Consider the following 55,526-nt stretch of genomic DNA (forward strand, 5'->3'; position numbering starts at 1 on the left):
CCGCCGGTCAGCCGCGCCCGCCGGTCAGCCGCGCCAGCGCCGCGGCGACGCGTTCGATCCGTCGCAGCAGCAGGGCGCGGCGGGTGCGCCGCGCCAGCTTGGCGGCGGCAATGGCGGCGCGATCGGCGAGATCATCGAAGAGGATTTCGCCGGGGTTCCCGGGCAGGGCCCTCTGGACCTCCAGGGCGTCGGCCGCGCCGTGCCGCAAGGCGCGCTGCCGCCGGCCCAGCCGCGCGGTCCAAGCGTCGCCGCAACCGGCGGCGCGACATCGGCGAAGGAAGCCTATGACCTCGCCTACGCCTCGGTGCTGCGCAAGGAATACGAGCAGGCCGAAATGGGCTTCCGCCAGTTCCTGCAAAGCTATCCGCGCGACCGCCTCGCCACCGACGCGACCTATTGGCTGGGCGAGAGCTATCTCCAGCGCCAGCGTTATCGCGAGGCCGCCGAGCAGTTCCTGAAGATCTCGCGTGAGAGCCCGAAATCCGCCAAGGCGCCCGACAGCCTGCTCAAGCTCGGCATGTCGCTGAACGGGCTCGGGGCCAAGGAGCAGGCATGCGCAACCTACGCCAAGGTGAGCATCGATTATCCGGCGGCTTCCAACGCGGTGCGCCAGGGCGTCGAGCGCCAGCGACGCGTCTCCGGCTGCGCTTGAACGCGTCGCCAGCCCCGGTCGACGAAAGCGCTCCGGTCTCCGCCGATGAGGCGGCGGCGCTGTTCGCCGGCCTCGGAACTGAAAAATCCCTCCTCGTCGCGGTCTCCGGCGGGCCTGACTCCGTCGCACTGCTGGTCCTGCTCGCCGGCTGGGCGCGCGCGCCGGGGCAGCCATCGCTTCGCGCCGCGACGGTCGATCATGGACTGCGCGAGGGTTCGGCCGCCGAGGCCGGCATGGTCGCCGCGCTCTGCGGCGAGCTCGACATCCCTCACGAGACCCTGCTCTGGACGGGGCGCAAGCCCGCGACGGGGTTGCAGGCGCGGGCGCGCAAGGCCCGCTACGCGCTGCTGGCCCAGGCTGCCGCGCGGCAAGGTGGCGCAGTCGTCGTAACCGCGCATACGCTCGAGGATCAGGCCGAGACGATGCTGATGCGAATGGCGCATGGCTCCGGCCCGACGGGGCTTGCCGGTATGCGCGCCCGCAGCGAGCGCGATGGCTTTCGGCTGGCGCGGCCGCTGCTCGGCGTCCCCAAGGCGCGGCTCGTCGCGACGCTGTCGCAACGCGATCTGCCGTTCGCCAGCGATCCGAGCAATCGCGATGCGCGTTTCGAGCGGGTGCGCTGGCGCGCCTTGATGCCGGCGCTGGCCGAAGCGGGCCTCAATGCGGCGCGGCTCGGGCTGCTGTCGCGGCGGCTGGCGCGCATGGAGGCTGCGTTGGCGGTCCAGACAGCGCGGCTCTGGCCGGAGCTTTTACTGGCCGATGCCGGAGCCGATGGAGTCGATCTGCGATTCTCCTCGCTCGTCGACGAGCCCGACGAGATCGCGCTGCGGATCGTCATGCGCGCGCTCGCCGTCGTCGCCGGAGACGGGCTGGCGCGGCTGGAACGGCTCGAATCCTGCTTGTCCGCCCTGCTGGAGGCGGCGCGCGGCGGCGTCGCCATGGCACGGACATTATCGGGTTGCGTGCTGGTTTTGCGTCGCGACGGCGTGCTTTGCGTCCGGCGCGAAGCGTCGCGGCGGCGGGGTGTTCACCCTGCGGCGTCATAAGATTGGCCGATCGGCCCGTTTCCCTTGGCAAGGGGGCGTGTCGCACCTAGATTAGCTGGCGCAAACCCCCGGCCTTCCCGGTTCGACCCGGCGGCCCGATCGGACACATGATGAATCCGAACTTCCGCAATTTCGCCCTCTGGGTGGTGATTTTCCTGCTGGTTCTGGCGCTCGTCACGCTGTTCCAAAGCCCGAGCCAGCGCGCCAGCACGAACGAGATTCCCTACAGCCAGCTCATAAACGAGTCGGAAGCGGGCCGCATCGCCAACGTCGTGGTCGCCGGCCAGGAAATCTCGGGCACCTTCTCGGATGGCCGCAGCTTCGTGACCTACGCGCCCTATGGCGATCCCGCTCTGTTGAAGACGCTGGCCCAGAAGGGCGTGCAGGTCTCGGCCCGCGCCCCGTCGGAGGGCACGCCGTGGTTCATGGCGCTGCTGGTCAATTCGCTGCCCTTCGTCATCTTCATCGGCCTGTGGATCTTCATGTCCCGCCAGATGCAGAACGGCGCCGGCCGCGCCATGGGCTTCGGCAAATCGAAGGCCAAGCTCCTGACCGAGGCGCATGGCCGCGTCACCTTCGAGGACGTCGCGGGCATCGACGAGGCCAAGGAAGACCTGCAGGAGATCGTCGAGTTCCTGCGCGATCCGCAGAAGTTCCAGCGGCTGGGCGGGCGCATTCCGCGCGGCGTGCTGCTCGTCGGCCCTCCCGGCACCGGCAAGACGCTGACGGCGCGCGCCGTCGCCGGCGAAGCCAATGTGCCGTTCTTCACCATCTCTGGCTCGGACTTCGTCGAGATGTTCGTCGGCGTCGGCGCGAGCCGCGTGCGCGACATGTTCGAGCAGGCCAAGAAGAATTCGCCCTGCATCATCTTCATCGACGAAATCGACGCCGTCGGCCGCCATCGCGGCGCCGGTCTCGGCGGCGGCAATGACGAGCGCGAGCAGACGCTGAACCAGCTGCTGGTCGAGATGGACGGCTTCGAGCCCAACGAGGGCGTGATCATCATCGCCGCGACCAACCGTCCCGACGTGCTCGATCCCGCGCTGCTGCGTCCGGGCCGCTTCGACCGCCAGATCGTGGTGCCCAATCCCGACGTCGCCGGCCGCGAGAAGATCCTCAAGGTCCATGTCCGCAAGGTGCCGATGGCTCCGGACGTCGACCTCAAGATCCTGGCGCGCGGCACGCCCGGCTTCTCCGGCGCCGATCTGATGAACCTCGTCAACGAGGCGGCGCTGCTGGCGGCCCGTCGCGGCAAGCGCATGGTCACCCATGCCGAGTTCGAGGACGCCAAGGACAAGGTCATGATGGGCGCCGAGCGCAAATCCATGGCGATGTCCGAGGAAGAGAAGAAGCTGACCGCCTATCACGAGGCCGGCCACGCCATCGTGGGCCTTTATGTGCCCGCCGGCATTCCGGTCCACAAGGCGACGATCATTCCGCGCGGCCGCGCGCTCGGCATGGTCAAGTTCCTGCCCGAGGGCGACCGCTACTCGATGAAGTTCAAGGAGTTCACCTCGCAACTCGCGGTCGCCATGGGCGGGCGCGTGGCGGAGGAAATGACCTTCGGCATGGAGAACGTCACCTCTGGCGCGACCGGCGACATCCAGCAGGCGACCAAGATGGCCAAGGCCATGGTCACCCAGATGGGTTACTCCAAGGAACTCGGCATGGTCGCCTATGGCGACAATCAGGAGGAGGTTTTCCTGGGCATGTCGATGGGCCGGACCCAGAGCCTGTCGGAAGCGACCGCGCAGAAGATCGACTCCGAGGTGCGCAAGCTGGTGCATCAGGGCTATCTCGACGCGACCGCGATCCTGACCGAGCATCACGAGCAGTTCGTGGCGGTCGCCGAGGCGCTGCTCGAGTTCGAGACGCTGACCGGCGACGAAATCCGCGACCTGATCGCAGGAAAACGCCCGGTGCGCGACGACGCCGACACGCCCCATGCCCCGCGTGGTTCGGCGGTGCCCAGCGCCGGCCGCGGCCGCAAGCGCGGAGAGCCCGATGCAGGGCTGGAGCCGCAGCCGCAGGCCTGATGCTCAAAGCATCGACACGACAGTAAAAAGGCGGCCTGTCGGGCCGCATTTTTCGTATCGGTTGCTGCCGTCGCCATGACCATCCGCAGGTGGGGGCGCGGCATGAAGCCCTAACCATATCGGGTCGCTGACGCTCGGACAGGACAGGTTCGGTCACAAAACGTGACGAGCCGGCAAGGATTTCCCGGTATAAGGCGTTGCTCGATCGCGCTCCCGGCGCCTGGACGGACTGACGATGACCCGCAAATATTTCGGCACCGACGGCATTCGTGGACGCGCCAATGGCGCGATCACGCCCGATCTCGCGCTCAAGGTCGGCCAGGCCGCCGGTGTCGCGTTCCGGCGCGGAAGCCACCGCCACCGCGTCGTGATCGGCAAGGATACGCGGCTGTCGGGCTACATGATCGAATACGCCATGGTCGCCGGCTTCACCTCGGTCGGCATGGATGTGATGCTGCTCGGCCCGATGCCGACGCCGGCGGTCGCGATGCTGACGCGTTCGATGCGGGCCGATCTCGGCGTGATGATCTCCGCCTCTCACAACGCCTATGAGGACAACGGCATCAAGCTGTTCGGGCCCGATGGCTACAAGCTCAACGACGAGGTCGAGGCCGAGATTTCGGCGCTGATCGATTCCGACATCTCGAAGCATCTTTCGTCCTCGCCGACGCTCGGCCGGGCCAAGCGCATCGACAGCGTGCATGCCCGCTATATCGAGTTCGCCAAGCGCACCATGCCGCGCAATATGAGCCTGGAAGGCCTGCGCATCGTCGTCGACTGCGCCAATGGCGCGGCCTACAAGGTCGCGCCCGAGGCGCTCTGGGAGCTTGGCGCGGAGGTGTTCTCGATTGGCGTCGAGCCCGACGGTTTCAACATCAACAAGGATGTCGGCTCGACCGCGCCCGCCGCGCTCGCCGCCAAGGTTCGGGAGCTGCGCGCCGATATCGGCATCGCGCTCGACGGCGACGCCGACCGCGTGCTGATCGTCGACGAGAACGGCCAGTCGGTCGATGGCGACCAGCTGATGGCGGTGATCGCGCGCAGCTGGCAGGAGGATGGCCGGCTCTCAGGCCCCGGCATCGTCGCCACCGTGATGTCCAATCTTGGCCTTGAGCGCTACCTCGCGGGCCTTGGCCTCTCGCTGGCGCGCACCGCGGTCGGTGATCGCTATGTGCTGGAGCACATGCGCGCGCATGGCTTCAACCTCGGTGGCGAGCAGTCGGGTCACATCATCCTGTCCGACTACGCCACGACGGGCGACGGGCTGGTCGCGGCGCTGCAATTGCTGGCCGTGGTCAAGCGCCAGGGCAAGCCGGTCTCCGAGGTCTGCCACTGCTTCGAGCCGCTGCCGCAGATCCTCAAGAACGTGCGCTACAAGCAGGGCCAGCCGCTCAAGGAAAAGCCGGTGGTCACGGCCATCGAGGCGGCGCGCCAGATGCTGGGCGAGAGCGGCCGGCTCGTCATCCGTCCGTCGGGCACCGAACCGGTGATCCGCGTCATGGCCGAGGGCGACGACCGTGATCTCGTCGAGCGCGCGGTCGACGAGGTCGTCGATGCGGTGACGAAGGCCGCGGCCTGAGGTGCTTCGCCGAACCTGACTGCTGCTTCGGCAAAACACACCGTCATTCCGGACAAGCGGCGTAGCCGCGCCGATCCGGAATCCATCATAAGGCGCTGTCGTCGCCCTATGATGGATTCCGGGTCTCCGCTTCGCTGCGCCCGGAATGACGGCGCCACTCGTTCAGCTTTGATCAAGTTAACATCCTGGTAAGTATAATGGCGGTCTTCAGACTTTCTTGAGGTTAAGTCTTAGGGTTAAGCCTCGTTTAAGAAATCGCTGTCATCGTCCTTCCTGTCGGTAACTCGCGCGGGCTGCGTTCCTGCTTCGCGCAAACACGAAGGACACTGCCATGGGCAGCCTGAAAACCCTCGCACTGGCAGGCGCCATGGCTGTCAGCGCATCCGCGTTCGCCAATGCCGCTGACTTTGCCTACGCGCCTCCCCCTCCGCCTCCGCCGCCCCATGAGTCGCTCGGCCTGAAGGGCACGATCTCGAGCGGCATCTATCTGCGTGGCGATGTCGGCGTCGGCCAGCTCAAGGTCCGCAAATACGATCAGCCCGATGTCATCTCGGCTGGCGGCCGCTTCTACGGCGAGACCGACAACCAGACCTTCTTCGCCGGCGCCGGTATCGGTTACCGCTTCAACAACTGGTTCCGCGTCGACGGCACGTTCGAATATCGCGGCGGCGGCCAGATCGGCGTCAGCGACTACCTGACCTATAATAACGGCTTCGGCCAGGTTCAGCAGACCAACACCTACAAGGGCAACCTGTCCTCGATGGTCGCGCTGTTCAACGGCTATGTCGACCTCGGCACCTGGAACTGTCTGACGCCCTATATCGGCGCCGGTATCGGCTACGCCACCAACACGATCAGCGGCTTGACCGACCAGGGCATCGTCTTCGCCGGCGGTCCGTCCTCGGCGACGCTCGGCACCGCCCGCAGCGGCGACAAGTCCGGCGTGGCCTGGGCGCTGATGGCCGGTGTCGGCTACGAGGTGAACAAGAACCTCACCCTCGAAGTCGGCTACCGCTACCTGAACCTCGGCGAGGCCCAGTCCGGCCGCATCCAGAACGCCTTCCTGCCGGAGAGCTACGCTCCGCTGAAGTCGAAGGAAATCGACAGCCACGACATCAAGATCGGCATGCGCTGGAACTTCGGCGAGCCCGATTGCTGCGGCCCGGTCGAGCGGCCGCTGACCTATCCGGCCCAGCCGGTCGTGCGCAAGTACTGATCCCGAAGCTTCGTCTTCGTGAACGCGGCGCGGACCTCTCGGTCCGCGCCATTTTTCTTTGGCCCAAGCCCGGCGCTCAGCGCAGCAGCGAGCGGCCGGTCATTTCGCTTGGTTGAGGCAGCTCCATCAGCGCCAGCAGCGTCGGGGCGATGTCGCCGAGGCGGCCATCGGCAAGCGCCATGCTGTCGCTGCCGACCAGCATGATTGGTACCGGGTTGGTGGTGTGGGCGGTGTGCGGCTCGCCGGTGACGGGGTCGACCATCAGTTCGCAATTGCCGTGGTCGGCCGTGACCAGAAGCGCGCCTCCCGCCCTGCCGATGGCGTCCGCGATCAGGCCGAGCCCGATATCGACGGTTTCGACCGCCCTGATCGCGGCCGACAGCACGCCGGTATGGCCGACCATGTCGGGATTGGCGAAGTTCAGCACGACGAGATCGTAAACGCCCGAGCCGATCGCCTCGACGGCGCGGCGCGTCAGTTCGGGGGCGGACATTTCGGGCTGGAGATCATAGGTCGCGACCTTGGGGGAGGGCACCATCACGCGGTCCTCGCCGGTGAGGGGTGTCTCCTCGCCGCCGTTGAAGAAATAGGTGACGTGCGGGTATTTCTCGGTTTCGGCCATGCGGACCTGCTTCAGGCCGGCTTTGGCGACGGTTTCGCCGAGGCCGTTGGCCAGCGTCTGCGGCTGGAACAAGGCGGGCATCAGCGGGCTGAGTTCGGCGCTGTAGGCGGTCATGCTGACAGCCTTGGCCAGCAGCGGCCGGCGCGGCCTGGCAAAGCCGGCGAAATCCGGCTGCAGCACGGCGGCAAGGATTTCGCGGATACGGTCGGAGCGAAAGTTGAAGCTGAGCAGGCCGTCGCCGTCGCGCATGCCGCCAAAGCCCGCGATCACCGCCGGCACGATGAATTCGTCGTTGACGCCTTCAGCATAGGCGCCGGCGATCACGGCTGGCGCATCCGCGAAGCTTTCGCCCTCGCCCAGCACCATGGCGCGCCAGGCCTGCTCGACGCGCTCCCAGCGATTGTCGCGGTCCATCGCGTAATAGCGGCCCGACAGCGTGGCGATCGTCGCTTGCGCCGGCAAAGCGGCGACGAAGCTCGCGATATAGTCGGACGCCGATTGCGGCGGCGTATCGCGCCCGTCGGTGAAGATGTGGACGCGGACGGGAATCGCGTGCCGCACCAGGATATGCGCTAGCGCGACGGCATGGTCCTGATGGGCGTGGACGCCGCCCGGCGAGACCAGGCCGAGGAGATGGCAGGCGCCGCCGCTGGCCTTCAGCGCATCGACGAGGCCCGATTCCAGCAGGGTCGTCTCGAGCGAGCCGTCCGCGACCGCCTGGTTGATGCGCGGCAGATCCTGCATGACGACACGGCCGGCGCCGAGATTGAGGTGGCCGACCTCGGAATTGCCCATCTGGCCGCCGGGCAATCCGACATCGAGTCCCGAGGTCGTCAGGAAAGCGTGCGGCGACGAGGCCCAGAGCCGGTCGAAATTCGGCGTGCGCGCGAGGCGCACGGCGTTGTTCTCAGCCTCCTCGCGCCAGCCCCAGCCGTCGAGGATCATCAGCATCACCGGGCGTTTGGGCATGTCTCGTCCTTATCAGCGGAGCGACTGGATCACGGCGCGATAGCACAGGCTTTTGCCATGGGCGAGGCGCGGCATGACCTGCCTGGCGCTCATGCCTGTCAACGCATTTTTGATGAGCGCGCGCCTGCCCGGCTGCCTATGCTGCGCCCGGTCCGACGGCAAAGCCGCGGATGGCTGTCGTTGCTCGCCAAGGAGACGTTTCCGTGATCAAGCTGTACTATCACCCCTCGCCGAACCCGGCGAAGATCGCCCTCTTCCTGGAAGAGGCCGGCGTCCCCTACGAACTCGTGCCGGTCGATACCCGCAAGGGCGACCAGTTCAAGCCGGAGTTCGTGGCGCTCAATCCCAACGCCAAGACCCCGGTGCTGACCGATGGCGACGTCACAATCTTCGACAGCAGCGCGATCCTGCTCTATCTCGCCGAGAAGACCGGCAAGTTCCTGCCGGAGAACACGCCGAAGGCGCGCGGCGAGATGCTGTCCTGGCTGATGTTCGTCGCCACCGGCATCGGTCCCTATTGCGGCCAGGCCGTGCATTTCTCGCGCTTTGCGCCGGAGAAGGTGCCCTACGCGATCAACCGCTATGCCCGCGAGGCCGAGCGCCACTGGGGCATCATCGATGTGCAGCTCGGCAAGCATCGCTACATGCTCGGCGACGCCTATACGCTGATCGACATGGCGGTCTGGGGCTGGTCGACGCGGGCGCAGTTTGCGCTCGGCGACGAGGCCTTCGGCAAGCTTGTCAACGTCAAGCGCCATCTCGACGAGATTTCGGCGCGGCCCGCGGCCCAGCGCGCCGTGGCGCTGAAGGACAAGTTCACCTTCAAGACCGAGATGGACGAGGCGGCGCGCAAGATCCTGTTCCCGCAGAACGCGCATCTGGTGGCCTGACGAAACCCGGCAAGGCCCGCGCGGCGGGCCTTGCCGGCCAAGACACGCAAGGTTGAGAAGCTGCTTCGACAGCGAAATCAGCGTTACCGAAAGATGAATCGATTCGGCGTTAATCGCCTGTAAAGGCTGTCACGAGGATTTGATCGTTTCGGTGGGTCTATCCGGCGCTTGGAATCGGGTGTTGCATTCCGGTCATAGCGTTGCGAACGGGTTTGATCCATTAGATCACTCACGCGATGTCGAGCCGCCTCGCGGCGAATTTTTTCTGGAGTATGCCTGATGAACAAATCCATTCTTTCTGCCCTGGCGCTGGTCGCGCTGAGCGGCTCCGCCTTCGCCGCCGACCTGCCGTCGCGCAAGGGCCCGGTCTACGCTCCGGTCGCCCCGATCTTCACCTGGACCGGCTTCTACGTCGGCGCGAACGCCGGCGCCGCTTTCGGCACCAACGACCTGTCGCTGACCGGCACGGCCGCCAACACCATCGCCAACGTCGGCGCGCTGCGCCGTCCGCAGTCGATCGATACCGACAAGACCGGCTTCATCGGTGGTGGCCAGGTCGGCTACAACTACCAGATCGGCCAGATCGTCCTCGGCGCCGAGGCTGACTTCCAGTACACCGACCTGAAGAAGACCACATCGTTCCTGGGCACCAGCGGCGCGACCTCGACCTTCCGCAACGAGACGGAATATCTCGGCACCGTGCGTGGCCGTGTCGGCTATGCCATCGACCGGTTCCTGCCCTACGTCACCGGCGGTCTCGCCTATGGCAGCGTCAAGAACCGCGCCACCTTCTTCAGCGCGACGGTTCCCGGCCAGATCGACTATATCGGCGCCCGCAGCGACACGCAGGTCGGCTACACCATCGGTGGTGGCCTCGAATACGCCTTCACCAGCAACCTCTCGGCCAAGGCCGAATACCTCTATTACGACCTCGGCAAGAAGAACAACCCGGTCGTCCTGACCGCGGCCGGCCCCGCCGGCGGCTCCTACGTCGCCAAGAACGAGACCACTGGCCACATCGTCCGCGTCGGCCTGAACTACCGCTTCAGCACGTTCTGATCGTCCGCATCCGCGGGTATGACGAAGGCCCCCGCTCCGCGGGGGCCTTTTTCTTTGAGCTACGTCAGGTCGCGGCGTCGCCATCGCCCTCCTTGAGGGCATCGAGGGGGGCGTCGAGCGTGAAGACCACGCCCGCCGGCGGATAGGCGGTTTCGCTGCGGCCGCGCACCGACGGAAAGGTCCGCTCGATCAGGCGCGAACCGAATCCGCGTCGGGTCGGCGTCGCCACCGGGGGGCCGTCCCGCTCCTGCCAGCGCAGGCGGAACTGGCGCTCGCCATCGATGTCGTCGATCCGCCAGGTCAGGGAGATCCGGCCGGTCTGGTTCGAGAGCGCGCCGTATTTGACGGCGTTGGTGGCGAGTTCGTGGAGCATCAGCGTCAACGCCAGCGCGGCCTTGCGGCCGAGCGTGACGTCGGGGCCGGCGACGGTGAAGCGCTCGGGCTCTCCCTGGATGCCGATGACGCTGTCGACGATCCGCGCCAGCGCCGCATCGGCCCAGTTTGCATCGACGAGCACGTCATGCGCCCGCGAAAGGGCGGAAAGCCGCGCGCCGAACACGGCGCCCGCGTCTTCCAGCGAGGTGGCGTTGCGCATGGTCTGCGAGGCGATGGCCTGGACCATGGCGAGCGAGTTCTTCACCCGGTGCGCCAGTTCCTGCGTCAGCAGGCGCTGCTGCGCCTCCGCCTCCTTGCGTTCGGTGATGTCGAGATGCGCGCCGACGAGGCGGATGGCCTTTCCGGTCTCGTCACGCTCGATCTGGGCCAGCGCCTGAATCCAGCGCACGGCTCCGTCCGAGGGCCTGACGATTCGATATTCCGCCTGATAGTCGCGCGCCGAACCCGCGACCGCCTCGCGGAAGTGGCCCTCGACAGCGGCGCGCTCCTGCGGATGGATTCGACCGACCCAGTCCTCGTGGCTCTCACGCGCGGCCTCGGGCGGCAGGCCGTGAACCAGAAGATATTCAGGTGAGCGACGATTGCGGAAGCCGTCGCGCAGATCGACCTCGAGCCCGCCGACGCGGCCGATCTTCTGGACCTGCGCCAGTTCCTGCTCGCGGCGGCGAAGCTCGCTTTCGGCCGCGTCGCGGGCGCGCAGCGCATTCACGGCGGCCGTCGTCTCGGTGACGATGGCAAGGATGCCGGCGACCAAGCCGGCGCCGTCCAGAACGGGGCTGTAATCGACCGTAAGCCAGACATCCTCAGCGACCCCGTTGCGGTGCAGGACCAGCGGGAGATCGCGATAGGAGAGCGCTTCGCCGCGATGCAGCGTCGCCAGCACTTCGCGATGAAAATCGAGCAGTTCGGGCCAGGCGTCGAAGATGCTGCGGCCGAGAATGAGCGGATGCCGGGCGCCGGCGATCACGGCATAGGCGTCGTTGTAGACCTGAATTCCGGCCTCGCCCCAGATCAGGGTCATCGGCGTCGACGAGAGCAGCACCATCTGCATGGCCGCGCGCAGTTCGGCCGGCCAGCGCGACGGCGCGCCGAGCACGCTTTCCGACCCCGTCCAGCGCCGCAGCAGGTCGCCGACCCCGCCGCCGCCGAACGGCCAATCCCCCTTCGTCATGGCTCCATTCCCCCGAATAGATCAGCCCGTCACGTCGGGAGCCGCCATCGAACGCTATCATGCCGATCGTTAGCTTGCGACCGAGCCCGCAAGCGCGACCCGCGGCTCGCCAACCGCTCTCTCCCGATCGGAATGACTACCAGCAGTCTCCGCTCCGGTATGCGTCAAATGACATGTGGGCTTCCTGTGTCTGAAGGCCGTTCGAGCCGGGAAAGCAGTGGCGGCTAGGCGGGTTTCGCGGCAATCTCCCGGAAACTGGTCCGTGGCCGCCTTGCGGGCTTCAGGACGCCACCGAGGGGACGGGATGCCGACCGATATCGAGATTGCGCGCGCCGCCAGCTTGCGGCCGATCGCGACCATTGCCGATGCTGCGGGCATCCCCGCCGATGCCCTCAATCCCTATGGCAAGTTCATCGCCAAGGTCGATACGACCGCGATCCCGGGTTTCGCGGGCAAGCCCGACGGTAAACTGATCCTTGTCACCGCGATCAGCCCGACGCCGGCGGGCGAGGGCAAGACGACCACGACGGTGGGGCTCGGCGACGGGCTGGCGCGCATCGGCAAGCGCACCATGATCGCGCTGCGCGAGCCCTCGCTGGGGCCGTGTTTCGGCGTCAAGGGCGGGGCCGCCGGCGGCGGCTATGCGCAGGTCGTGCCGATGGAGCAGATCAACCTGCATTTCACCGGCGATTTCCACGCCATCACCTCGGCGCATAATCTGCTGGCGGCGCTGGTCGACAACCATGTCTACTGGGGCAACGGCCTCGGGCTCGACACGCGCCACATCGCCTGGCGGCGGGTGATGGACATGAACGACCGCGCCCTGCGCTCGACCGTCTCCTCGCTCGGCGGCGCCAGCAACGGCTTTCCGCGCGAGGATGGCTTCGACATCACGGTGGCCTCCGAGGTGATGGCGATCTTCTGCCTCGCCAAGGACCTTGCCGATCTGGAGGCGCGGCTAGGCAAGATCGTCATCGGCCGCACCCGCGACAAGCGCCAGGTCACGGCAGCCGAACTCAAGGCGACCGGCGCGATGAGCGTGCTGCTCAAGGACGCGGTGATGCCCAATCTGGTGCAGACGCTGGAAGGCACGCCGGCTTTCGTGCATGGCGGCCCCTTCGCCAACATCGCCCATGGCTGCAATTCGGTGATCGCGACGCGGGCCGCGCTCAAGCTCGCCGATTATGTCGTGACCGAAGCCGGCTTCGGGGCCGATCTCGGGGCCGAGAAGTTCTTCGACATCAAGTGCCGCAAGGCCGGGTTGAAGCCGGCGGCGGCCGTGATCGTCGCGACCGTGCGGGCGCTCAAGATGCATGGCGGCGTCGCCAAGGACGCGCTGGGAAACGAGAACCTGCCGGCGCTCGAGGCGGGCCTCGCCAATCTCGCCCGCCATGTCCAGAACATCCGCAAATTCGGCGTGCCTCCGATCGTTGCGATCAACAACTTCACCGCCGATACCGCAGCCGAACATGCGCTGATCGCGAATTACTGCCGCAACCATCTCGGCGTCGAGGCCGTGATCTGCCGGCACTGGGCCGATGGCGGCGCGGGCACCGAAGAACTGGCGCACAAGGTCGTGGCGCTGGCGGAAGGCGGCGAGGCCGATTTCGCGCCGCTCTATCCCGACGCCATGCCGCTATGGGACAAGCTGGAGACGGTGGCTCGCGAAATCTATGGCGCGGGCGGTCTTTCGGCCGACGCCAAGGTGCGCGCCCGCTTCGCCGAACTGGAGGCAGCAGGACATGGCGGCCTGCCCGTCTGCGTGGCCAAGACGCAATATTCGTTCTCGGCCGACCCGACGCTGCGCGGGGCTCCGTCGGGACATACCGTCAATGTCCGCGAGCTCAGGCTCTCTGCCGGGGCAGGTTTCGTCGTGGCGATCTGCGGCGACATCATGACGATGCCGGGCCTGCCACGCGAGCCTGCGGCCGAGCGCATCCATATCGACGCGAACGGGCGAATCGAAGGGTTGTTCTGACATCGGGCGTCATGGTCGGCCCTGAGCCGATCATCTCGTGGGGAGTTTGATTCTGCACGAGACGCTCGGGGCAAGCCCGAGCATGACGCCGCTAGGCGAACGCCAACTGCACCTTCATCGCCTTGCTCTTGTCCGCCGCCAGATCGAAGGCCTCGACCGCGCGCTCGACCGGGATCGAGGCGGTGAGCAGCGGCGTGAGGTCGATATCGCCCGAACCGATCATCGCGACCGCCCAGTCGAACTCCTCATGGAAGCGGAAGGAGCCGCGCAGGTCGAATTCCTTGGAGACGAGGACGTTCATCGGCAGGGTGAAATTCCCGCCGACGCCGATCTGCACGATGACGCCGCCCGGGCGCACGACATCGAAGGCGCCGGTCAGCGCATGCTGGTTGCCCGACGCCTCGAACATCACGTCGAAGGCGCCCTTCTGAGCGCCGTATTCGGCCTTCAGCCGGTCGGGCTCAGCCATCACATTGATCGCGGCGGTCGCGCCCATCTTGAGCGCCGTCGGCAGCGGCCCGTCGACGACGTCGGTCGCGACGATCTCGGCCGCGCCGGCGGCTTTTGCGGCGACTATGGCGAGCACGCCGATCGGGCCTGAGCCCGTCACCAGCACGCGCTTGCCGAGCAGTGGCCCGGCGCGCCTGGCGGCGTGCAGGCAAACCGAGAGCGGCTCGGCGAAGGCCGCCATCGCCGCGCTGACGCCAGCTGCCACCTTCACCGCCTGACGCTCCTCGATCACGAGGACATCGCGAAAGCCGCCCTGGACATGGGGGAAGCGCATCGCCGAGCCGTAGAACAGCATGTCCACGCAGTGCTGCTGCTGGCCCATCTGGCAATAGCGGCAATGGCCGCAGGCGCGGCTGGGATTGACCGCGACGCGGTCACCGGGTTTTACGCGCGACACCTCGCCGCCGACGGCCTCGACCATGCCGGCGATCTCATGGCCGAGGATCAGCGGCTCGCGCACGCGGATCGTGCCGAAGCCGCCATGCAGGTAATAATGCAGGTCGGAGCCGCAAATGCCGCCGGCTTCGATCCGGACGCGGACATCGAGCGGGCCTAGCTCCGGCGCGGTCGTCGCCTCGACGCGCAGGTCTTTCTCGGAATGGATGACGACGGCGCGCATGGTGGTGTTTCCTTCAACTCGACGCCGACTTGTACCACTCAGCCCTCATCCTGAGGAGCGGGCGCAGCCCGCGTCTCGATGGATGCCCCAGCTTGCGCCGGAGCCTTCTGGAGCATCCTTCGAGACGCCGCTGCGCGGCTCCTCAGGATGAGGGCTGAGTCGAGTTGCGGCGGCTTCCGCCCGGTTGTCTAATCGATTGAATGATGCTTAGCGAAATCGACCCTGCCGCTGCAAACCAAAACTGCCCGGCGAGACAAAAAGAGGAAGCCGCCATGTCGCTGTCGCTGTTCAGCCTGGAAGGCAGGATCGCGCTGATCACCGGCTCGGGCCAGGGCATCGGTCTCGCCATGGCGGAGGGCCTGTCGGAAGCCGGCGCGCATGTCGTGTTGAACGGGCGCGACAAGGCAAAGCTGGAGAGCGCGCATGCGGCCCTCGTCTCGGCCGGGCGCAAGGCGTCGATCGCGGCCTTCGACGTCACCGATCATGTCGCGGTCGAGGCCGGCGTCGCGGCGATCGAGGCCGAAATCGGGCCGATCGGCATCCTGATCAACAATGCCGGTATCCAGCGACGCGGGCCGATCACCGAGTTTCCGATCGCGGACTGGCATGAGGTGGTCAATACCAACCTGAATTCGGTCTTCTACGTCACGCAGGCCGTCGCCAAGCGCATGGTGCCGCGCCGAAGCGGCAAGATCGTCAATATCGGCTCGGTCCAGAGCGAACTCGGCCGCCCGACGATCATCCCCTATACCGCGACCAAAGGCGCTGTGAAGATGATGACGCGCGGTCTTGCGGCCGAACTCGGCAGGCACAACATCCAGGCGAACGCGATCGGGCCGGGCTATTTCACCACCGAGATCAACAAGGCGCTGATCGCCGACGAGGCCTTCTCGACCTGGATCAAAAGCCGCACGCCGGCCGGGCGCTGGGGCGAGACGAAAGAGCTGATCGGCGCCGCGATCTTCCTGTCCTCGGCGGCGTCCGACTACGTCAACGGCCATCTGCTGATGGTCGATGGCGGGCTGACGGCGGTGGTGTGACCGCTCTTTGACGGAACCTCCGCCGTCATTCCGGACAAGCGGCGAAGCCGCGCCGATCCGGAATCCATCATCGAGCACTGTCGCGCTCTACGATGGATTCCGGGTCTGCGTTGCGCTGCGCCCGGAATGACCGTGGAAAGGTTTCGGGCAATTCAGCCAGATCAGCTCCGCTTGCCCTGCGGGTCCGGGTGGCCGTCGATGCGCATCTGGAACAGGAAATAGGTCGGCGAGCAGAAGCCGTAATCCTTGACCACCCCGGTCGCGCCGGGCACGTCGTCGGGGATCGCCTGACACATATAGTCCTCGCGGCAGAAATTCGTCGCGCTGCAGGTGCCGCGGTTGCCGCGCGTCACCGCCTTCGACAGACAGGCGTCGAAGTTGTTGGTCGCGACGCAGTCGTCGAAGGCTTTTCCACCCGCGAGCCCGCAGATCTCGTCGGGGACCTTTCCGCCGGCAAAGCCCGCGAAGCTCTTGTCGGCCGGCGTGCACTGGCGATAGGCCATGCCGCCGGGTACGCCGATCTTGGCCGGCCGACAGTTGAAGCCCGTCGGCGAGAAGCCGGTCGCCATAGCGCCGAACTGGCCGGTCTGGACGTAGCGGTCGAGATAGGGCTTGCCGCTCGCGGTCGTGATCGCGCCGGTGAGACAGGGCTGGCCCGAGAAGTTGCGGGCCTCCTCGAGCTTGAGACACTGCCCCAGTTCGAGCCCGACCGAGGGGTTGGCGATGATCGCCTTGCAGGTCGAGCCCGCGCCGCAGCTCCAGCTTTCGCCGAGGGCTTTCCGCGCGCTTTCGGTCAGGCAGGGCATGGTCAGCCCGGCCATGCGATAGCTCGCCGCTTTGCCGGCCTCCCAGCGCGCCGGCGGCGCGAAGGAGAGCGGCCGGTAGCGATCGGGCTCGCGGCCAGCCGCCACCGCCTCGACATAGGCCGCGCGGCGCGCCGTCTCGGCATGGAAATGCGGGGAGACGCCGACCTTGATCCGGTTGAGCGCCGAGGTCGAGGCGTCGTCGGCGCCGAACATATGGAAGCCGGCCGTGGCATTGGCCTGATGGCAGCCCATGCAGGAGCCGTTGTCGAGCCGCTCGATCACGGCGCGGGGCGTCCGCACGAGTCGCGTCGCGGAGAGGTCGAGCCCGGCCAGTGCGTCTGCCGGCAATGCCTCGGTAAAGGGGTGGTTGGCGAGCCGCGCACTGCCGAAGGTCGAGTAGGAGATCGCCTTGGTTGCGAGGAAGCGCTCGGGAAGCAGATAGACGCCGCTGTCGATCGCCGGGACGTGGCTGCGGACGTAGTCGACGAGGTCCTGGCGCAGCGCGGCATCGCTTTTCAAGCGCGGCAGGTCTGGCGTGTTCTCCAGCGGCTTCGGCGTCAGCGCCCAGGCGGCGCCGGCCTTCGCGGCCGAGAAAACCCGCATCAGATAGGCCGCCTGCCCGCCGAACTGCGTTTCCATCCCCGAAGGAAAACGCACGATCTGGGCGTTGATCTCGACCTGTTTCAGGGTCATGCGGCGGGGCGAGAGCGGCCCGTCCGCAAGCGCTTTGGCGAGGCTTGCAGCGTCTGCTCCCGGCTGGCGCTGCCAGAGCCGGGCGGCATCAGTGCAGCTTTCACCGGGCAGGGCGGACGCCGCGAAGACGGCGTTCAACGTGAAGGGCAGGCGCGAGGCGAGGCGGCGCTTGAGCTTCGCGTCCTGGAAGGAATAGGCGAGGCGGTAGATCAGCCTGATCTCGCCGCAGCCCTGCTCGCCGCCAAGGCTTCCGAAATCGCGCCGGTCGAGCCGGTTGACGATGGCTGCGAGCCTGAACTGCGCGATCGGCGAGTTGAGCCAGCCGAGATCGATGATGCGGCCGACATTGCCGTCGGTGACCTCGTAGAGCTTGCGGCCATTGGCCAGCATCTCCGCCCGCAAGCCGGCGACATCGTCGCGGACATGCTGGGCCAGCGTGCGGTAGGCGGGGTTCGTGCCGGCGAGGTCCGCGGTCGTATTTGCCTGCGCCTGTCCAAGGATCGCGCCGAACGAAAAGCCGGCGGCCTCGACCTGCCGCAGGGTGGCGACATCCTGCACGTCGGTCAGAACGGTCTGCTGCGCGAGGGCCGCAAGGCTGGACAGCGCCAGGCCGAAAGCTGTCAGCGTGGTCCTGAGGCCGGCCAACCAGCGCATTCGTGTTTCCCCCGGACAAAGCGCTCGCCCAAGCGCAGGCAAGAATAGCGAGTTTGTGGCGTTGGGGTAAAGAAGACGTCGCCGTCAGGCCGTGTTGCCCCCGCCCAGACCGCCCTTGCCCGTCCGGCCTTTGCGCGCCTTGGCGGCGCGATCCTCGAATTCCTGGCGGATCGCCTCGAGCTTTTCCTCGTCGAGTTCCTCGAGGTCGAGAAGTTCCTCGCGCGCGCCCTTCAGCTTCACGATCAGCTCGTCGAGCTTGATCTGCATCGCGGCGGTGTCGCGGTTCTGGCTGTTCTGGATGATGAAGACCATCAGGAAGGTAACGATGGTGGTCGAGGTGTTGATCACCAGTTGCCAGGTGTCGTTGAAGCCGAAGAGCGGCCCCGACAGACCCCAGATCACGATGATCGCGACCGCGACGAAGAAGGTCTGGGGCTTGCCGGCCCAGCGCGAGGTCGTCTGGGAGAGCTTGGTGAAGGGCGAGCGATCGGTGAGAAGTTCTGTGCGTCCGGCCATGGTCGTCCCCCGATCGGCACGCCCCGGTCGGACCCGCCCGACAGCACAACGCATCAGGGGGCGTCGTTGTTGCCGGGCCTGTCGCGGGCGCGCGTCAGGAAGGCGCGCACGGCCAGGTCGCCGCTGAGGCCGATGGCGCGGTCATAGGCGGCGCGGGCCTCGTTGTGGCGGCCGGCGCGGGCGAGCAGGTGGGCGCGCAGGGCCCAATGCGGTTGGTAGCCGGCGATCTCCGGCCCGGGAATGTCGTCCAGCAAGGCCAGTCCGCGCTCTGGCCCGAAGGCTTCGGCGCAGGCTGCCGCCCTGCTGACGCGGACGCCGGTCGTCGGCGCGAGTTGCGCGAGGGCGTCGTAGAGTTGCGCCAGCGCGAGCCATTCCGTGCGCCCTGTCGCGGCGCGGCCGGCGTGGACCGACTGGATCGCGGCTTCGAGCTGGAACGGCCCGATGCGTTTGAGGCTCGCGGCATGGCCGAGCTCGCGTTCAGCCTCGGCGATCAGCTCCCGCGACCAGAGCGCCACATCCTGCTCGCCCAGCGGGATGAAGCTGCCGCCGGCATCGCGCCGCGCCCCGCGCCGGGCCTCGCAATGCAGCATCAAGGCGAGCAGGCCGCGAGCCTCGGGCTCATCGGGCATCAGGCCGACGATGAGCCGCGCCAGCCAGATCGCCTCGCCGGCAAGGCCCTGCCGTTTTGGATCGGCGCCCGCGACATCCTCCCAGCCGCTGCCGAAGGCTGCGTAGATCGCCTGCAGCACGGCATCGAGGCGTGGCGGCAGCTCCGCGCGCTCGGGCACCTCGAAGGCGATGCCGGCGTCGCGGATCTTGGTTTTGGCGCGGACCAGCCGCTGGCCGAGCGCCGCCGCCGAGGTCAGGAAGGCGGCGGCGATTCTGGTGGCGTCGAGGCCGAGCACGGTCTGCAGCATCAGGGCCGGGCGCGCGGCTTCGTCGATCGCGGGATGGGCGCAGACGAAGAGCAGCTTCAGGCGCTCGTCGGGAAAGAGCGGGGCTTGCGTCATGGCGAACTCGTCAAAGAGCAGCGCGAGCGTCGGCTCGGCGTCGGCGCGCACGACGCGGGCGCGCGAGCGGTCGATCAGGACGCGGCGGGCGGAAGTCAGGAGCCAGGCTTCGGGCCGCGCCGGAACGCCGGCCTCGGGCCAGCTTTCCAGCGCGGCCGCGAAGGCCTCGGCCAGCGCGTCCTCGGCTGCCGCAAGATCGCGCCATTGCCGCGCGAGCAGCGAGACTAGCCGGCCATAGGAGGCGCGGGCTGCGAGATCGGCCGCTGCGCGCGCCTCGCCGGCGAAGTCCGCCCGATGCATCAGCTTTCGGCGAGCGTCGGCTGCGGCAGCACCGGCCGGACCTCGGTCGAGCCATAGTCCGAGGACGGGCTGCGCGCCGCCCAGTCGAGCGCGGCGTCGAGATCGGGTACCTCTATGACGAAATAGCCGCCGAGCTGTTCCTTGGTGTCGGCATAGGGGCCGTCCTGGATCTGGCGCTGGCCGTCGCGGATGCGCACGGTCGTGGCGGTGTGGGGCGGCAGCAGGCCCGCGCCGCTGACGACGATGCCCGCCTGGTTGAGTGCGCCGACATAAGCCATCCACGAGCCCCAATAAGCCTGCTGCTTGTCGGGGTTGTCGCGCAGGTCGAAGTCGGTCGCGTTTTCGCGGAAGATCAGCATGTACTGCATCGGGCGGGCTCCTCGTCAGTGGACGCCGGAGAACCATCCTCCGGCTGCCATGATGACGTCCAGCCCCGCGCGATTTCGACAGGCGCTTGAAAAAAGTTTCAGACCCCGAGCCGCTGGGCGTGCCAGGCGATGTGCTGGGCCATGAAGGTCGAGACGAAATTGTAGGAGTGGTCGTAGCCGTCGCGCATGTTCAGCTCGAGCGGGATGCTCGCCTGGACGCAGGCGATCTCGAGCAGCCAGGGGCGCAGGCCTTCCTGCAGGAAGCCGTCGGCGGCGCCCTGGTCGACCAGCAGGTCGCGCAGGCGGTGGCCGTCGGCAATCAGCGCGGTCGAATCATAGGCGCGCCATGTCGCCTCGTCGGGGCCGAGATATTTCTCCAGCGCGGGCCGCGACCAGCCGGCGGTCGAGGGCTGGCTGATCGGCGCGAAAGCGGAGACCGACAGATAGCGCTGCGGGTTCTTGAGGCCGAGCGTGATCGCGCCATGACCGCCCATGGAATGGCCGAAAATGCCCTGCCTGCCCATGTCGAGCGGGAAATGCTGCGAGACGAGAGCGGGCAGTTCGTCGCGGATGTAGCTCTCCATGCGGTAGTTGTTCGCATAGGGATCCTGCGTGGCGTCGAGATAGAAGCCCGCGCCCGAGCCGAACTGCCAGTTTTCGGGCTCGTCGGGCACGCCATCGCCACGCGGAGAGGTGTCCGGGCAGATGATGGCGACGCCGTTGGCCGCCGCCGCCGCGCGGTACTCGCCCTTGTCCATGACGTTCTGGTGCGAGCAGGTGAGGCCTGAAAGATACCAGAGGACGGGGACATTCGCCTCCTCGCTCTGATGCGGCAGGAAGATCGCGAAGCTCATCGGACAGCCGCAGACGACGCTGTCATGGCGATAGACGCGCTGCGAGCCGCCGAAGGCTTTCGAGCTGGAGAGCAGTTCCATGGGCGATTCCTCTCGGTCGATCGTGACGCGATCCCGCAATCACATACGCGCCGTCATCCCGGACGCAGCGAAGCGGAGATCCGGGATCCATCGCAAGGCTCAACGGCGCTCTATGATGGACCCCGGATCGGCGCGGCTGCGCCGCTTGTCCGGGATGACGCAGTGTTTCCGTGCCTTATTGATGCGGCCAGAAAGCGGCGCTCAGTACACAACCACGCTGCGGATCGACTTGCCCTCATGCATCAGGTCGAAGCCGTGGTTGATCTCGTCGAGGGCGAGCTTGTGCGTGATCAGGTCGTCGATGTTGATCTTGCCCTCCATGTACCAGTCGACGATTTTCGGCACGTCTGTGCGCCCGCGCGCGCCGCCAAAAGCCGTGCCCTTCCAGACGCGGCCGGTGACGAGCTGGAACGGCCGCGTCGCGATCTCCTTGCCGGCCTCGGCGACGCCGATGACGATCGACTCGCCCCAGCCGCGATGGCAGCACTCGAGCGCCTGGCGCATGACGTTGGTGTTGCCGGTCGCGTCGAAGGAGAAGTCCGCGCCGCCGCCGGTCAGGTCGACGATCGCCTGCACGACCTTGTCGTTGCCGATTTCGGTGGGGTTGATGAAGTCGGTCATGCCGAACTTGCGGGCCATCTCCTGCCGCGCGGGGTTGATGTCGACGCCGATGATCTTGTCGGCTCCGACCATGCGCGCGCCCTGCAGGACGTTCAGCCCGATGCCGCCGAGACCGAAGACGACGACATTGGCGCCCGGCCAGACCTTGGCCGTGTAGATGACAGCGCCGATGCCGGTCGTCACACCGCAGCCGATATAGCAGATCTTGTCGAAGGGGGCGTCCTCGCGGACCTTGGCGAGCGCGATCTCGGGCAGGATGGTGAAGTTCGCGAAGGTCGAGCAGCCCATATAGTGGAAGATCGTCCCGTCCCTTTGGCCATTATCGCAGGAGAAGCGCGAGGTGCCGTCGGGCATCACGCCCTGGCCTTGCGTGGCGCGGATCGAGGTGCACAGGTTCGTGCGGCGCGACAGGCAGCTTTTGCAGGAACGGCACTCGGGCGTGTAGAGCGGGATGACGTGATCGCCGACCTTGAGCGAGGTCACGCCCGCGCCGATCTCGCGCACGATGCCCGCGCCTTCATGGCCGAGGATGGCGGGGAATTTCCCTTCCGAATCCATGCCCGACAGCGTGTAGGCGTCGGTGTGGCAGATGCCGGTCGCCATGACCTCGACCAGCACCTCGCCGGGCTTGGGCCCGCCGATCTCGATGGTCTCGATGGTGAGCGGCTTGCCGGCTTCCCAGGCGACGGCGGCGCGTGTCTTCATCGGGTGTGTCCTTCTGTTCTTGTTGTCGGGGTCATTTGAGGTAAGGCCGGATGGCGCGCATGATCTCGGCGATCTCCGCCTCGCCGGCAGGTGGCGCGGGCTGTCCACGCCCCGTGCCCAGCACCGTTTCGCGCAGATGGCTTTCGAGCACTTCCGCCATCAGCCCGGTCGCGGCCCCGCGCAGCGCCGCGAGCTGCTGCAGCAGCGCGCCGCAATCGTCGCCGCGTTCGACCGCGAGGACGAGCGCATCGGCCTGTCCCCTGATCCGGCGCAGCCGGGTGACCGCGCGTTTCTTCTCTTCGGGCGTATGTGGCATCCGGCTAAATATACTGGGGCGGAGTATGTCGGGCGGACGCTAGTCCAGCAGTGGCGAGCCTGTCAACGCGATGTTGGCCGGCCCAGACACGGCAAAGGCGACTGCGTCGCCGCAGCCGCCTTTGCCGGAAATGGGAAGAGCCTGTTTGGCCGTTCAGAAGCTGTAGGCGGCCTTCACCTTGACGAGGTGCTGGCTGAAATTGACCAGATCGAGATCGCCCGGCTGGCCCTTGGCCTTGCCGGCGAGCTGGACGTTGTAGGCGGCCGAGAGCGCGAGCTGCTTGGTCGCCTGCCAGTAGACGCCGGGACCGGCGAAAGTGGCGTAGCCGGCTTCGGTGCCGAAGCCGAGGTCGTTGTAGCGACGCTGGTGACGGACCTCGCCCGACAGATACACGCCCTCGACCGCCTGCCAGGCGAGCGAGCCGCCGACCGTGAAGGTCGAGGAGCGGCCATAAGGCGTCGGCCCCGTCCAGGTCAGGTCGTGCGAGAGATTCAGCGCCGCGTAGAGCTTGCCGGGAACCAGCGTCTTGTCGGCGAAGAGGCGAATGCCGGTGTTGTAGCTGGTGAAGCGGCCGGCGCCGTCGGGGTCGGTGCGGTTGACGCTGGGGTCGAGCACCACGGTCAGGCCGAGCCCGTGCAGGTCGCGGCCGAACAGGCGGTATTTCATCTCGACGCCAGCGCCGAAGCTGCGCGCATCGCTGCTGACGCCGCCGAAGGACGCATCCGTGTAGCCGCCCAGCAGATACGGGCCGACCTCCAGGCAGGGCGCCGCGCCGTAGGAACCCTGCAGCATCGCGCCATGGCTGTTGAGCTGGCCGGCGCGCGTACCGAAAGCCCCGCCATAGGTCAGGCTCGGGCCGAAGGAGCCCTTCTCCGCGACATCCGAGCCGGTGGTGAAGCCGAAGGCGTCGGTCGGGATGCTCTCGCCGTCGGCACAGGCCGACAGAACCGGCAGCGAAAGAGGGGCTGTCTTGCGCGAGGGCAGGTCGGCGGCGAGGGACGCGGTGGCGGCAAAAGTGGCGCCGATCAAGGCGAGAGCGACAGGCTTGAACGACATGGACAGGTTCCGGTTGGGATACCGAACTTTATGCAAATGCGAATGATTTGCAAGAGTTTGATTCGGCTATGTTGACGAAATCAGCATGCCAGAGCGCCGCGCGCTGGGCGAGGCCACTACGGGCTGCCGGACTGTAATAAAGTTACATGTTGCGGCGCTGCAACATTTTCGAGCCGCGCCAGCACGCGCGGCGCGATCCCGGCCAGTTCCGACAGCGGTTTCCAGGCGGCGGCGTAGACCTCTTCCGCTTGCGCGACGAGCTCAAGCGATGGATCGGCGAGGAAGAGATACTGCAGATCATGATGGATATGGTCGGGTTCGCCACGCGCCGGCTTGCCCGGAACGTCATGGCTGTCGATCGCGAAGGGCAGATCCGCGCCCTCATGCCATGGATGCAAGGCGAGGCCAGTCACGCTGGTCTCCTCGATCGCCTCGCGCGCGGCCGAGAGATGGAAATGCTTCGCCGGCTCGTAATGGCCGCCCGGCTGGAGCCAGCGCCCGATCGCGACATGGTCGATCAGCAGCACCTGCGCATGGTCGGGCGAGAGCACGATCGCGCTGGTGGTGAGATGGCCGGGCAGGGTTGCGCGGTCGTCGAGGGCGTGCCCCTGCGCGATCTGCCAGCGCAGCAGCGCCAGATGCTCGCCGCGCCCGGCGATTTCGGCGCGATAGCGCGCGACGGTGTCCGAGAGGCGGGCGAGGAAGGCCGAGGACGAGATCATGCGCCTGCCTAGCCGATTCGGGCTCACTTCAGCGACAGGCGATATTCCGAGATATGGCCGTTCTTCGGGCCGTCATAGGCGATCAGCACGCTCAGGCTCTCGGTGCGTTCAGCAAGCAGCGTGACGCTCTCGGCCTTGGCGTCGATGCGCGAGGGGAGATCGCCGAGCAGCTTTGGCGCTGCCGGATTGCGGAGATCGACGAGGATCAGCGAATAGGGCAGGTCCTGCTCCTGCGTGGGGCCGATAAGCGCAAGCAGCCGGCCGTCGGCGAGCGCGGCGAGGTCGCGAATGCCGCGATCAGGTCCGGCGGGAAACATCACCACCTGAGGGCGCGTCTGCGCGGGCTGCGAGCCGGGCGCGAAAAGGTCGGCGAGACTTGCGCCGACGAGGACGGCCTGGCTCCGGATCGAAGGCGCGCGCAGGCCCGCCCAAAGCGTGTCGCCGGTGACCGCGATGCCCTCGATATTGAGGCCCTGGCTCTCCTTCAGGCTGCGACCGAAGGAGGCCCCGGCCTCGCCGGCCTGAAGCAACATGTCGCTGAGCCGATAGGTCAGTTCGACCGGGCCTGCGGGCCTGCCGGCGGCATCGACCCTGATCCGGGCGAGATGGAACGCCGAGAGACGGAATTCGCCCTTGTTGCGCGAGCAGCCATGCGAACCCGCAACATAGAAGACGCTATCGGCAAAGGCGACGGCCTCGCCGTCGAGATCGGTGAAGCCGCCGGGTTTCGGGCAGATCGAATGAGGCGGCGCGCCAAGCGTCGCCGGCGATGGAGTGTCGCCCAGCAGCGGGAGCATCTCGCGCGGCGTTATCTCGCCGCCGCTCAGCGTCGCAAACTGCGCGGCGCGGTTCTCATCGTTGATCAGCAGGCAGCGGCGCTGGCCCGCGACCGGCGGCATGCAGGCGAGCCCGCTGACGTCGCGCGCCGGCTTGCCGTCCTTCTTCCCGGCGAAATCGTCCGTCGCCTCGATCCGGCGCTCGGGCTTCAGCGTCTTGGCCAAGGCCGGTGAGGCCGCCAGCGCGAGCAACAGGCAGAGCAGGAGACGCCGCACGATTTCTGGTTCCCGGTTGAGGCGCGATTGAGCGCGGCGGGAACGGCGATGTCAAAGCCGACGCAAAAACCTCGGTCAGCCCTCCAGCCAGGATTTCATCACGCGCCAGAAATCGAAGCGCTGCTTGCTCGAGACCAGCGTATGGGCCGCGCCGGGAATGATGGTCAGCTGCTTGTCGCCATTGGGCAGCTTCTTGAAGAAATCGCAGATGTCGTCCATCGAGGCGATGCCGTCATATTGCCCGCTGATCATCAGCACGGGCGCGCTGACGCGGTCTGGATGCACCACCGGCAGGTTGACGGTCATGTCGAGATAGGTGCCGGCCGGCACGCTGTCGCCGAAGGGCAGCTCGGCCTTGATGAACGCGTCGATCACGTCCTGGTCGGTGGTGTTGGGCTTGTCGCGGGTGAAGATGCTGTTGAGCATCCCGGCGTCGCGCGGCCTGCGGTTATGCGTGCGGAAATACTCGGCCTGTTCGGCGCGCTTGCTCAGCGTGCCCGAGCCCTGGCCGGTATAGGTGAAGGCCTGCAGCACGAGCCGTCCGACCCGGTCCGGGCGCTCCATCGCATAGGCGCCGACGCGCAGCGCGCCGGAGCTTTCGCCCATCATGTGCATGCGCGCTTGCCCGGTTTCGCGCTGGATCAGGTCGGCCGCGACCTTGAGATCGGCGACGCCGCTGGCGATGTTGGAATTGCCCGAAGTGCGCGAGGACTTGCCGTAGCCTTCATGGTCCATGGTCCAGACATCGTAGCCCCAGCGCGCGGCGACGTTCATCATCGAGACGTCGTCGCGGCCGGGGATCGTCAGATCATAGGTCGGGCGGCCCGATGCCGAGGAGCCGTGGACGAAGAACAGCACCGGCAGCGCCTTGCCGTCGGGCGCGCCGACACGCTTGCGATAGATCGCAAGCTCGACGCCGGGAGATTTCGTCGCGGTGTAGTCGGCGCTCCAGATCTCGGGCTCGCCGGCCGTCGCGCCGCCTGTCGCAAACGGCGTGGTTGCGGCCGCAAGCGCGGCTCCCTGAAGCAATGTGCGGCGGTGAAGCATGATCGATCCTCCCGAGGACTATTCTTGACGATTTTCGGCAGAGTAGGAGGCGGGGCGCGCGCCTCACAAGCCACGCGGCTGGCGCTGCGATCACCAATGCGAGAGGCGGTGTCGCACCATCGGGCTCAGAACACCGCATGGTCGCCGCGCTGCGCCGACGCCTCGCCCATGACTGCGCGCGCGTAAAAATCAAACAGCGTCTCGGTTCCGGTCTCGGGCGTCGCTGCGGCGTCGTAGCGCCCGGTCGCGGGGTCGAGGACCAGCATCGATTCGGTCGCGTAATAGCGGCCGATGCGGGCGAGTTCGGCCTTGTCGCGCAGCGCCGGCACCACGCGGCCCATGGCTGACAGCCCGAAGATGATCGCGTCCAGCAGCGCCGGCGGGACATGCCTGAACCTGGGCTCGCGCCCGAGCAGGGCAAACAGGCGTTCGCCCTGCTGACGCGGCGTGATCGCGGGGCCCGGCCCGCCGATCGGCAGGATGCGGTTGTGGCGGCTCTCGTCGTCGAGGCAATCGGCGAGATAGGCGCCGAGATCGCCGTCGCCGACGGGCTTGCAGGCGGTGAGCCGGCCGTCGCCGAAGACCAGGAACGGCTTGCCCTGCCTGACGCGCTCGATCTGCCCCGACAGCGACTTGAAGAAGGCGGTCGGCCGCACGATCGAATATGTCAGGCCAGACGCGATCAGCGCTGCCTCGAAGGCGAGCTTGGCGTGCTGGAAGGCGAGCAGCGGCTTTTGCACGCAGATCGCCGAGAGCAGGACCATCTGCATGACGCCGGCCTCACGCGCGGCGGCAAGCGCATGCAGTTGCGCGCGGTGATCGATCGCCCAGGCGTCCGCCGGAGCGCCCGTCCGCGAGGTCAGGCAGGAGACCAGCGCGTCGAAACGCTCGCCGCGAAACCCGTCCGCCGCCAGCGAGGCGGGATCGGTGACATCGCCGAACCGCACACTCGCACCGGCGAGCAGCCTGACGCTGTCGTCGCGTTCCAGCGCACCGCCGACGCCTGCTTTCGGCCGGACGAGGCAGACGACCTCATGGCCGCGCGCGACCAGCGCCTGCACGGTGGCGCGGCCGATCGTGCCGGTCGCGCCCAGCACGAAGACACGCCGTGGCCGGGGCGGGGGACGCAGTGCTGGCGAAGGCAGGATCTCGGTCACGGGTGCGGCTGCATGGTCGGCTGATGGTCCGGCGGAGTGTAGAATGCGTCGGCGGCGTCGCGAAATCCCGCGTCATCGTTACGTCCGGGCTCGCCTGGCAGGCCATGACGAGAAGGTGATCGGGACGCTTGTCCCGCCGATGGACTTCACGGATGGACCGGCTAGTCTCACACAAACGTTATCAGCCCCGCGGGCGGTCGGCATGGCCGCTTCAAGTCGCGCCTATCAAGGCTGCGGACGCCCCTCCAAAGCGAAGGACCAGACCATGACCGGCAAGATCATCGTCACGGATCGCAGAACCCTTCTGGCGGGCGCCGCCGCCGTCGGAGCAGCCGCTGCTTTGCCGCGCTTTTCGGCGCCCGCCAGCGCGCAGTCGGCGGCGAGCGGCGCTTTTGCGCCGACCAGCACCATGTCGGGTGGCGCCAACAACTACATCGCCAATGCGCCGCGCGTGCAGAACCTCGGCACCGGCTTCACCGCCTCTGGCGTGGTGCGGCGCGCCGGCGACGGCAAGCCCCTGGCCAATGTCCGGGTCCAGATCTGGGCCGCGACCGACCGTGGCGGCGAGCGCGAGCCGACCAATCGCGGCAGCGTCATGACCGGGCCGGACGGGCGCTACCAGCTCGAGATCTCGCCGATCGTGCCGCAGTTCGGCCAGCCCCATATCCACATCGCCTATGACGATCCCGGCTTTGCGACCCTGTTCCTGCGGCCGGTGCTGGGCAGCCGCTACGACAAGACCCTGACGGCGGATTTCGTCCTCGCGCCGACCGGACCGAATGAGCCGCGCCGGAGCTGACGGCCGCCGCCGCATCGCAGCCTGGATAGCGGTCGCGGTCCTCGCCGCCGCGCCGGTCGTCATCGCCGCCTTGAGCCCGCTTCTGCGCGGGCGGGAGTTTCTCTGGCTCGTCGGCGGCATGGCCGGCGTCGTCGTGATGAGCCTGCTCTTCGTCCAGCCTTTGCTGATGGCCGCAGCGCCGCCGCTGCTGGCCGCCCGCGACGGCGTGCGCTGGCACCGCCTGGGCGGGATCGCGATCGTCGCACTGGTCGCCCTGCATGTCGGCGCGCTCTATGCCTACAGCCCCGACGACGTCACCGATGCGCTGCTGCTGACCGCGCCGACGCCGTTCTCGCTTTATGGCGTGATCAGCCTGTGGTGCCTCGTGCTGACGGCGGTGCTGGCGGCGACGCGGCGCAAGGTCCGGCTGGGCGTCGCGCCCTGGCGCATCGCGCACAGCGTGCTGGCGGTCGCGGTCGTGGCGGCCGGCGCGGTCCACGCTATCTGGATCGAGGGCGCGATGGAGGAATACTCGAAACTCGCGATCTGCCTTGCCGCGCTGGCGGCAACGAGCGCCGGCGCGATCGAGGTCAATCTGCTGGCGCCCTTGCGACGGCGGCGGGCGTTGCGAGGTGCCGGAACGCGCCCGCAACGGCAAAGCGCAGGGTAGGGGGCTGCACCCGCCGTCATGCTCGGGCTTGACCCGAGCATCCCGTGACGAGTGGGCCTCGACAAGACGTCTCCTCCGGCCCGGGATTCCCGGGTCTGCGCTGCGGTTTGCCCGAGAATGATGCGCTCCCCGTCATGCTCGCCCTTGTCGCGAGCATCCACGTCTTCGTCGCAAGCCTCGACGGCGCAAGACGTGGATGGTCGGGACAAGCCCGACCATGACGGAACGGGCGCGCGAAATCCCCGCCCGCTTTTCAGCGTCGGTTGGTAGGGGCAGCGGAGCGCCGCGAGGCGCGAGGGTATAAAGCCGCAACCATTGAGCCAGGTCGCGGCGCGGCAGGATTGAGCCACCCGCCGCACGCCCCGTGGCGCTCCGCTCGTCGGCGATTTTGGACTCCGGGCCGCGCTTATCGGGTCGTTGGCCATCCTCCGCCGCGAGCCCTTTCGACGCCAGTTCCCCTCATCGGGTTGTCGCGTCTATTCGGGCATGGGACGAAGGCGTGATGCCTCAGACCGTTCCAGCGAGCTCCTCGCGCAGGGGCCGTAGTACCCCCAGGGCGGTGCCCCGAAGCCTCCCGGGACCGGGGTGCAAACCCGACCGCAGGCGCCGCGCTCATCCCGGCTGTCAGCATGCCTCCGGACGGCCGCCCCTCGGGGATGAGGTGGTAGTATCATACGGGAGGTTTGGGTGGGTGGGGATAACTTTGATAGGCAACGAAGAGCATTTTTGAAGTCGAGTTCTGGCTGGTAGACCTAGACAATAGTTGCGCCACATTCAGAGATTTCCATGCTTGATATAGGCAGCGATGACGTCGCACGGCTCGACGACGTGGCCTTGCGTGAATTGATTGCGCTGCTCTGCGAAGCGGAGCTGAGAGCCGTTGGTTTGCCCGCGACTGCCGTCACATGGGGTGGAGAGCAACGCGCTGCGGACGGTGGCGTCGATGTCCGCGTTGAGCTTCCCGCCGGCATGGCAACGTTGGGAGCGCTGCCCAGATCGATCGTTGGCATACAGGTGAAGGCCACCGACATGCCGCGAGCCGATGTTCTCAGCGAAATGCGTCCTGGCGGCGTGATCCGCCTGTCGGTGATCGACCTGATTGCAGCGCGCGGTGCCTACGTCATCGCATCCTCTCGCGGCAGTTGTTCGGATACGGCGCTGAAAGCGCGTCGCAAGGCAATGCGTGATGCCTTGGAGGGCGTTCGCGACGCTGCCGCACTCCATACGGATTTTTACGATCGAAACCGCATCGCGACGTGGGTTCGTTCGCATCCGGGCATGGCAGTATGGCTTCGCACGAGGGTAGGCCGCCCGATCCAGGGCTGGCAAAGCTATGCAGCGTGGGCAAACCCCGAAGAAGGCGTCGAAGCCCCATACATCGTGACCGACGCCGCACGGGTCTTTGACGACCGCCAACCTAACGCTGAGCCGATGGAGGTTGCACGCGGCGTCGATGTGATGCGCGAGGCGCTGCGGCCGGAGCGATCGACGGTTCGGCTCGTTGGCCTGTCGGGCACGGGCAAGACGCGCATGGTGCAGGCCTTGTTCGATGACCGTATTGGCAATCTCGCCCTCAATCCCCGCCATGTTCTCTACACCAATCTCAATGACGAGCCGAATCCAGGGCCGGTTGCCCTTGCATCGCACCTTGTCACTGAGGGTCGCAGCGCGATCCTTGTTGTCGACAACTGTCCTCCCGATCTCCACGGCCGGCTCGCGCATATCTGCGCGCAAGCCCACTGCAAAATCAGCATCCTGACCGTCGAGTACGATGTGAAAGATGACCTGCCCGAGCGCACATCGGTGTTCAGGGTGGAGCCGTCCTCGGACGATATGATCGTGACGCTGGTGCGTGCGCGCTACCCGACCATGTCCAGTCGCAGCGCTGAACGCATCGCCGAGCTGTCCGGCGGCAATGCGCGGGTGGCTTTGGCCTTGGCGGAGCATGTCGGCGTCAGCGAGGACATCAGCACTTTGCGTAGCAAAGAGCTGTTTGATCGCCTGTTCCGGCAGCGAAACGCCCATGATCCGAATCTGCTGCAGGCCGCCAAAGTGTTCGCTCTGGTCTATTCGTTCCAAGGGATCGATCTCGACGGCGATGCTGCGGAGCTTCCGCTTCTCGCGCAGCTTGCTGGCATGAGCGTAACCGACGTCCTTCGCTCTGTAGCGGAGCTACGCCGTCGCAATCTGATTCAAGCGCGCGGACCATGGCGAGCCGTCTTGCCTCACGCTCTTGCCAACCGGCTGGCGGCGGAAGCCTTGCAGGAGCAATCGCTCGAAGTGCTCGGCACAACCTTCGCCGAGGCGCGCAAACGCTTGCTTCGGTCATTCTCGCGGCGCCTTGGCTTTCTGCACGAGAGTGAAGAAGCATGCGCTTTGGCCGAGGCGTGGCTTTCGCCAGCTTCGCTACTGGGCGATGTGGCAGAGCTAAACGAGCTTGGACTGACCGTTCTGAGCAATGTCGCTCCGCTGACGCCGTTGAGAGCATTGGACGCCGTTGCCCGATCGCTGGAACAGCTCGATGCGGATGCACTGGCAACCAAACATCGCTGGTGGCGCGAGCGCTTGGCTGGTTTGCTCCGTTCGCTCGCCTATGACGCAGCGCTGTTTGATAGCGCCATAGGCTTGATCGTCCGACTCGCCGAAGCCAACGAGGAGCGGGACAGCTCACAGCCGATCACGCATATATGTGAATCCTTCTTCCAGGTGGTGCTGTCCGGAACGCATGCCAGCATCGAGCAGCGTTCGCATTGCATCCGAACCTTCCTCTCCGCCGACAGCCCCACCCGGCGCAAGCTCGGCGTGCGTGCGTTGCGCGCCATGATGACGACCACCGGCCTGTCATCGGGATACGCGTTCGAGTTCGGAATGCGTCCGCGCGATTATGGCTATACGCCACGGACGGTGGACGAAGGTCTGGCTTGGTTCACGGAAGCACTTGCGATTGTCAGGACATTCGCTGACAGAGCCGACCCGCTGGGATCGGAGATCAAGACCCTGTTGGCGCAATCTATGCGCCCGTTGTGGCACATTACCTACATGCGTGACCCTCTCCTTGACCTTGTGGGGGCACTTGCTAACCACAGGCATTGGCCGCGCGGATGGATGGCGCTGCGGTTGGTGCAGCGCTATCTCGACGGTAACGAGACGCCGAACATCTCCGCCCGGTTAGCCGCGACAATCGAGGCGCTGCGACCCAAGAACCTGCCTGAGTTAATCCGCTCGATCGTCTTGTCGTCGGGGGGAGATTATCCCACCCTGGACGATGGCGACGAGAACGACGATGATGCAACGCCGATGGCGTCGCATGAGCTTCGCGCGAAACAGGCGCAAAGCCTCGGCGTTTCCCTCGCCAATGACGACGTGACGTTCCGTGCACTGTTACCAGAATTGGTTCAGGGTGCCCACGGACGCCAGTTCGAGTGCGGCATGGGGCTTGCGGAAGGTGCGCTGGATCGAAGCGCCATCTGGCAGCATCTTCTTGCAGCCTTCAGCACCGCCGCTCCTGACCAACGGCACGCCGGGGTGCTGGCTGGGTTCCTTCGCTATAGTAAGTCCGCCGACACGGACTTCGTAGAGGCGCAGCTCGATGCGATTATGGCTGTGCCTGAATTGATGGATGTGAGTCCCTACCTCCATTGCGCGCTCGGTCTTGATGACCGGGGCATGGAGCGGCTCGTCAAGTTGATCGAGACCCGTCCCGAATCCGTCAGATTTTTCGACGTGCTCCAATATGGCGGCGCGACCGCGCCGGTGGCTGCGGAACGCCTTGCTGCATTGCTCCATCGCATTGCCGTCGCGCCCGACGGCATGCGTATCGCGCTTGGCGTCCTGTATATGCGCTGCTTTCATAACCGGTCGAACAAGCGCCCGGTTGAACCTGAGCTGATCGCCTGCGCCCAATCGCTTGTTTTGTACTGGCAGCCCCATAACGACGATCAACAGCTCGATCATCGATTGGCTGATCTCATCGTTGCGTGCGCCAAAGCACGCGTTCCATCCGCCTTCGGCAGAGAACTCTGCATCAGAATTGTAGACGCTTACGCTAATCAGCGCTTTTACAGCTTCAATTTTCCCCGCGTTGTGGCGAGCTTGCACAAGTTCTATCCATTGGAAGTGCTGGAGATATTCTACGGCGATGAACAGATACAGCGCTTTACACTTGGTTTTCACCGCGACAGTGGACCTCGTGAAAACCCGGCCGGCAAGCTGCCCGCCTCGGCTATCCATGAATGGTGCAGCAAATCACCTGCTACGCGCTACCCCTTGCTCGCCGGGATCATGCCTCTCTTTGGCAGGCAGGAGGAGGGAGCTGTGCTCGGCTGGCACCCGATCGCCGCCGAGTTGCTAGCCCAGGCCCCCGACACGTCAGCCGTCATAGACGCCATTGTCGAAGCGCTCGCTCCGACAAGCTGGAGTGGTTCGCGCGCCGAGATCATGGCTGCTCGCGCCAATGTGCTGCGCGAATGGCAACATCATACCGATCCAAATGTGGCCAACTACGTGACCGGAAAACTTATGGTGCTTGACAAAGAAATCGCCAAGCAGCGAGAATGGGAATTAAAGAGAGATCGTGAACAAGACGAGCGGTTCGAGTAAGGGAAGTTTTCTCTCTGCTTCTACGATAGTATTCGTCCCTCACAACTTCCCATAAGCCGGCACGGTCAGAAACTCCTCGAACTGCGGCGCGAGCGAGAGGCTTGAGAACAGCTCGATCGCCTCGGGGAACCTCCCCTTGTCGTAGGCTTCCGCGCCGAGTTCGCCCTTCACGCGCTCCATCTCCTCGGTGAGGCAGCGCCTGAACAGATCGGGCGTGACCTTGGTCTTGCCGTCGACCTCGACGCCGTAATTGACGAACTGCCAGATCTGGGCGCGGCTGATCTCGGCGGTCGCTGCGTCCTCCATCATGTTGTAGATCGGCACCGCGCCGCGTCCGCGCAGCCAGGCTTCGAGATATTGCACGCCGACGCGGATGTTTTCGCGGAAGCCCTCTTCCGAGCGCGTGCCCTGATGGACTTCGAGCAGGTCCTTCGTGGAGACGCTGACATCCTCGCGCGCCTTGTCGAGCTGGTTGGCCTGCGGCATCAGCCGGTCGAAGACCTCCATGGCGACGGGGACGAGGTCGGGATGGGCGACCCAGGTGCCGTCATGGCCGTTGCCGGCCTCGCGCTCCTTGTCGGCCTTGACCTTGGCGAAGGCGGCCGCATTGGCCTCCGGGTTGTTCTTGACCGGGATCTGGGCTGCCATGCCGCCCATGGCGAAGGCGCCGCGACGGTGGCAGGTCTTGATCAGCAGCAGCGAATAGGCGTTCAGGAACGCCTTCGTCATCACGACCTGCGAACGGTCGGGCAGGACATAGTCGGCGTTTCGGGCGAGCTTCTTGATGAAGGAGAAGATGTAGTCCCAGCGGCCGCAGTTCAGGCCGGCCATATGGTCCTTCAGCTCGAACAGGATCTCGTCCATCTCGAAGGCGGCTGGCAGGGTCTCGATCAGCACGGTCGCCTTGATCGTTCCCACTTTCAGGCCGAGCGCGTTCTGGGCGGCGACGAAGACATCGTTCCAGAGGCGGGCCTCGAGATGGCTCTCGAGCTTGGGCAGGTAGAAATAGGGGCCCGAGCCGGCTGCGAGCGCGGCCTTGGCGTTGTGGAAGAGATAGAGCCCGAAATCGACCAGCGAGCCTGACGCGATCTCGCCGTCGATCTCGATATGGGCTTCCGGCAGGTGCCAGCCGCGCGGGCGGATGATCAGCACGGCGGGGTTGGGCTTGAGCGCGTAGGCCTTGCCGGTGGTCGCGTCGGTGAAGTCGATCTGGTTGGCCCAGCGGTCCCTGAGGTTGAGCTGGCCCTCGATCATGTTGGCCCAGACCGGCGAGGAGGCGTCCTCGAAATCGGCCATGAAGACCTTTGCGCCGCAGTTCAGTGCATTGACGATCATCTTGCGGTCGACGGGGCCGGTGATCTCGACGCGGCGGTCCTGCAGGTCGGCGGGGATCGGAGCGACCTTCCAGTCGCCCTCGCGGATGTGGCGCGTCTCGGCCAGGAAATCGGGCGTCTCGCCGGCGTCGAAGCGCTTCTGGCGCTCCTTGCGCAGGCTGAGCAGGCGCTTGCGGGTCTCGTTGAAGCGGCGCTGCAGGTCGGCGACGAAGGCGAGCGCCTCGGTGGTGAGGATCTCGTCGAAGCGGGGGCCGATTGCGCCCTTGACGACGACGCCCTTGGGAAGGGCGAGGCTGGTGGCCTGAGGCTGCGACATGACGATCTCCCGTTTTCGTCCCGAATGATGCCGACACCATGCCCTGTCGCCGGCTTTATCGAAATCCGGAAAAAAGACGGATCACCTTTCCTGATTTTGCATCAATCCTCGGCGAGGGCCGGATGATCGGCGCTGGCGCGCCGGCGGACCGTGTCCGGTTGCATTGGCGTAAAATACACGCATTACGGGAAATGCGGATGGTTTCTTTACCGGATTCCACTGATAGGGCCGAGTTCCGCAGGTCCATTTTATGGATTCGTAAGTTCCGCGGCCCAACGCTGGCTTCAGTAAGCGCCCGTTTTGCGTTGTGGAGTACCCGGCGATGGTTACGCTCGAAACCGCCAAGAAGACATCGAAGTCGCTGCTCGCCCGCTTCGGGCAGGACGCAGGCGGAAACGTCATGATGCTGTTTGCGCTGGCGATCATTCCAGTGCTTGGGCTCGCCGGCGCGCTGATCGATTATTCCCGCGCCGCCACCGTGCGCTCGCAGCTCAACGCCGCCGTCGACTCGGCCGCGCTGATGGCGGCCCGCGACGCGCCCAAGCTCACCGATGCCGAAGCGACGGCGCGGATCAACAACTGGATCCGCGGCAACCTGCATGGCGACGCGGCGTCGTCCTTCACCAGCGCGACCATCGCGATCGACCGCACGCAGCGCACCGTGAACATCACCGCCAACGTCAACGTCGACACGCGCCTCGCCCAGCTCATCGGCCAGACGACGGTTCCGGTCTCGAGCAAGAGCCAGGCCGCCTGGGGCACCAACAAGATCGAGCTCGCACTGGCGCTCGACAACACCGGCTCGATGGCGTCGTCAGGCAAGATGACCGCGCTGAAGGCGGCCTCGCTCGACATGATCCAGATCATGAAGGACGCGACGCTGGAGCCGCAGCAGATCAAGCTCTCGGTCATCCCCTTCAACACGCAGGTGAAGATCTCAACGAGCTACAAGGACGAGCCCTGGCTGCGCTACGACCAGACCCGCACGACGGGCAGCGGCAAGAACAAGGTCACCGAGACGATCAGCAAATCGACCTGGACCGGCTGCGTCTCCGACCGCGACATGACCTATGACGCCCAGGACAACGGCCCGGTCGGCGCCTATGCCACGCTTTATCCGGCCGATTTCTGCGACCAGCCGACCCTGACCGTCATGCGGCCGCTGACCGACGACTGGACGGCGCTCAACGCGACGATCAATGCGATGACCCCGGTCGGCAACACCAACGTGACCATCGGCGCGATGTGGGGCCTGGCGTCGCTTTCGACTGGCGTGCCGCTGACCGAAGCCCAGGCGCCGACCACGCCGCGCCTGAAGAAGTTCATGGTCCTGCTGACCGACGGCGACAACACCGAGAACCGCTTCACGACCAACGGCACCGAGATCGACGCGCGCACCACTGCCGCTTGCAACACCATCAAGGCGGCAGGCGTCACGCTCTACACCATCCGCGTGATCGACGGCGACGCCGCCCTGCTCAAGTCCTGCGCCTCGAGCCCGAGCCAGTATTACGACGTCAAGAACGCCTCGGAGCTCACGCCGGTGTTCAAGCAGATCGCCGGCGAAATCAGCGCGGTGCGCCTGACGCAGTAAGCGAGACCGCCGTCCTGCTCCGCAATCAGGCGGACAGGGCGGCGAACCGCTGAAGGAAGGCGGTCTGGGCCGCTTCCGTGTCGAGCGGGTCGAGCCATGCCAGCACGGCGCGCGGCAAAGCCTGCGGCCGGCCGAAGAACTGCAGCGCCTCCTCGCGTGAAAAGCCCGCCAGCTCGGTCGCCTCCAGGAAGGCTGCGATCATGTCGGCTGACTTGATCCTGCGCCTGAGCGCGGCGGGCGTCGCAGCCGGCAGGCCGAAACGCAGATGAATCGCGCTCAGCAGGCGCAGCTCCACGCCCTTGTATGCGTCGCCCATGACCGCCTTGAACGGCGAGATCATGTCGCCGATGACGTATTCGGGCGCATCGTGCAGCAGCGCCATCAGCCGTACGGCGTTCGTGCAGTCCGGGTCGAGATGATCGGCGATCGCCTCGACCAGCAGGCTGTGCTGGGCGACCGAAAACGAGTGCGCCCCGCGCGTCTGGCCGTTCCAGCGCGCGACGCGGGCCAACCCATGGGCGATGTCCTCGATCTCGATGTCGAGGGCTGAGGGATCGAGCAGGTCGAGCCTTCGTCCCGAGAGCATGCGCTGCCAGGCGCGCGGCGGGGCGGGCGGCTTTGTCATGGTCAAGGCCCGGCCATGCTCAGGCGACCGACCTGAGGTCGCGCGCCAGCATGCCGCATTCCTGCCGCCGGAAGCACCCCGTCAGGTGGTCGTTGACCAGCCCGCAGGCCTCCATGAAGGCGTAGACGATGGTCGGGCCGCAGAAGGTGAAGCCGGCGGCCTTCAATTCCTTGCCCATGGCGACGGAGACCGCCGTCTGCGTCGGCACCTCCTCATGGGTGCGGAAGGCGTTTTGCGTCACGCGGCCGTCGAGATGCTTCCAGAGGAAGTCGGCGAAGGGTTCGCGCTCGCTGATCGCGAGATAAGCGCGCGCGCTCTTGATCGCGCCCTCGATCTTGCCGCGATGGCGGATGATGCCGGCGTCCTGAAGCAGGCGCTGCACGTCGGCTTCGGTAAAGCGCGCCATGGCGTCCGGCTCGAAATTGGCGAAGCCGGCGCGGAAGGCGTCGCGCTTGCGCAGGATGGTGATCCAGGACAGACCGGCCTGGAAGCCGTCGAGGATCAGCTTCTCGAACAAGGCGCGCGAATCGTACTCCGGCACGCCCCATTCGGTGTCGTGATAGGCGAGATAGAGCGGATCGGTGCCCGGCCAGACGCAGCGGAATTTCCCGTCCGGACCCTCGATGGCGGCGCGTCCAGTCATGCAGCGGCTCCAAAGCCCGGTTCGTCGGGGAAGGGGAAGCGGATGAAGCCGGGCTTGGCGAGGGTGAAGGAAAGTCCGCCTGCCGTCAGCGGTAGGCCGGCGGCGAGCGCATCCGCGACGCGGTCGAGCCTGAGCATGGCGAGCCCGCGTCCGGCGGCGCAGGTGCCGATGCGGCCGATCGGCTTTTCGCCCGCGACGGCCTCGATCCCTTCCTCGGGCACCACGCCGTCGTCGAAGACGATGGGCACCACGCGGGTGCGCGCCGTGCCGCGATGCTGCATGCGCGACACCACCTCCTGGCCGATATAGCAGCCCTTCTTGAACGAGACGCCGCCGAGCTGGTCGAGCAGCGCCTCATGCGGGAAGGCGTCGCCGAGCACGAAATCGCGGCCGCCATCGGGGATGCCGAGCGCGATGCGGCGGGCATGCCAGGCGCTGGCGTCGTCGCCGGCGAGGCTTGCGACCTCGGCCCGGTCGGTGATGGCGCGCTGGCCCAGCGCGGCCAGGCGCGGATCGTCATAGACCAGGCCTGCATCGGCCGGCAGGGCCGAGCCTTCCGGTGCGGCGACCACGGCGCAGGCCTCGGTCAGGTCGTCGAGCGCGACCTTAGCGCGCAGCTTGTAGAGTTTCAGGCGCTTCATCAGATCGGCCGCAAACAGCAGGGGAGCGTCGAGATAATAGCCGCCGCCATCCGCTTCGCTGGCCGCGACGATCAGGAAATCGCAGATGATCTTGCCTTGCGGTGTCAGCAGCGCGCCATAGCCGGCGTGTTCGGGCGTAACCGCCTCCATGTCGTTGGTGACGAGATTCTGCAGGAACTCACGCGCGTCGTCGCCGCTGACGCGGATCACGCCGCGATCGACCAGTTGGACTGCAGTCATGTCTTTGCCCTTGCTGCGCTTGCGATGACGGCTTGCGTTTGCAAACGGTATTCCAGCCGATAGGTAGGCGGCTTGAGCCGTCTTCTCAACTCGCCTGCGCGCGATCTTTCCGCTAACTCCGTTTCATCTGCCTCGTGAACCACGCCGTCATCCCGGACGCAGCGAAGCGGAGATCCGGGATCCATCATAGAGCGCCGTCGAGCCCTATGATGGATCCCGGATCAGCGCGGCTTCGCCGCTTGTCCGGGATGACGGCGTGGTTCAGGAGCACCATAGGCCAGCTTCAGGAGACCCCCCATGCCGCAAACCTTCGACGTCATCCTCAAGGGCGGCACCGTGGTGAACCATGATGGGCGCGTGCAGCGAGACCTCGGCATCACCGCCGGCAAGATCGTGGCGCTGGGCGATCTGTCGCGGGCGTCGGCAGGCGAGGTCGTCGATTGCACCGGCCTGCACATCCTGCCCGGCGTGATCGACTCACAGGTGCATTTCCGCGAACCGGGTCTCGACCACAAGGAAGACCTCGAGACCGGCTCGCGCGCGGCGGTGATGGGCGGCGTCACCTGCGTCTTCGAGATGCCCAACACCAACCCGCTGACGACCACGCCTGAGGCTCTGGCCGACAAGATCAGGCGCGGGCGTCACCGGATGCATTGCGACTTCGCCTTCTGGGTCGGCGGCACGCATGAGAACGCCAAAGACGTGCCCGAGCTGGAGCGGCTGCCGGGCGCCGCCGGCATCAAGGTGTTCATGGGCTCGTCCACCGGCGATCTCCTGGTCGAGGACGATGCCGGCGTCACTGACATCCTGAAGCGGACGCGCCGGCGCGCCGCCTTCCACTCCGAGGACGAGGCCATGCTGCGCGAACGGATGGGCCTGCGCGTGACCGGCGATCCGTCGAGCCATCCGGTCTGGCGCTCGCCCGAGGTGGCGCTGACCTGCACCAGGCGGCTGGTCAGGATCGCCCGCGAAACCGGCGCGCGCGTCCATATCCTGCACATCTCGACCGGCGACGAGATGGAGTTCCTTAGGGATCACAAGGACGTCGCGACCGTCGAGGTTTTACCCAACCATCTGACGCTGGTCGCGCCCGACTGCTACGACCGGCTCGGCACCTACGCCCAGATGAACCCGCCGATCCGCGACGACAGCCACCGCCAGCGCATATGGTGGGGCGTGGAGCAGGGCATCGTCGACGTGCTCGGCTCCGACCACGCGCCCCATACCCATGAGGAGAAGCACCACGCCTATCCCGCCAGCCATTCCGGCATGCCCGGCGTGCAGACGCTGGTTCCGATCATGCTCGACCATGTCAATGCCGGCAGGCTTTCGCTGGAGCGCTTCGTCGATCTCTCGAGCCACGGGCCGCAGCGCATCTTCGGGATGGAGGGCAAGGGCCGGATCGCGGCCGGTTACGACGCCGACCTCACGATCGTCGACCTGAAGCGGCGCGAGACCATCACCAATGCCTGGGGCGCGTCGAAATGCGGCTGGACGCCCTATGACGGCGTCAGCGTCACCGGCTGGCCGGTCGGCACCTTCGTGCGCGGCCGCAAGGTGATGTGGGAGGCGCAGATCGTCACCCCGTCGCAAGGCGAGCCGGCGCGGTTCCTGGAGGCGCTGCCGCGGGGGTGAACTTCACCCTGCCCACACTACCGAACGACGGCCATCGCGAAGGCGTAGCTTTCTACCGCATCTCGCTCAAGGTTTGGCTGGCTTCCTTCAGAAAGAAGAATCCGGCCGCGCAATCTGCCTAATCTTCTATTCAACCCGGTAGGTGATGCTGAGTGGATCGGCGTTCTCTATCACAATCGTCTTGCCCGCGACGGGGACGCGAGGGTGCGTTTTCCAATTCAACTCGATCGGGATCGTGGGCTGCTGGGCGCTCGTCGTAGTGGACCCGCTCGCGGGGATATAGGCCAATCCCCTAGTCGTGCTGGTTGCCTCGAACTGGCGATTGCCGATCGTTCCGTAGGCGCTCGAACTGGATTGGGTAGGAACAATCAATGGGGTGCTGTTCATCGTCGTTGCGTCCGAGGCGGTCGTGACGCCACTGCGCAACAGGACTGCATTGCTACCCTTCAAGCCGCCGTATTGGACGGTAGTGAACCCGGTGGGTCTCGTACGACCAAAGAGATCGGCATTGCCGAAGGCGTTTGGCATGCTTTCGCGGCCCTCGGCTCGGAGGATTACGTCGCCGATGCCGGCAGTAACCGTCTGGCCGATTGGCGACGAAACCTTCGTTTGCTGTGTGACTGGACTGCACCCTGACAAAACAAAAGCAATGGTAGCTGCACATCTTACGAGCATAGCGCCTCCTTGATCGAAGCCTAGGTGAGGAAAAAGCAACTCACAATAGAGTCGAGATCGTCACCCCGTCGCAAGGCGAGCCGGCGCGGTTCCTGGAGGCGCTGCCGCGGGGGTGAGCAGATCGATAAAGCTGAGCAGCGCCCGGCTTTCATAGGCGTCGCGGCGGCGGATGAAGAGCGTCGCGGCGATGCCGTCCTCGCCCGTGACCGGATGCCAGTGCAGGGCTTCCCGCTGCGCCGATTGCAGCACGACCGCGCGCGGCAACAGCGTGATGCCGACGCCGGCGGCGACGCAGCCGAGAATGCCGTCGAGCGTGCCGAATTCGAGGCGGGCATAGGAGGGCAGGCCGAGCCGCGCCAGCACCTGCTCCATACGCTGGCGATAGGAGCAGCCGAGGCGGAAAGACAGAACGGTCAGCCCGGATTCGGCGAGCGTTCGCAGCGCGGCGAGGTCGCCGATCGCGGCCGGCGTCACCAGGCCGAGATGCTCTTCAAAGGCAGGGACGGTTTCGATCTCGGCATGCTGGATCGGGCCGGAGACGAAGGCTCCGTCGACCTCGCGCCGCAGCACGGCCTCGACGAGATCGGCGGTCGGTCCGGTGCGCAGGCTGAGCCGCACCGCCGGATAAGCCTGATGGAAGGCCGCCAGCAGCGGCGGCAGGCGTACGGCCGCCGTCGTCTCCATCGCACCCAGATGCAGCGGCCCCTGCGGCGCGACATCGTCGCGCGCCGCGAGCTTGGCCTCGCGCATGAGCGAGAGCATGCGCTCGGCAAAAGGCAGCAGGCGCTCACCGGCCTGCGTCAGCGCCATGCCGCGGCTGTGCCGCTCGAACAAGGGCAGCCCGATCTCGTCCTCCAGCGCCTTGATGCGCGTGGTGACGTTGGATTGTACGGTGTGGATCGCGCGGGCGGCAGCCGTGATGCCGCCGGTGCGCGCCACGGCGGCGAAGGTGCTCAGTTCGGTCAGGTCCATGATTAAGCGTTCTTGAATCGGAAACGAAAAATTCTCATCAAATCATGATAGCAGAACGTTCTTTGCGTGTAAGCTTCATTATACGGCGATTTCGACATTGTGAGGCTTGAGGCGATGACCATCGAGACCAGACTGACCGACATGCTCGGCGTCACCCATCCGGTGATGCTCGCCGCCATGGACATCGTCGCGAACGCCCGGCTGACGCGAACCGTCTCGGAGGCCGGCGGCTTCGGCATTCTCGGCGGCGGCTATGGCGATGCGGCCTGGCTTTCGGCCGAGCTGCCGGAACTCGTCGCGGCGCGGGCGGCGTCGGGCCTGCGTTTCGGCGTCGGCTTCATCACCTGGAGCCTCGCCCGCCAGCCCGAACTGCTCGACCTCGCGCTCGCGGCCAAGCCCGACGCGGTCTGGCTCTCCTTCGGCGACCCCGAGCCCTTCGCGGCGAAGATCAAGGCGGCCGGTGCAAAGGTGATCTGCCAGGTCCAGACCGTCGAGATGGCGCGCGACGCGGTCGCCAAGGGCGCCGACATCATCGTGGCGCAAGGGGCCGAGGCTGGCGGACACGGCGCCTCGCGCGGCACCTTCGCGCTGGTCCCGGCGGTTGCCGATGCGGTCGGCGACAAGGCGGTGGTGGTCGCGGCCGGCGGTGTCGCCGATGGGCGCGGGCTTGCAGCCGCGCTGATGCTCGGGGCGGAGGGCGTCGTCGTCGGCACGCGGCTTTATGCCAGCACCGAAGCCGTCGGGCACCCCGCCGCCAAGCAGCGCATCGTCGAGGCCTCGGGCGACGACACCGTGCGCGGGCTGATCTTCGACATCTCGCGCCAGAACGTCTGGCCCGCACCGTTCACCGGGCGCTGCCTCGTCAACGCCCATGCGAAGCGCTGGATGGGCCGCGAGGTCGAGCTGATGCAGAACGTTCGGACGGAAGCCCCGCGCTATCAGGCGGCGCGCGAGACGGGCGATTTCGACACCGCCGCCGTGATCGCCGGCGAGGGGGCGGCGTTGATCTCCGACGTGCTGCCGGCGGCTGTGATCGTGACGGAGATGGTCGCGAAAGCCGAGGCGCTGCTGGCGGCCGGGCAGGGCGGTTCGGTCAGGCTCGGGGCGCGCTGAACCGCCGCCTGAATATTTTTTCAAGACCTTGTCGATCCCGGGCGCGTTCGTTCGACGTGAGTGCGGAGAGCCGATGTGCTCTCATCATGACGAACCCGATGGAGATGACGATGCGTTTGATGGTTCTGGTCAAGGCGAATGCGGATTCGGAGTCCGGCGTGATGCCGGCTTCGGATATGCTGACCAAGATGGGCGCCTATAACGAGGAACTCGTGAAGGCTGGCGTCATGCTGGCAGGCGAGGGGCTGCATCCGAGTTCGAGGGGGTTGCGCATGCGCTTCTCGGGCGCGGAGCGGACCATCATCGACGGCCCCTTCGCCGAGACCAAGGAGTTGCTGGCCGGCTTCTGGCTCTGGCAGGTCCGCTCGATGGACGAGGCCGTCGAATGGCTCAAGCGCGCGCCTTTCGATGGCGGCACCGAGATCGAGATCCGCAAGGTCTTCGAAACGGAGGATTTCGGCGAGGAGCTGACGCCCGAGTTGCGCGAGCAGGAAGACCGGATGCGGGCCGCTTCCGGCATGAAGAGGGATTGATCCGATGCGCTTCATGGTGATGGTCAAGGCGACCACGGACAGCGAGGCCGGCGCGACGCCGAGCGCGGAGCTGCTGAATGCGATGATGGCCTATAACGAGGAGCTGGTGAAAGCCGGCGTCATGAAGGGCGGCGACGGCCTCCATCCAAGTTCGAGGGGCGTGCGCGTCCAGTTCGACGGCGCGAAGCGAACAGTGGTCGATGGACCCTTCGCCGAGACCAAGGAACTGGTCGCGGGCTATTGGCTCTGGGAGTGCGACTCGCTCCAAGAGGCGATCGACTGGGTCAAGCGCTGCCCGAACCCCATGCCAGGCCCGTCCGATATCGAAATCCGCCAGATCTTCGATCTCAGCGATTTCGGCGAGGTCGTGACGCCCGAGATCGCGGCGGACTGGGATCGGCTCAAGGCGATCGCGGACAAGGCCTGAGCCGCTTGCCAGATGAGCCGCTGATGGTGTGTATCGCTGCCGATGTCGGCGAGCGATGCACACCACGCCATAGAGACGGTCTGGCGGATCGAGGCGCCCCGGCTGATCGCGGGGCTCGCCCGCATCGTGCGCGATATCGGACGGGCCGAGGAGCTGGCGCAGGACGCCCTGGTCGCGGCGCTGGCGCAATGGCCGGCTGAGGGCGTTCCACGCAATCCCGGCGCATGGCTGATGCAGGCGGCCAAACATCGCGCGATCGACGCGATCAGGCGCGACAGGCTGGCTTTGCGCAAGCATGAGGAACTCGGACACGAGATCGAGACCGACGCGATGGGCATGCCCGATCTCGACACAGCCCTCGACGACGAGGTCGGCGACGACCTGCTGCGGCTGATCTTCACCGCCTGCCACCCCGTGCTTGCGACCGAGGCCAGGCTCGCGCTGACGCTGCGGCTCGTCGGCGGGCTGACGACGGAGGAGATCGCGCGCGCCTTCCTCGTGCCCGAGCCGACCATGGCGCAGCGCATCGTGCGGGCAAAGAAGTCGCTGAGCGAGGCCGGCGTGCCCTACGAGGTGCCCCATGGCCCGGAGCTGGCGCGACGGCTCGCCTCGGTGCTGGAGGTGATCTACCTGATCTTCAACGAGGGCTATGCCGCGACCGCCGGAAACGACTGGATCAGGCCCGCGCTGTGCGAGGAGGCGATGCGGCTGGGGCGCATCCTGGCGGAGCGCGCGCCGCAGGAGCCCGAGGTGCATGGGCTCGTCGCGCTGATGGAGCTGCAGGCGTCGCGACTGAGGGCGCGGGTCGGCCCGGGTGGCGAGCCGATCCTGCTGCTCGACCAGAATCGCGGGCGCTGGGACCGGCTTTTGATCGGGCGCGGGCTTGCCGGATTGGCGCGGGCGCAAAAGCTCGCCGGCAACGCCCCCGGCCCCTATCTGCTGCAGGCGGCGCTCGCGGCCTGCCATGCCCGCGCACTGAGCGCCGACGCGACCGACTGGAGCGCGATCGCCGCGCTGTATGCCGTGCTCGGGCGGATCGCGCCATCGCCAGTGGTCGAACTCAACCGCGCGGTCGCGGTTTCGATGGCGGAAGGACCTGCCGCCGGGCTGGTGCTGGTCGAGGCGCTCACTGCGGAGCCTGCCTTGCGGCGCTATCACCTGCTGGCGAGCGTGCGGGGTGATTTTCTGGCCAAGCTCGGCCGCCATGGCGAAGCAGCCGAAGCCTTCGATCGCGCGGTCGCCCTGACCAAGAACGAGCGCGAGAGGGCGCTCATGCAGGCGCGTGCGGCGACGGAGCGGGCGGCCGCTGCGGGATGAGGTTCAGTGGCGGGTGCCGCTCGTGAAGGCGCCGGCCCTGATCTTGTCGGGCAGGGCTTCCGCGAAGACGGCGGTTGCGTCCTCGCCATAGGTCTCGACCAGCGTGCGGAAGGCGGCAAACAGCGCGGCATGGGCGAGCGCGTCGGAATCGAGCCCGTCCTGCTGGGCTTCGGCAAAGGCATCCTCGACATAGCCATAGGCGACGCGACGGGCGTCGCCCGCATCCTCGGACAGCGACGGGTCGAGCGGCATATCGTCGGGGAGAATGGACATGGCAGGCAAGAAACTCTGCGGCTACGGCACGGCGAGACGGACGAGACGACACGGCCTTTGACCAGCGCAAGGCAGGCCGGGACCGACCCCCATTCATAGGCAGAACGGGCAGCGCGCCGCCACTGCCGGCTTTAAGAAAGGTTAACGCGGCTGCGATGATTTTGGGCAATCCGGGGCGCGACCTCCTTGCGAGGCATGAAGCGACGACACGCGATAAGCGAAGACCTGCGATAAGCGAAGACCTGCGATTTGGGCCATCGCCCCGATGCGTCGCGAAGATACCAAACCTGCCTGACAAATTGCGGCCGTGGCGGCGGCGTTCAGCTTGCCTTGCAAGTCTATTTTGGTCTCTATCCGCCCCCGGTGGTAAGCCTAATCGTTGTGATGAACGTTGAAACAGGATTGCTCAAAGACGAATAATCGCTTTCAACGCGGATATGCTCGATCCGCTCTCAAAAAGAAAAGCCAGGTTGAAGGCGTTGCGCCTTTCGGTCAGCCTGGCCGCAGGCATCATGATCCGTGATCACGGCCCTGATGCGCATCGGAAGGCGACGTCGATCCTGGAACAGTGCGATCGCGAAGCAAACTACGCTGAGACAAGATTTTGGACCGCCGTGGCTTCGGAAATAAACGCCAGAACGATTGTTCTGCACTAACCATCGCGACGGAGCGCCATCGATATCGGCAGTCTCAACGGATTTACGCTCGGTAAATACATCCGACCTATCTTTGGCCTTGCTTGCCTCGGATAGTCACATGCACGATCAGCGCCGTCATCAACGCCATCCTGTCAGGCTAAAAGGTCGCTATATGCTGCCCGATGGCAGCGAGCATCCTTGCGACACCATCGACGTCTCGCCCGGCGGCCTGCGCCTGAAAGCGCTGTTCGTGCCTTATCGCGGGCAGCGTATCGTGGCGTATCTGTCGGAGCTCGGCCGGATCGAGGGCACCGCGACGCGCATACTCAAGGATGGCTTCGCCCTGTCCATCGACGCGACCGGCCGCAAGCGCGAGAAACTCTTGACCGCCCTGACCTGGGCCTGCAACCGGGACGATGGCGAGGTGGCCGATACCCGGGGCGCGTCCCGGATCGTCCCGCGTCGCGCGACGGGCGTGTTGACGCTGGCTGACGGCAGGCGAATCAGGGTCGGCGTCGCCAATGTTTCATCGACAGGCGCGGCCATCACCTCGCCGGATCATTTGCCGCTCGATTCGTCGGTGTTGCTGGGCCATCGCGCAGCCATCGTGCTGCGTGTCGAGGACGGCAGCTACGCCTTGGCGTTCACGACGCCGATCTCCGATCAGGAGCTGAACCCAGGCATTGCCTTCGAGTAGCTGCGTCGATGCGGCTTGGAATCACGCCGTCATCCCGGGCGCAGCGCAGCGGAGACCCGGGATCCATTCCTGAACGCTGGTCTTGAGAGGTTCAGGAATGGATCCCGGATCGGCGCTGCTGCGCAGCTTGTCCGGGATGACCCTCGAGAGGATTCAAGCAGAGCGCGAGACGATATCGAGCAGCTCCGATCTACCCGCCATAGCGCCCGGCCAGAACCCGCGCGAGGCGCTCGCCTTCTCCCGCCAGACGCGACGAGGCCTCCTGACTGCCATCCGAGCAGGAGCGGTGGGTCACCGAATAGGCCCGGAAGCCGCGGTTAAAGGCGGTCGTCAGGCGCTCGCGGCGCTCGGGCGTGCGGCCTTCGGCCTCGATCAGCGCGGTCATGCGGGTGCGCCATTCCTCGGCCTCGCGCCCGGCACAGAGCGTGCGCAGATAGGCCAGCGACCCCATGATTTCGGAGAGCTTCAGGAGTTGCGGTTCGTAGGGCGGCGGCGCGGGTTCAGGAGCTTCCACCGGCGGTTTGGGCGCGGCCGGGCGCTGGGCCTGCGCAAGCGCCGGGCCTATGGCGGCAAGGCTTACGGCGGCAAGGCTTGCGGCGGCAAGGCTCGCGGCTGTAAGGCCGAGCCAGAGCGTCGCCAGGAGCGCGGCGCGCTTCACACGCCGCCTCCACCATCGCGCCGGAGCGCGTGGGCGCGCCGGAGAACATCGCCGAGTTCGCGCGTCGTCGGCAGGCCGCCGAGATGCAGCGGGTCGGCCCACATCACCGCGCCGGCTTCCGGGCCGGTCTTGGGCTCGCCCGAGACCCATTCGCCGACGAAGGACGCGACGACGAAATGATGGGTCACCGCGCCCTTGTCGTCACGGCCGAAAATCTCGACATGGCGGTTGAACGCAACGATGCGGGCGGTGACGCCGACCTCTTCGTCGAGTTCGCGAAGCGCTGCCTGTTCCAGCGTCTCGCCGGGCTCGACCTTGCCCCCCGGCAGCGACCAGAGCCGGTCGGCAGGCGGTTTCGTGCGCGTCGCCAGCAGCACCTTGCCGTCCTCGCGGAAGACCGCGATGGAGGCCGCCAGAACTGGCCGGGCCGGCGCCTTGCCGGCTGCCGGAAATTTGATGACCTGGCCGCTGCTGTCCGAGTTCATGGCTGCGTCGCTTGGCTCACACGTGCTGCCCGCCATTGATGTGGAGTTCCGCGCCGGTGACGTAGCTCGAGGCGTCGGTGCAGAGGAACTGGATCGCCTTGGCGACCTCGCTCGTCGTGCCGAGCCTGCCGAGCGGCAGCGTCGCGACGATCTTCTCGGTGCCGGGCGACAGGATCGCCGTGTCGATCTCGCCCGGCGAAATCGAGTTCACGCGGATGCCGAGCGGGCCGAAATCAGCCGCCATCTCGCGGGTCAGGCTGGCGAGCGCTGCCTTGGAGGTGGCATAGGCCGCGCCGGCGAAGGGGTGCACGCGCGAGCCCGCGATCGAGGTAACGTTGACGATCGCGCCCTTGGCGGCAGTGAGCTCATCGAGAAGACCCCGCGCGAGCATGATCGGCGCGAAGAAATTAACCTGGAAGACCTTGTGCCAGTCGTTGAAGGATGTCGTCGCGGCGCCGAGCCTTGCGCCCTTGGGGCCCTTGGGCGAGATGCCGGCATTGTTGACGAGCGCATTCAGCTTGCCGCCCTCGACCGCGAGCCGCTTCTTGATTTCGGCGATGCCGCGCATCGTGTCCTCGGGGTCGCCGAGATCGATCTGGACATGGTCGTCGGCGCCCGACGGCCATGGACATTTGTCTGAAAACGCCTGACGCGAGCAGGACAGGATGCGCCAGCCCGCCATGGCAAACTGCATCACCGTGGCGTGGCCGATGCCGCGGCTCGCACCGGTCAGCAGCATCACCGGGCGCTTGCCGGCTTCCGTCTTCGGAAAATCGAATTTTGGCATCGCCATCGGGGTGGTCCTCAAGGATAAAACCGTTCGCGCGCCCAGGGCTGCGAAGCCGAGGCGCGGCGGAACACGACGCGATCATGCAGACGGAACGCGCCGTCGCGCCAGAACTCGATATAGACTGGATCGATGCGGAACCCGGTCCAGTGCGGCGGACGCGGGATCGTGCCGATGCCGAATTTCGCCGCATAGACCGCGACCGCCTTCTCCAGCGCGAAGCGGCTCTCCAGCGGGCGCGACTGCTGCGAGGCCCAGGCGCCGATGCGGCTGTCGCGGGCGCGCGACTGGAAATAGGCATCGGCCTCGGCGTCGCTGACGAGTGTCACCGGGCCGCGAATGCGGACCTGCCGGCGCAGGCTCTTCCAGTGGAACAGCGCGGCGGCCTTGCCCTGCCCGAGGAGTTCCTGGCCCTTCTGGCTTTCGGTGTTGGTGTAGAAGACGAAGCCCTCCGCATCGTAGCCCTTGAGCAGGACCATGCGGACATTGGGCAGGCCTTCGGCATCGACGGTCGAGAGCGCCATGCCGTTGGGGTCGTTGGGTTCGGAGCGCGAGGCCTCGTCGAGCCACTCGGCGAAGAGCGCGAAGGGTTCCTCGGCTGCAGTGAAGTCACCGCTCGTTAACCGTTCCACGTGTCTAATCCTCGATAGATTCGAAAACGGTGCGTCGGGCGAGCGCGACTTGTGATCTGTGGTGTGACAGCACGTTTGTATAGGGCAGCGCGCGTGGCGATCCAAAGCCCTCCGTCGCGCGGCGCGGCCATGCGTCCGCTCGCGCTTGCCGGCTGTGTCGCGCTTGGCCTGTTCAGCGCCGGCTGCTCGGTCTCGTTCCCGATCATCGGGCTCTCCAGCAAGGCCGAGGACGAGGTCGCGACGACCTCCTCCGTGCTGCCGGCACGTGGCTCCTCCAGGCCCGGGCCGCTCGCCTCGCTGTCGTCCGATCTCGGGCCCGAGGACATGCGCCGCGCCGATGGCGCGATGACTGTCGCGCTCGATCCGCAGGGCAATGGCGCGCCCGTCTCCTGGGACAATCCCCAGAGCGGCATCAAGGGCTCCTTCATCCCCGTCGGCGGGCCGTTCCTGCGCTCAGACGAAATCTGCCGCGCCTTCATCGCCAGCGTGCAGACGCAAACCGGACCGGCCAAACTGCAGGGCACGGCCTGTCGGCCCTCCGGCGGCGAATGGGCGGTCAAGGACATGCAGCCCTGGAAGGGCCTGAGCTGAGCGCCAGTTTCGATGAGGCCCCCCGAGCCCTCATCCTGAGGAGCGCCGCAGGCGCGTCTCGAAGGATGCTCCAGAAGACTCTGGTGGCAACTGGAGCATCCTTCGAGACGCCGCTTCGCGGCTCCTCAGGATGAGGGCTCAGGGTGTTCAGCGCCTCGCCTGAAGAGCCTCGAGCCAACGTCGACCTACCGATTGTTGTTTTCAGGCCACACTATTCCTAGATAGGGTCTTAGGTAGATCAGGCGGCGCAGAGCTGTGGCTTCGGCGCGGCCTGTCGCTTGGAAACGAGGTTTTCGAATGCGCGATCCGTATCAGGTTCTGGGCGTCGCCCGCTCGGCCAAAGAGGACGAGATCAAGAAGGCGTACCGGAAGAAGGCCAAGGATCTGCATCCCGACCGCAACCGGGACGACCCCAAGGCGCAGGACCGCTTTTCCGAACTCAACGGCGCCTATGAGATCCTCGGCGACGAGGCCAAGCGCAAGCAGTTCGACGCCGGCCAGATCGACGCCGACGGCAAGCCGAAGTTCCAGGGCTTCGAGGGCATGGGCGCAGGCCGCGGCGGCAGGGCCGGCGGGTTCGAGTTCAATTTCGGACAGGGCGGGCCGGGCGCTGGGCGCGGCGGAGCCGATATGGGCTTCGACCCCGCCGACATCTTCGGCTCGCTGTTTGGCGACGCGGCCAAGCGCAACGCCCGGCCGAGGGCGCAGCAGCCCAAGCCGCCCGAGCAGAGCTTCACGCTCGACGTGACGCTGGGGCAGGCTGTCGCCGGCGCGACGCGGCGCGTGCGGCTGCCGGGCGGGCGCGAGGTCGAGGTGACGATTCCCGAGAACGTCACTGATGGCAAGGTGATGCGCCTGCGCGGCCTCGGGCTGTCCGACCCGCATTCGGGCGAGGCCGGCGACGTGCTGATGACGATCAGGATCAAGCCGGACCCGCGTTTCGCCATCGAGGGCCGCGACCTGCGCACGCGCGTCGCGGTGCCGCTGGCAAGGGCGGTGCTCGGCGGGCCGATCCATGTGCCGACGCTGACCGGGACGGTCGAGATGACCATCCCGGCCTTGACCGGCACGACCAAATCCTTCCGCCTGCGCGGCAAGGGTCTCAAGGGCGAGAAGGGTGAGGTTGGCGACCTGTTCGTGGCGATCGACATCGAGATGCCCGAAAGCGATGCCGAACTGACCGCGCTGATGAAGGCGAGGGTCGGCTAGGGAGGCGTCTCCCTAGAACAGCCCCGATACGAGATTCACCGTCAGTCCCAGCACGGTCATGTTGAAGAAGAACCCGAAAACGCCGTGCATCAGCGCGGTCATCCGGATCGAGCGCGACGAGATGTTGATGTCGGCGGTCGAGCCGGCAAGCCCGATCACGAAAGAGAAGTAGAGAAAATCGGACAGCGCGAGTTTCTCGGTTTCACCGGGAAATTCGAGGCCGCCCCCTGAATGGGGCGTCGCGCCATGCGCAGCCAGATTGCAGTTGAAATACTGGTTGGCGTTGTGGACCGCGAATTTGAAATGGGYGAAGGCCCAGGTGGCCAGCACCGTCGTGATCGTCAAGGCGATGTGCTCGGGCAGCAGCACGCCGCTGTCCTGTTTGACGAACATCAGCTCGGCGATCACGGCGCCGAGGCTGATCGCGGCCGCGCCGATGGATGCCGCCAGCGTCACAAGACGGCCCTGATCGCTGATCAAGACGACGTCGCGAAGCGGATAACGCGAGATGTGCGAGAGCCAGATCGTCCACCCCATGAACAGAAGCGTCGCCGCATTCCAGCCGACCAGCGAGCGCGTCCTGCCGCGTAGTTCCGCCGGCAGCACGATGGCGAGCGCCACGCCTGCGAGAAGGCAGACGAGGATACGCAGATGCGGCCCCAGCCGCCGCCGCTGGCCACGGATCGCGACCCCTTGGCCGGGTGCGTCAAACGATGTGATCTCGGTCATCCCAGCCGTCCCCGCGCCGTCGCCGGCAAGCGCTCATTCGATCTCGATGAATGTCCAGATGCAGTGATTGCCGTGTATTTCGAGTTTCCACCGTTCTCGAAACTGGCTGCATCTTGTGCGCGCGGTTAACAGACCCCTCGCGTCGATTTCGCCTCACTGGCTGGCGCACGGCGCAAGTCGCGCCAGCATCTTGGCCAACCCGATATCCGCGCGGCCGTCCTCGCCCCGCGAAATCCGGTTTCCCCTTTTGGGCGTCATGTTCTAAGAGACCGCTCCACTTCGTCCAGTTCGAAGGTCTCAGATGCCCGACGCCCAGACCGCCCCGCTTCCGACCGCCAATCTGCTCAAGGGCAAGCGCGGCCTCGTCATGGGCGTCGCCAACAACCGCTCGATCGCCTGGGGCATCGCCAAGGCCGCCGCCGACGCCGGCGCGGAACTCGCCTTCACCTATCAGGGCGACGCCCTGAAGAAGCGCGTCGAGCCTCTCGCGAGCCAACTCGGCGGCCATGTCGTCGGCCATTGCGACGTTACTGATTCCAGCACGATCGACGCCGTCTTCGCCGAGGTCGAGAAGCTCTGGGGCAAGCTCGATTTCGTCGTCCACTGCATCGCCTTCTCCGACAAGGACGAGCTGACCGGGCGCTATGTCGAGACCAGCGAGGCGAACTTCACCAAATCGCTGCTGATCTCCTGCTATTCCTTCACCGCCGTGACCCAGCGCGCCGAGAAGCTGATGACAGACGGCGGCGCGATGCTGACGCTGACCTATTACGGCGCCGAAAAATGGATGCCGCACTATAACGTCATGGGCGTCGCCAAGGCCGCGCTCGAAGCCAGCGTGCAATATCTCGCCGCCGATCTCGGCCCCTCGAAGATCCGCGTCAACGCGATCTCGGCGGGACCGATCAAGACGCTCGCGGCCTCAGGGATAGGCGATTTCCGTTACATCCTGCGCTGGAACGAATACAATTCGCCCTTGCGCCGGACCGTGACGATCGAGGAGGTCGGCGAGACCGCGGTGTTCCTGGTCTCCGACATGTCGCGCGGCATCACCGGCGAGATTCTTCATGTCGATGCGGGCTACCATGTCGTCGGCATGAAGGTGCCGACCGCGCCGGATATTACGCTCGACAAGAGCGAATAGTCAGAACAAGTCGCAAAAAGACGCGCTGTCATCCCGGGCAAGCGAAGCGCAGACCCGGGATCCATCGTCGAGCGCCGTCCTGCCTTATGATAGATCCCGGATCGGCGCGGCTTCGCCGCTTGTCCGGGATGACGCGGAGTTTCCGAAGGAACTCATCCTCGACGTTGCCTCCACATCGCGCCTGATCGCTTCGTCGGCCAGCGCCGCCAGCAGATCGCCGATCTTGCGTCTGCCTATCACCATCTCCGGTGCGATCTCCGCCAGGGGGGCCAGTACGAAGGCGCGCTCGGCGATGCGGGGATGGGGCACCTGCAGGCCGGGCTCATCTATCGCCTCTGCGCCGTAGCTCAGGATGTCGATGTCGAGGGTGCGCGGCCCCCAGCGCTCGCTACGCTCCCGGCCCTGGCTCTTCTCGATGGCCAGCACGAGCGCCAGTAGTGCCTGCGCGGTCAGGTTGGTGTCGAGCAGCACGGCCATGTTGAGGAATTCCGGCTGGTCGAGCTTGCCCCAGGGTGGAGTGCGGTAAACCGAGGAGGTCGCCTTGACAGCGATCCCGGGATGACCGGCCAATGCTGCCAGCGCGGCTGCGAAAGCAGCGACGGGATCGCCGAGATTGCCGCCCAACCCAAGCGCAGCCTCAGTCCTCACGCCGGAAATCCAGCTTGATGCCGACTGCCGCCAGCGTCGCCGGAATCGGCGGAGCTGGCTTGCGCAGGGTGATCTCGACGCGGCTCACCGGGGGAAAGGCCGCCAGCACAGCAAGCGCGACCGAGCGCGCGGCGGCCTCCAGCAGGTTGAAGCGCCTTGCGGTGAAGGTCTCGATCACCAGCGCGACGACCTTGCCGTAATCGACCGTGTCGGCGAGTGAATCGCTGATCGCCGAGGCGCGGATGTCGGTCGCCAGCACGATGTCGAGGGTGAAGCGCTGGCCCAGCCGCTCCTCCTCCGAGAAGAAGCCGTGATAGGCGTAGATGTCGAGCTTCTCGATCAGGATGCTGCCGGTCTCGCTCATGGCTCAGGCTTCCGTTGGCAGTGTCAGGGCGGACCATACCTTCAGCGCCTGCGCGTGCTGGGCGACGTCATGGGCGCGGATGATCGCCGCACCTTGCGCGACGCCATGAAGATGGGCGGCGATGCTGCCGGCGACGCGCTCGGCGGGAACCTGCTGGCCGGTGATGACGCCGATCACCGATTTGCGCGAGGCCCCAAGCAGGATCGGGCAGCCGAGCCCGGCGAGCCGCGACAGGCTGCGCAGCAGCGTCAACGACTGCTCCGCCGTCTTGCCGAAGCGGCCGATGCCGGGGTCGACGAGGATCTGGCCATGGGGCACGCCGGCGGCGCGCGCGATGCCGATCGAGCGTTCGAGGAAGGCCATCACATCGGAGAGGATGTCGAGGTCGGGATCGACGGTCTCACGGTTGTGCATCAGGATGATCGGCGCGCCGCGACGGGCCGCGACCCCGGCGATGGCGGGGTCGCGCTGCGCGCCCCAGACGTCGTTGACGATCGAGGCTCCGGCCGCGAGGGCCGCATCGGCGACCTCCGCTTTCCAGGTGTCGATCGAGAGCGGCGTCGGTCCATCCTTGGCGAGGGCCACGATCACCGGCAGGACGCGGGCAAGCTCGGTTGCGGCATCGAGCGGTGCATGGTCGGGCCTGGTCGATTCGCCGCCGACATCGAGGATCGCCGCGCCCTCCGCCGCCAGCCTCAGGCCATGGGCGACCGCATCACCGCCGCCCGCGAGCAGGCCGTCGCCGGAGAAGGARTCGGGCGTGACGTTGACGATGCCCATCAACAGGGGCGCCGGGCCGAGCGCCAGCCTGCGACCAT

The 55,526-nt window shown here is 66.4% G+C and carries 53 protein-coding genes (1 of these 53 running past the window's edge); 23 read left to right on the forward strand and 30 right to left on the reverse strand.

Annotated elements, in window-relative coordinates:
- The 5 genes from ybgF to AC1DZY_RS19450 all read left to right on the forward strand — a co-directional run.
- The coding region (gene ybgF, locus AC1DZY_RS19430) for a tol-pal system protein YbgF (RefSeq protein ID WP_476821794.1) at positions 1-652 on the forward strand (652 nt) is incomplete at its 5' end.
- Positions 649-1,698, forward strand: coding sequence for a tRNA lysidine(34) synthetase TilS (tilS, locus tag AC1DZY_RS19435; protein ID WP_476821795.1), 1,050 nt, complete (start codon positions 649-651; stop codon positions 1,696-1,698). The genes ybgF and tilS, both read left to right, overlap by 4 nt.
- Positions 1,699-1,808: 110 nt before the next feature.
- Positions 1,809-3,734, forward strand: coding sequence for an ATP-dependent zinc metalloprotease FtsH (gene ftsH / locus AC1DZY_RS19440; protein ID WP_476821921.1), 1,926 nt, complete (start codon positions 1,809-1,811; stop codon positions 3,732-3,734).
- 235 nt (positions 3,735-3,969) lie between these two features.
- Positions 3,970-5,313 (forward strand): phosphoglucosamine mutase, encoded by a 1,344-nt coding sequence (glmM, locus tag AC1DZY_RS19445; protein ID WP_476821796.1) that lies wholly within the window; start codon positions 3,970-3,972, stop codon positions 5,311-5,313.
- 331 nt (positions 5,314-5,644) lie between these two features.
- Complete coding sequence (locus AC1DZY_RS19450) at positions 5,645-6,529, forward strand: outer membrane protein (protein WP_476821797.1); 885 nt, start codon at positions 5,645-5,647, stop codon at positions 6,527-6,529.
- Between the two features lie 76 nt (positions 6,530-6,605).
- Here AC1DZY_RS19450 and gpmI read toward each other — a convergent pair whose 3' ends face one another.
- The gene (gene gpmI, locus AC1DZY_RS19455; RefSeq protein ID WP_476821798.1) at positions 6,606-8,120 is read right to left on the reverse strand and encodes a 2,3-bisphosphoglycerate-independent phosphoglycerate mutase; all 1,515 of its coding nucleotides are present in this window, start codon (positions 8,118-8,120) and stop codon (positions 6,606-6,608) included.
- Positions 8,121-8,323: 203 nt separating this feature from the next.
- On the opposite strand from gpmI, the gene AC1DZY_RS19460 reads away from it, so the two are divergent.
- Both AC1DZY_RS19460 and AC1DZY_RS19465 read left to right on the forward strand, forming a co-directional pair.
- A complete protein-coding gene (locus AC1DZY_RS19460) occupies positions 8,324-9,010 on the forward strand; it encodes a glutathione S-transferase family protein (protein WP_476821799.1) in 687 nt (228 codons plus the stop codon).
- 279 nt (positions 9,011-9,289) lie between these two features.
- Positions 9,290-10,069 (forward strand): outer membrane protein, encoded by a 780-nt coding sequence (locus AC1DZY_RS19465; protein ID WP_476821800.1) that lies wholly within the window; start codon positions 9,290-9,292, stop codon positions 10,067-10,069.
- A gap of 64 nt (positions 10,070-10,133) precedes the next feature.
- Here the strand turns inward: AC1DZY_RS19465 and AC1DZY_RS19470 are convergent, their stop codons facing one another.
- Positions 10,134-11,636, reverse strand: a complete 1,503-nt coding sequence (locus AC1DZY_RS19470) for a sensor histidine kinase (protein WP_476821801.1) — start codon at positions 11,634-11,636, stop codon at positions 10,134-10,136.
- Between the two features lie 304 nt (positions 11,637-11,940).
- On the opposite strand from AC1DZY_RS19470, the gene AC1DZY_RS19475 reads away from it, so the two are divergent.
- Positions 11,941-13,614, forward strand: coding sequence for a formate--tetrahydrofolate ligase (locus AC1DZY_RS19475; protein WP_476821802.1), 1,674 nt, complete (start codon positions 11,941-11,943; stop codon positions 13,612-13,614).
- A gap of 91 nt (positions 13,615-13,705) precedes the next feature.
- Here AC1DZY_RS19475 and AC1DZY_RS19480 read toward each other — a convergent pair whose 3' ends face one another.
- Positions 13,706-14,743 carry an L-idonate 5-dehydrogenase gene (locus tag AC1DZY_RS19480; protein WP_476821803.1) on the reverse strand — a complete coding sequence of 346 codons (1,038 nt, stop codon included), beginning with the start codon at positions 14,741-14,743 and terminating at the stop codon, positions 13,706-13,708.
- 272 nt (positions 14,744-15,015) lie between these two features.
- On the opposite strand from AC1DZY_RS19480, the gene AC1DZY_RS19485 reads away from it, so the two are divergent.
- On the forward strand, positions 15,016-15,783 hold the full coding sequence (locus AC1DZY_RS19485) for an SDR family NAD(P)-dependent oxidoreductase (protein WP_476821804.1): 768 nt from the start codon (positions 15,016-15,018) through the stop codon (positions 15,781-15,783).
- A gap of 161 nt (positions 15,784-15,944) precedes the next feature.
- Here AC1DZY_RS19485 and AC1DZY_RS19490 read toward each other — a convergent pair whose 3' ends face one another.
- From AC1DZY_RS19490 to AC1DZY_RS19545, 12 genes are all read right to left on the reverse strand, one after another.
- Positions 15,945-17,936 (reverse strand): hypothetical protein, encoded by a 1,992-nt coding sequence (locus tag AC1DZY_RS19490; RefSeq protein WP_476821805.1) that lies wholly within the window; start codon positions 17,934-17,936, stop codon positions 15,945-15,947.
- A gap of 84 nt (positions 17,937-18,020) precedes the next feature.
- Complete coding sequence (locus AC1DZY_RS19495; RefSeq protein WP_476821806.1) at positions 18,021-18,452, reverse strand: low affinity iron permease family protein; 432 nt, start codon at positions 18,450-18,452, stop codon at positions 18,021-18,023.
- Positions 18,453-18,505: 53 nt separating this feature from the next.
- On the reverse strand, positions 18,506-19,762 hold the full coding sequence (locus AC1DZY_RS19500; RefSeq protein ID WP_476821807.1) for an RNA polymerase sigma factor: 1,257 nt from the start codon (positions 19,760-19,762) through the stop codon (positions 18,506-18,508).
- Positions 19,762-20,130, reverse strand: coding sequence for a YciI family protein (locus AC1DZY_RS19505; protein WP_476821808.1), 369 nt, complete (start codon positions 20,128-20,130; stop codon positions 19,762-19,764). Before AC1DZY_RS19505 ends, AC1DZY_RS19500 begins: the two co-directional genes overlap by 1 nt.
- Positions 20,131-20,228: 98 nt before the next feature.
- Positions 20,229-21,065, reverse strand: a complete 837-nt coding sequence (gene fghA, locus AC1DZY_RS19510) for an S-formylglutathione hydrolase (protein WP_476821809.1) — start codon at positions 21,063-21,065, stop codon at positions 20,229-20,231.
- 201 nt (positions 21,066-21,266) lie between these two features.
- Entirely contained in the window at positions 21,267-22,391 is a 1,125-nt protein-coding gene (locus tag AC1DZY_RS19515) for an S-(hydroxymethyl)glutathione dehydrogenase/class III alcohol dehydrogenase (RefSeq protein WP_476821810.1), read from the reverse strand.
- A gap of 31 nt (positions 22,392-22,422) precedes the next feature.
- Positions 22,423-22,707 carry a metal/formaldehyde-sensitive transcriptional repressor gene (locus AC1DZY_RS19520; protein WP_476821811.1) on the reverse strand — a complete coding sequence of 95 codons (285 nt, stop codon included), beginning with the start codon at positions 22,705-22,707 and terminating at the stop codon, positions 22,423-22,425.
- A gap of 153 nt (positions 22,708-22,860) precedes the next feature.
- Positions 22,861-23,763: a hypothetical protein gene (locus tag AC1DZY_RS19525; RefSeq protein WP_476821812.1), complete on the reverse strand. Its 903-nt coding sequence runs from the start codon at positions 23,761-23,763 to the stop codon at positions 22,861-22,863.
- A gap of 116 nt (positions 23,764-23,879) precedes the next feature.
- On the reverse strand, positions 23,880-24,485 hold the full coding sequence (locus AC1DZY_RS19530) for an NUDIX hydrolase (protein WP_476821813.1): 606 nt from the start codon (positions 24,483-24,485) through the stop codon (positions 23,880-23,882).
- A gap of 23 nt (positions 24,486-24,508) precedes the next feature.
- Positions 24,509-25,537 carry a DUF3616 domain-containing protein gene (locus AC1DZY_RS19535; protein WP_476821814.1) on the reverse strand — a complete coding sequence of 343 codons (1,029 nt, stop codon included), beginning with the start codon at positions 25,535-25,537 and terminating at the stop codon, positions 24,509-24,511.
- 75 nt (positions 25,538-25,612) lie between these two features.
- The gene (locus tag AC1DZY_RS19540; RefSeq protein ID WP_476821815.1) at positions 25,613-26,584 is read right to left on the reverse strand and encodes an alpha/beta hydrolase; all 972 of its coding nucleotides are present in this window, start codon (positions 26,582-26,584) and stop codon (positions 25,613-25,615) included.
- Between the two features lie 125 nt (positions 26,585-26,709).
- Positions 26,710-27,681, reverse strand: coding sequence for an NAD(P)H-binding protein (locus tag AC1DZY_RS19545; RefSeq protein ID WP_476821922.1), 972 nt, complete (start codon positions 27,679-27,681; stop codon positions 26,710-26,712).
- Positions 27,682-28,006: 325 nt separating this feature from the next.
- Here AC1DZY_RS19545 and AC1DZY_RS19550 point away from each other — a divergent pair, with 325 nt between their 5' ends.
- The 3 genes from AC1DZY_RS19550 to AC1DZY_RS19560 all read left to right on the forward strand — a co-directional run bounded on the left by AC1DZY_RS19550 (position 28,007) and on the right by AC1DZY_RS19560 (position 33,788).
- Positions 28,007-28,540 carry a peptidase associated/transthyretin-like domain-containing protein gene (locus AC1DZY_RS19550; RefSeq protein ID WP_476821816.1) on the forward strand — a complete coding sequence of 178 codons (534 nt, stop codon included), beginning with the start codon at positions 28,007-28,009 and terminating at the stop codon, positions 28,538-28,540.
- Positions 28,521-29,189, forward strand: a complete 669-nt coding sequence (locus AC1DZY_RS19555) for a ferric reductase-like transmembrane domain-containing protein (RefSeq protein ID WP_476821817.1) — start codon at positions 28,521-28,523, stop codon at positions 29,187-29,189. The genes AC1DZY_RS19550 and AC1DZY_RS19555 overlap by 20 nt, the downstream gene beginning before the upstream one ends.
- A 786-nt stretch (positions 29,190-29,975) precedes the next feature.
- The gene (locus AC1DZY_RS19560) at positions 29,976-33,788 is read left to right on the forward strand and encodes a hypothetical protein (protein WP_476821818.1); all 3,813 of its coding nucleotides are present in this window, start codon (positions 29,976-29,978) and stop codon (positions 33,786-33,788) included.
- 39 nt (positions 33,789-33,827) lie between these two features.
- Here AC1DZY_RS19560 and aceB read toward each other — a convergent pair whose 3' ends face one another.
- The gene (gene aceB, locus AC1DZY_RS19565; protein WP_476821819.1) at positions 33,828-35,438 is read right to left on the reverse strand and encodes a malate synthase A; all 1,611 of its coding nucleotides are present in this window, start codon (positions 35,436-35,438) and stop codon (positions 33,828-33,830) included.
- Positions 35,439-35,760: 322 nt separating this feature from the next.
- On the opposite strand from aceB, the gene AC1DZY_RS19570 reads away from it, so the two are divergent.
- The gene (locus AC1DZY_RS19570; RefSeq protein WP_476821820.1) at positions 35,761-37,032 is read left to right on the forward strand and encodes a TadE/TadG family type IV pilus assembly protein; all 1,272 of its coding nucleotides are present in this window, start codon (positions 35,761-35,763) and stop codon (positions 37,030-37,032) included.
- Between the two features lie 25 nt (positions 37,033-37,057).
- Here AC1DZY_RS19570 and AC1DZY_RS19575 read toward each other — a convergent pair whose 3' ends face one another.
- Genes AC1DZY_RS19575 through ygfZ form a run of 3 tightly spaced genes read right to left on the reverse strand, consistent with a single transcriptional unit; the run spans position 37,058 to position 39,181 of the window.
- Positions 37,058-37,657, reverse strand: a complete 600-nt coding sequence (locus AC1DZY_RS19575) for a YfbR-like 5'-deoxynucleotidase (RefSeq protein ID WP_476821821.1) — start codon at positions 37,655-37,657, stop codon at positions 37,058-37,060.
- A gap of 19 nt (positions 37,658-37,676) precedes the next feature.
- Positions 37,677-38,300, reverse strand: coding sequence for a DNA-3-methyladenine glycosylase I (locus AC1DZY_RS19580; RefSeq protein WP_476821822.1), 624 nt, complete (start codon positions 38,298-38,300; stop codon positions 37,677-37,679).
- Positions 38,297-39,181, reverse strand: coding sequence for a CAF17-like 4Fe-4S cluster assembly/insertion protein YgfZ (gene ygfZ / locus AC1DZY_RS19585; protein ID WP_476821823.1), 885 nt, complete (start codon positions 39,179-39,181; stop codon positions 38,297-38,299). The genes AC1DZY_RS19580 and ygfZ overlap by 4 nt, the downstream gene beginning before the upstream one ends.
- A gap of 297 nt (positions 39,182-39,478) precedes the next feature.
- Between ygfZ and AC1DZY_RS19590 the strand changes: the two genes are divergently transcribed.
- Complete coding sequence (locus tag AC1DZY_RS19590; RefSeq protein ID WP_476821824.1) at positions 39,479-40,816, forward strand: dihydroorotase; 1,338 nt, start codon at positions 39,479-39,481, stop codon at positions 40,814-40,816.
- A gap of 126 nt (positions 40,817-40,942) precedes the next feature.
- Here the strand turns inward: AC1DZY_RS19590 and AC1DZY_RS19595 are convergent, their stop codons facing one another.
- A complete protein-coding gene (locus AC1DZY_RS19595) occupies positions 40,943-41,344 on the reverse strand; it encodes a hypothetical protein (RefSeq protein ID WP_476821825.1) in 402 nt (133 codons plus the stop codon).
- A gap of 207 nt (positions 41,345-41,551) precedes the next feature.
- Positions 41,552-42,463 (reverse strand): LysR family transcriptional regulator, encoded by a 912-nt coding sequence (locus tag AC1DZY_RS19600; RefSeq protein WP_476821826.1) that lies wholly within the window; start codon positions 42,461-42,463, stop codon positions 41,552-41,554.
- Between the two features lie 114 nt (positions 42,464-42,577).
- On the opposite strand from AC1DZY_RS19600, the gene AC1DZY_RS19605 reads away from it, so the two are divergent.
- The 4 genes from AC1DZY_RS19605 (at position 42,578) to AC1DZY_RS19620 (ending at position 45,853) form a co-directional block, all read left to right on the forward strand.
- Positions 42,578-43,576 (forward strand): NAD(P)H-dependent flavin oxidoreductase, encoded by a 999-nt coding sequence (locus tag AC1DZY_RS19605; protein WP_476821827.1) that lies wholly within the window; start codon positions 42,578-42,580, stop codon positions 43,574-43,576.
- Positions 43,577-43,686: 110 nt separating this feature from the next.
- Positions 43,687-44,109 carry a YciI family protein gene (locus AC1DZY_RS19610; protein ID WP_476821828.1) on the forward strand — a complete coding sequence of 141 codons (423 nt, stop codon included), beginning with the start codon at positions 43,687-43,689 and terminating at the stop codon, positions 44,107-44,109.
- 4 nt (positions 44,110-44,113) lie between these two features.
- Positions 44,114-44,536, forward strand: a complete 423-nt coding sequence (locus AC1DZY_RS19615) for a YciI family protein (protein WP_476821829.1) — start codon at positions 44,114-44,116, stop codon at positions 44,534-44,536.
- A gap of 42 nt (positions 44,537-44,578) precedes the next feature.
- A complete protein-coding gene (locus AC1DZY_RS19620) occupies positions 44,579-45,853 on the forward strand; it encodes an RNA polymerase sigma factor (RefSeq protein ID WP_476821830.1) in 1,275 nt (424 codons plus the stop codon).
- Between the two features lie 3 nt (positions 45,854-45,856).
- On the opposite strand, the gene AC1DZY_RS19625 is transcribed toward AC1DZY_RS19620, so the two are convergent.
- Positions 45,857-46,126 (reverse strand): hypothetical protein, encoded by a 270-nt coding sequence (locus AC1DZY_RS19625; RefSeq protein WP_476821831.1) that lies wholly within the window; start codon positions 46,124-46,126, stop codon positions 45,857-45,859.
- 437 nt (positions 46,127-46,563) lie between these two features.
- Between AC1DZY_RS19625 and AC1DZY_RS19630 the strand changes: the two genes are divergently transcribed.
- A complete protein-coding gene (locus tag AC1DZY_RS19630) occupies positions 46,564-46,782 on the forward strand; it encodes a hypothetical protein (protein ID WP_476821832.1) in 219 nt (72 codons plus the stop codon).
- 100 nt (positions 46,783-46,882) lie between these two features.
- Positions 46,883-47,461 (forward strand): PilZ domain-containing protein, encoded by a 579-nt coding sequence (locus AC1DZY_RS19635; RefSeq protein ID WP_476821833.1) that lies wholly within the window; start codon positions 46,883-46,885, stop codon positions 47,459-47,461.
- Between the two features lie 190 nt (positions 47,462-47,651).
- Here the strand turns inward: AC1DZY_RS19635 and AC1DZY_RS19640 are convergent, their stop codons facing one another.
- The 4 genes from AC1DZY_RS19640 to pdxH form a co-directional block, all read right to left on the reverse strand.
- Positions 47,652-48,119, reverse strand: a complete 468-nt coding sequence (locus tag AC1DZY_RS19640) for a TIGR02301 family protein (RefSeq protein ID WP_476821834.1) — start codon at positions 48,117-48,119, stop codon at positions 47,652-47,654.
- A complete protein-coding gene (locus AC1DZY_RS19645; protein WP_476821835.1) occupies positions 48,116-48,604 on the reverse strand; it encodes an NUDIX hydrolase in 489 nt (162 codons plus the stop codon). Before AC1DZY_RS19645 ends, AC1DZY_RS19640 begins: the two co-directional genes overlap by 4 nt.
- Before the next feature lie 16 nt (positions 48,605-48,620).
- Positions 48,621-49,343, reverse strand: a complete 723-nt coding sequence (locus AC1DZY_RS19650; RefSeq protein WP_476821923.1) for an SDR family NAD(P)-dependent oxidoreductase — start codon at positions 49,341-49,343, stop codon at positions 48,621-48,623.
- Positions 49,344-49,408: 65 nt separating this feature from the next.
- A complete protein-coding gene (gene pdxH, locus AC1DZY_RS19655; RefSeq protein WP_476821836.1) occupies positions 49,409-50,023 on the reverse strand; it encodes a pyridoxamine 5'-phosphate oxidase in 615 nt (204 codons plus the stop codon).
- 129 nt (positions 50,024-50,152) lie between these two features.
- Between pdxH and AC1DZY_RS19660 the strand changes: the two genes are divergently transcribed.
- Positions 50,153-50,614, forward strand: a complete 462-nt coding sequence (locus AC1DZY_RS19660) for an RT0821/Lpp0805 family surface protein (protein ID WP_476821837.1) — start codon at positions 50,153-50,155, stop codon at positions 50,612-50,614.
- A 297-nt stretch (positions 50,615-50,911) separates the two neighbouring features.
- Positions 50,912-51,823, forward strand: a complete 912-nt coding sequence (locus AC1DZY_RS19665) for a DnaJ C-terminal domain-containing protein (protein ID WP_476821838.1) — start codon at positions 50,912-50,914, stop codon at positions 51,821-51,823.
- A gap of 12 nt (positions 51,824-51,835) precedes the next feature.
- Here the strand turns inward: AC1DZY_RS19665 and AC1DZY_RS19670 are convergent, their stop codons facing one another.
- Positions 51,836-52,552, reverse strand: coding sequence for a DUF1345 domain-containing protein (locus tag AC1DZY_RS19670; RefSeq protein ID WP_476821839.1), 717 nt, complete (start codon positions 52,550-52,552; stop codon positions 51,836-51,838).
- Between the two features lie 301 nt (positions 52,553-52,853).
- Between AC1DZY_RS19670 and fabI the strand changes: the two genes are divergently transcribed.
- Positions 52,854-53,696: an enoyl-ACP reductase FabI gene (fabI, locus tag AC1DZY_RS19675; RefSeq protein WP_476821840.1), complete on the forward strand. Its 843-nt coding sequence runs from the start codon at positions 52,854-52,856 to the stop codon at positions 53,694-53,696.
- Positions 53,697-53,780: 84 nt separating this feature from the next.
- On the opposite strand, the gene folK is transcribed toward fabI, so the two are convergent.
- The 3 genes in view from folK to folP are tightly spaced (at most 13 nt apart) and all read right to left on the reverse strand, a layout consistent with a single transcriptional unit that may run on beyond the window.
- Positions 53,781-54,320, reverse strand: a complete 540-nt coding sequence (folK, locus tag AC1DZY_RS19680) for a 2-amino-4-hydroxy-6-hydroxymethyldihydropteridine diphosphokinase (RefSeq protein WP_476821841.1) — start codon at positions 54,318-54,320, stop codon at positions 53,781-53,783.
- Positions 54,321-54,333: 13 nt separating this feature from the next.
- Positions 54,334-54,708, reverse strand: a complete 375-nt coding sequence (gene folB, locus AC1DZY_RS19685; RefSeq protein ID WP_476821842.1) for a dihydroneopterin aldolase — start codon at positions 54,706-54,708, stop codon at positions 54,334-54,336.
- A 3-nt stretch (positions 54,709-54,711) separates the two neighbouring features.
- Positions 54,712-55,526, reverse strand: the 3' portion of a protein-coding gene (folP, locus tag AC1DZY_RS19690; protein WP_476821924.1) for a dihydropteroate synthase. The gene runs 43 nt beyond the window's last position; only the last 815 of its 858 coding nucleotides appear in the window; its start codon lies beyond the right edge, outside the window — the gene reads right to left on this strand; its stop codon occupies positions 54,712-54,714.

It is taken from the genome of Allobosea sp. P2_A10 (assembly GCF_056405115.1).

Bases quoted from the DNA above. Each gene is read 5' to 3' on its own strand.
- AC1DZY_RS19490 (WP_476821805.1), bottom strand. From the start codon at position 17,936: ATGCGCTGGTTGGCCGGCCTCAGGACCACGCTGACAGCTTTCGGCCTG.
- AC1DZY_RS19465 (WP_476821800.1), top strand. From the start codon at position 9,290: ATGAACAAATCCATTCTTTCTGCCCTGGCGCTGGTCGCGCTGAGCGGC.
- AC1DZY_RS19515 (WP_476821810.1), bottom strand. From the start codon at position 22,391: ATGAAGACACGCGCCGCCGTCGCCTGGGAAGCCGGCAAGCCGCTCACC.
- AC1DZY_RS19620 (WP_476821830.1), top strand. From the start codon at position 44,579: ATGTCGGCGAGCGATGCACACCACGCCATAGAGACGGTCTGGCGGATC.
- AC1DZY_RS19570 (WP_476821820.1), top strand. From the start codon at position 35,761: ATGGTTACGCTCGAAACCGCCAAGAAGACATCGAAGTCGCTGCTCGCC.
- AC1DZY_RS19615 (WP_476821829.1), top strand. From the start codon at position 44,114: ATGCGCTTCATGGTGATGGTCAAGGCGACCACGGACAGCGAGGCCGGC.
- AC1DZY_RS19665 (WP_476821838.1), top strand. From the start codon at position 50,912: ATGCGCGATCCGTATCAGGTTCTGGGCGTCGCCCGCTCGGCCAAAGAG.
- AC1DZY_RS19550 (WP_476821816.1), top strand. From the start codon at position 28,007: ATGACCGGCAAGATCATCGTCACGGATCGCAGAACCCTTCTGGCGGGC.
- AC1DZY_RS19480 (WP_476821803.1), bottom strand. From the start codon at position 14,743: ATGCGCGCCGTCGTCATCCATTCCGAGAAAGACCTGCGCGTCGAGGCG.
- AC1DZY_RS19595 (WP_476821825.1), bottom strand. From the start codon at position 41,344: ATGCCAAACGCCTTCGGCAATGCCGATCTCTTTGGTCGTACGAGACCC.
- AC1DZY_RS19630 (WP_476821832.1), top strand. From the start codon at position 46,564: ATGCTCGATCCGCTCTCAAAAAGAAAAGCCAGGTTGAAGGCGTTGCGC.
- AC1DZY_RS19495 (WP_476821806.1), bottom strand. From the start codon at position 18,452: ATGGCCGGACGCACAGAACTTCTCACCGATCGCTCGCCCTTCACCAAG.
- gpmI (WP_476821798.1), bottom strand. From the start codon at position 8,120: ATGCCCAAACGCCCGGTGATGCTGATGATCCTCGACGGCTGGGGCTGG.
- folB (WP_476821842.1), bottom strand. From the start codon at position 54,708: ATGAGCGAGACCGGCAGCATCCTGATCGAGAAGCTCGACATCTACGCC.
- AC1DZY_RS19505 (WP_476821808.1), bottom strand. From the start codon at position 20,130: ATGCAGTACATGCTGATCTTCCGCGAAAACGCGACCGACTTCGACCTG.
- ygfZ (WP_476821823.1), bottom strand. From the start codon at position 39,181: ATGACTGCAGTCCAACTGGTCGATCGCGGCGTGATCCGCGTCAGCGGC.
- AC1DZY_RS19500 (WP_476821807.1), bottom strand. From the start codon at position 19,762: ATGCATCGGGCGGACTTCGCCGGCGAGGCGCGCGCAGCGGCCGATCTC.
- AC1DZY_RS19660 (WP_476821837.1), top strand. From the start codon at position 50,153: ATGCGTCCGCTCGCGCTTGCCGGCTGTGTCGCGCTTGGCCTGTTCAGC.
- AC1DZY_RS19555 (WP_476821817.1), top strand. From the start codon at position 28,521: ATGAGCCGCGCCGGAGCTGACGGCCGCCGCCGCATCGCAGCCTGGATA.
- AC1DZY_RS19470 (WP_476821801.1), bottom strand. From the start codon at position 11,636: ATGACGAAGGGGGATTGGCCGTTCGGCGGCGGCGGGGTCGGCGACCTG.
- AC1DZY_RS19610 (WP_476821828.1), top strand. From the start codon at position 43,687: ATGCGTTTGATGGTTCTGGTCAAGGCGAATGCGGATTCGGAGTCCGGC.
- AC1DZY_RS19625 (WP_476821831.1), bottom strand. From the start codon at position 46,126: ATGTCCATTCTCCCCGACGATATGCCGCTCGACCCGTCGCTGTCCGAG.
- AC1DZY_RS19600 (WP_476821826.1), bottom strand. From the start codon at position 42,463: ATGGACCTGACCGAACTGAGCACCTTCGCCGCCGTGGCGCGCACCGGC.
- AC1DZY_RS19540 (WP_476821815.1), bottom strand. From the start codon at position 26,584: ATGCTTCACCGCCGCACATTGCTTCAGGGAGCCGCGCTTGCGGCCGCA.
- AC1DZY_RS19645 (WP_476821835.1), bottom strand. From the start codon at position 48,604: ATGAACTCGGACAGCAGCGGCCAGGTCATCAAATTTCCGGCAGCCGGC.
- AC1DZY_RS19475 (WP_476821802.1), top strand. From the start codon at position 11,941: ATGCCGACCGATATCGAGATTGCGCGCGCCGCCAGCTTGCGGCCGATC.
- AC1DZY_RS19605 (WP_476821827.1), top strand. From the start codon at position 42,578: ATGACCATCGAGACCAGACTGACCGACATGCTCGGCGTCACCCATCCG.
- AC1DZY_RS19520 (WP_476821811.1), bottom strand. From the start codon at position 22,707: ATGCCACATACGCCCGAAGAGAAGAAACGCGCGGTCACCCGGCTGCGC.
- ftsH (WP_476821921.1), top strand. From the start codon at position 1,809: ATGAATCCGAACTTCCGCAATTTCGCCCTCTGGGTGGTGATTTTCCTG.
- AC1DZY_RS19650 (WP_476821923.1), bottom strand. From the start codon at position 49,343: ATGCTGCTGACCGGTGCGAGCCGCGGCATCGGCCACGCCACGGTGATG.
- AC1DZY_RS19560 (WP_476821818.1), top strand. From the start codon at position 29,976: ATGCTTGATATAGGCAGCGATGACGTCGCACGGCTCGACGACGTGGCC.
- aceB (WP_476821819.1), bottom strand. From the start codon at position 35,438: ATGTCGCAGCCTCAGGCCACCAGCCTCGCCCTTCCCAAGGGCGTCGTC.
- AC1DZY_RS19635 (WP_476821833.1), top strand. From the start codon at position 46,883: ATGCACGATCAGCGCCGTCATCAACGCCATCCTGTCAGGCTAAAAGGT.
- AC1DZY_RS19525 (WP_476821812.1), bottom strand. From the start codon at position 23,763: ATGTCGTTCAAGCCTGTCGCTCTCGCCTTGATCGGCGCCACTTTTGCC.
- AC1DZY_RS19575 (WP_476821821.1), bottom strand. From the start codon at position 37,657: ATGACAAAGCCGCCCGCCCCGCCGCGCGCCTGGCAGCGCATGCTCTCG.
- fabI (WP_476821840.1), top strand. From the start codon at position 52,854: ATGCCCGACGCCCAGACCGCCCCGCTTCCGACCGCCAATCTGCTCAAG.
- fghA (WP_476821809.1), bottom strand. From the start codon at position 21,065: ATGGAACTGCTCTCCAGCTCGAAAGCCTTCGGCGGCTCGCAGCGCGTC.
- AC1DZY_RS19450 (WP_476821797.1), top strand. From the start codon at position 5,645: ATGGGCAGCCTGAAAACCCTCGCACTGGCAGGCGCCATGGCTGTCAGC.
- AC1DZY_RS19530 (WP_476821813.1), bottom strand. From the start codon at position 24,485: ATGATCTCGTCCTCGGCCTTCCTCGCCCGCCTCTCGGACACCGTCGCG.
- glmM (WP_476821796.1), top strand. From the start codon at position 3,970: ATGACCCGCAAATATTTCGGCACCGACGGCATTCGTGGACGCGCCAAT.
- AC1DZY_RS19590 (WP_476821824.1), top strand. From the start codon at position 39,479: ATGCCGCAAACCTTCGACGTCATCCTCAAGGGCGGCACCGTGGTGAAC.
- AC1DZY_RS19485 (WP_476821804.1), top strand. From the start codon at position 15,016: ATGTCGCTGTCGCTGTTCAGCCTGGAAGGCAGGATCGCGCTGATCACC.
- AC1DZY_RS19580 (WP_476821822.1), bottom strand. From the start codon at position 38,300: ATGACTGGACGCGCCGCCATCGAGGGTCCGGACGGGAAATTCCGCTGC.